Annotated in this window: 59 protein-coding genes, 1 tRNA gene and 1 other RNA gene (2 of these 61 running past the window's edge); 21 read left to right on the top strand and 40 right to left on the bottom strand. The window is 70.1% G+C overall.

All coding sequences use genetic code 11. From position 1 onward, the window contains the following. The 5 genes from AAME72_RS14950 to AAME72_RS14930 form a co-directional block, all read left to right on the top strand. Window positions 1–625, top strand: partial view of an L-lactate permease gene (locus AAME72_RS14950; RefSeq protein WP_348787344.1) — the 3' portion only. The gene continues 1,004 nt to the left of window position 1, outside the view; the window shows 625 of its 1,629 coding nt (coding positions 1,005–1,629); the start codon falls outside the window, past its left edge; its stop codon occupies window positions 623–625. Between the two features lie 9 nt (window positions 626–634). After that, complete coding sequence (locus tag AAME72_RS14945; RefSeq protein ID WP_348787343.1) at window positions 635–856, top strand: hypothetical protein; 222 nt, start codon at window positions 635–637, stop codon at window positions 854–856. 82 nt (window positions 857–938) lie between these two features. Continuing rightward, window positions 939–2,540 (top strand): gamma-glutamyltransferase, encoded by a 1,602-nt coding sequence (ggt, locus tag AAME72_RS14940; protein WP_348787342.1) that lies wholly within the window; start codon window positions 939–941, stop codon window positions 2,538–2,540. Beyond that, the gene (locus AAME72_RS14935; protein ID WP_348787341.1) at window positions 2,540–4,354 is read left to right on the top strand and encodes an SLC13 family permease; all 1,815 of its coding nucleotides are present in this window, start codon (window positions 2,540–2,542) and stop codon (window positions 4,352–4,354) included. Before ggt ends, AAME72_RS14935 begins: the two co-directional genes overlap by 1 nt. Before the next feature lie 36 nt (window positions 4,355–4,390). Continuing rightward, on the top strand, window positions 4,391–4,690 hold the full coding sequence (locus tag AAME72_RS14930) for a hypothetical protein (protein ID WP_348787340.1): 300 nt from the start codon (window positions 4,391–4,393) through the stop codon (window positions 4,688–4,690). Here the strand turns inward: AAME72_RS14930 and AAME72_RS14925 are convergent. The 7 genes from AAME72_RS14925 to AAME72_RS14895 form a co-directional block, all read right to left on the bottom strand. Further along, window positions 4,687–6,873: an acyltransferase family protein gene (locus AAME72_RS14925; RefSeq protein ID WP_348787339.1), complete on the bottom strand. Its 2,187-nt coding sequence runs from the start codon at window positions 6,871–6,873 to the stop codon at window positions 4,687–4,689. The two genes, AAME72_RS14930 and AAME72_RS14925, sit on opposite strands and share 4 nt — an antisense overlap. A gap of 9 nt (window positions 6,874–6,882) precedes the next feature. After that, complete coding sequence (locus tag AAME72_RS14920) at window positions 6,883–8,280, bottom strand: Wzz/FepE/Etk N-terminal domain-containing protein (protein ID WP_348787338.1); 1,398 nt, start codon at window positions 8,278–8,280, stop codon at window positions 6,883–6,885. A 114-nt stretch (window positions 8,281–8,394) separates the two neighbouring features. Then, complete coding sequence (locus AAME72_RS14915) at window positions 8,395–9,321, bottom strand: ROK family protein (protein WP_348787337.1); 927 nt, start codon at window positions 9,319–9,321, stop codon at window positions 8,395–8,397. Beyond that, the gene (locus AAME72_RS14910; RefSeq protein ID WP_348787336.1) at window positions 9,318–10,022 is read right to left on the bottom strand and encodes a putative N-acetylmannosamine-6-phosphate 2-epimerase; all 705 of its coding nucleotides are present in this window, start codon (window positions 10,020–10,022) and stop codon (window positions 9,318–9,320) included. The genes AAME72_RS14915 and AAME72_RS14910 overlap by 4 nt, the downstream gene beginning before the upstream one ends. Beyond that, window positions 10,019–10,915, bottom strand: a complete 897-nt coding sequence (locus AAME72_RS14905; protein WP_348787335.1) for a carbohydrate ABC transporter permease — start codon at window positions 10,913–10,915, stop codon at window positions 10,019–10,021. Before AAME72_RS14905 ends, AAME72_RS14910 begins: the two co-directional genes overlap by 4 nt. After that, a complete protein-coding gene (locus AAME72_RS14900; protein WP_348787334.1) occupies window positions 10,902–11,891 on the bottom strand; it encodes a sugar ABC transporter permease in 990 nt (329 codons plus the stop codon). Before AAME72_RS14900 ends, AAME72_RS14905 begins: the two co-directional genes overlap by 14 nt. Then, a complete protein-coding gene (locus AAME72_RS14895) occupies window positions 11,878–13,161 on the bottom strand; it encodes an ABC transporter substrate-binding protein (RefSeq protein ID WP_348787333.1) in 1,284 nt (427 codons plus the stop codon). Before AAME72_RS14895 ends, AAME72_RS14900 begins: the two co-directional genes overlap by 14 nt. 164 nt (window positions 13,162–13,325) lie before the next feature. On the opposite strand from AAME72_RS14895, the gene AAME72_RS14890 reads away from it, so the two are divergent. After that, window positions 13,326–14,069: a GntR family transcriptional regulator gene (locus AAME72_RS14890; protein WP_348787332.1), complete on the top strand. Its 744-nt coding sequence runs from the start codon at window positions 13,326–13,328 to the stop codon at window positions 14,067–14,069. Window position 14,070: 1 nt separating this feature from the next. Further along, window positions 14,071–15,609, top strand: a complete 1,539-nt coding sequence (locus AAME72_RS14885; RefSeq protein ID WP_348787331.1) for a DUF4127 family protein — start codon at window positions 14,071–14,073, stop codon at window positions 15,607–15,609. Window positions 15,610–15,714: 105 nt separating this feature from the next. Here AAME72_RS14885 and ssrA read toward each other — a convergent pair. Further along, window positions 15,715–16,110: a transfer-messenger RNA gene (ssrA, locus tag AAME72_RS14880) on the bottom strand. A gap of 127 nt (window positions 16,111–16,237) precedes the next feature. On the opposite strand from ssrA, the gene AAME72_RS14875 reads away from it, so the two are divergent. Continuing rightward, complete coding sequence (locus AAME72_RS14875; RefSeq protein ID WP_348787330.1) at window positions 16,238–16,906, top strand: SIMPL domain-containing protein; 669 nt, start codon at window positions 16,238–16,240, stop codon at window positions 16,904–16,906. A gap of 22 nt (window positions 16,907–16,928) precedes the next feature. Here AAME72_RS14875 and AAME72_RS14870 read toward each other — a convergent pair whose 3' ends face one another. From AAME72_RS14870 to AAME72_RS14830, 9 genes are all read right to left on the bottom strand, one after another. Next, complete coding sequence (locus tag AAME72_RS14870; RefSeq protein ID WP_348787329.1) at window positions 16,929–17,870, bottom strand: alpha/beta fold hydrolase; 942 nt, start codon at window positions 17,868–17,870, stop codon at window positions 16,929–16,931. 69 nt (window positions 17,871–17,939) lie between these two features. Further along, complete coding sequence (locus AAME72_RS14865; protein ID WP_348787328.1) at window positions 17,940–18,626, bottom strand: DUF5666 domain-containing protein; 687 nt, start codon at window positions 18,624–18,626, stop codon at window positions 17,940–17,942. A 63-nt stretch (window positions 18,627–18,689) separates the two neighbouring features. Continuing rightward, entirely contained in the window at window positions 18,690–19,430 is a 741-nt protein-coding gene (locus tag AAME72_RS14860) for a tyrosine-protein phosphatase (RefSeq protein ID WP_348787327.1), read from the bottom strand. Window positions 19,431–19,464: 34 nt separating this feature from the next. Further along, the gene (gene smpB, locus AAME72_RS14855) at window positions 19,465–19,941 is read right to left on the bottom strand and encodes an SsrA-binding protein SmpB (protein WP_348787326.1); all 477 of its coding nucleotides are present in this window, start codon (window positions 19,939–19,941) and stop codon (window positions 19,465–19,467) included. Between the two features lie 61 nt (window positions 19,942–20,002). Beyond that, entirely contained in the window at window positions 20,003–20,908 is a 906-nt protein-coding gene (gene ftsX / locus AAME72_RS14850; protein WP_348787325.1) for a permease-like cell division protein FtsX, read from the bottom strand. Further along, window positions 20,905–22,020, bottom strand: a complete 1,116-nt coding sequence (gene ftsE / locus AAME72_RS14845) for a cell division ATP-binding protein FtsE (protein ID WP_348787324.1) — start codon at window positions 22,018–22,020, stop codon at window positions 20,905–20,907. Before ftsE ends, ftsX begins: the two co-directional genes overlap by 4 nt. Window positions 22,021–22,118: 98 nt before the next feature. Further along, window positions 22,119–22,550, bottom strand: coding sequence for a GNAT family N-acetyltransferase (locus tag AAME72_RS14840; protein WP_348787323.1), 432 nt, complete (start codon window positions 22,548–22,550; stop codon window positions 22,119–22,121). Continuing rightward, on the bottom strand, window positions 22,547–23,665 hold the full coding sequence (prfB, locus tag AAME72_RS14835; protein ID WP_348787322.1) for a peptide chain release factor 2: 1,119 nt from the start codon (window positions 23,663–23,665) through the stop codon (window positions 22,547–22,549). Before prfB ends, AAME72_RS14840 begins: the two co-directional genes overlap by 4 nt. Before the next feature lie 55 nt (window positions 23,666–23,720). After that, a complete protein-coding gene (locus AAME72_RS14830; protein ID WP_348787321.1) occupies window positions 23,721–24,038 on the bottom strand; it encodes a hypothetical protein in 318 nt (105 codons plus the stop codon). A 58-nt stretch (window positions 24,039–24,096) separates the two neighbouring features. Between AAME72_RS14830 and AAME72_RS14825 the strand changes: the two genes are divergently transcribed. The 4 genes from AAME72_RS14825 to AAME72_RS14810 all read left to right on the top strand — a co-directional run bounded on the left by AAME72_RS14825 (window position 24,097) and on the right by AAME72_RS14810 (window position 27,465). Next, window positions 24,097–25,362: an MFS transporter gene (locus AAME72_RS14825; RefSeq protein ID WP_348787320.1), complete on the top strand. Its 1,266-nt coding sequence runs from the start codon at window positions 24,097–24,099 to the stop codon at window positions 25,360–25,362. Window positions 25,363–25,426: 64 nt separating this feature from the next. Further along, window positions 25,427–26,464, top strand: a complete 1,038-nt coding sequence (locus AAME72_RS14820; protein ID WP_348787319.1) for an LLM class flavin-dependent oxidoreductase — start codon at window positions 25,427–25,429, stop codon at window positions 26,462–26,464. 18 nt (window positions 26,465–26,482) lie between these two features. Continuing rightward, window positions 26,483–26,564 (top strand) — tRNA-Leu (locus tag AAME72_RS14815). Between the two features lie 193 nt (window positions 26,565–26,757). Continuing rightward, window positions 26,758–27,465 (top strand): VTT domain-containing protein, encoded by a 708-nt coding sequence (locus AAME72_RS14810; RefSeq protein WP_348787318.1) that lies wholly within the window; start codon window positions 26,758–26,760, stop codon window positions 27,463–27,465. A gap of 33 nt (window positions 27,466–27,498) precedes the next feature. Here the strand turns inward: AAME72_RS14810 and AAME72_RS14805 are convergent, their stop codons facing one another. The 14 genes from AAME72_RS14805 to mftE all read right to left on the bottom strand — a co-directional run bounded on the left by AAME72_RS14805 (window position 27,499) and on the right by mftE (window position 40,001). Continuing rightward, window positions 27,499–28,401 (bottom strand): cation diffusion facilitator family transporter, encoded by a 903-nt coding sequence (locus AAME72_RS14805; RefSeq protein WP_348787317.1) that lies wholly within the window; start codon window positions 28,399–28,401, stop codon window positions 27,499–27,501. Window positions 28,402–28,489: 88 nt separating this feature from the next. Next, window positions 28,490–29,707 (bottom strand): pre-mycofactocin synthase MftD, encoded by a 1,218-nt coding sequence (mftD, locus tag AAME72_RS14800; RefSeq protein ID WP_348787316.1) that lies wholly within the window; start codon window positions 29,705–29,707, stop codon window positions 28,490–28,492. 43 nt (window positions 29,708–29,750) lie between these two features. Beyond that, window positions 29,751–30,683 carry a vWA domain-containing protein gene (locus AAME72_RS14795; RefSeq protein WP_348787315.1) on the bottom strand — a complete coding sequence of 311 codons (933 nt, stop codon included), beginning with the start codon at window positions 30,681–30,683 and terminating at the stop codon, window positions 29,751–29,753. 45 nt (window positions 30,684–30,728) lie between these two features. Beyond that, window positions 30,729–31,646, bottom strand: a complete 918-nt coding sequence (locus AAME72_RS14790) for a MoxR family ATPase (RefSeq protein ID WP_348787314.1) — start codon at window positions 31,644–31,646, stop codon at window positions 30,729–30,731. 35 nt (window positions 31,647–31,681) lie between these two features. Beyond that, the gene (locus AAME72_RS14785; RefSeq protein ID WP_348787313.1) at window positions 31,682–32,494 is read right to left on the bottom strand and encodes a mycofactocin-coupled SDR family oxidoreductase; all 813 of its coding nucleotides are present in this window, start codon (window positions 32,492–32,494) and stop codon (window positions 31,682–31,684) included. 28 nt (window positions 32,495–32,522) lie between these two features. Next, on the bottom strand, window positions 32,523–33,359 hold the full coding sequence (locus tag AAME72_RS14780) for a mycofactocin-coupled SDR family oxidoreductase (RefSeq protein ID WP_348787312.1): 837 nt from the start codon (window positions 33,357–33,359) through the stop codon (window positions 32,523–32,525). 50 nt (window positions 33,360–33,409) lie between these two features. Further along, window positions 33,410–34,243 carry a mycofactocin-coupled SDR family oxidoreductase gene (locus AAME72_RS14775; RefSeq protein ID WP_348787311.1) on the bottom strand — a complete coding sequence of 278 codons (834 nt, stop codon included), beginning with the start codon at window positions 34,241–34,243 and terminating at the stop codon, window positions 33,410–33,412. Between the two features lie 11 nt (window positions 34,244–34,254). Further along, window positions 34,255–35,118, bottom strand: coding sequence for a mycofactocin-coupled SDR family oxidoreductase (locus AAME72_RS14770; RefSeq protein ID WP_348787310.1), 864 nt, complete (start codon window positions 35,116–35,118; stop codon window positions 34,255–34,257). Window positions 35,119–35,138: 20 nt separating this feature from the next. Continuing rightward, window positions 35,139–35,954 carry a mycofactocin-coupled SDR family oxidoreductase gene (locus AAME72_RS14765; protein WP_348787309.1) on the bottom strand — a complete coding sequence of 272 codons (816 nt, stop codon included), beginning with the start codon at window positions 35,952–35,954 and terminating at the stop codon, window positions 35,139–35,141. Between the two features lie 139 nt (window positions 35,955–36,093). After that, entirely contained in the window at window positions 36,094–37,368 is a 1,275-nt protein-coding gene (gene mftC / locus AAME72_RS14760) for a mycofactocin radical SAM maturase (protein WP_348787308.1), read from the bottom strand. Beyond that, the gene (gene mftB, locus AAME72_RS14755; protein WP_348787307.1) at window positions 37,365–37,688 is read right to left on the bottom strand and encodes a mycofactocin biosynthesis chaperone MftB; all 324 of its coding nucleotides are present in this window, start codon (window positions 37,686–37,688) and stop codon (window positions 37,365–37,367) included. The genes mftC and mftB overlap by 4 nt, the downstream gene beginning before the upstream one ends. After that, on the bottom strand, window positions 37,678–37,776 hold the full coding sequence (gene mftA, locus AAME72_RS14750; RefSeq protein WP_348787306.1) for a mycofactocin precursor MftA: 99 nt from the start codon (window positions 37,774–37,776) through the stop codon (window positions 37,678–37,680). Before mftA ends, mftB begins: the two co-directional genes overlap by 11 nt. Window positions 37,777–37,878: 102 nt before the next feature. Beyond that, window positions 37,879–39,315 carry a mycofactocin biosynthesis glycosyltransferase MftF gene (gene mftF / locus AAME72_RS14745; RefSeq protein ID WP_348787305.1) on the bottom strand — a complete coding sequence of 479 codons (1,437 nt, stop codon included), beginning with the start codon at window positions 39,313–39,315 and terminating at the stop codon, window positions 37,879–37,881. Continuing rightward, entirely contained in the window at window positions 39,312–40,001 is a 690-nt protein-coding gene (mftE, locus tag AAME72_RS14740; RefSeq protein ID WP_348787304.1) for a mycofactocin biosynthesis peptidyl-dipeptidase MftE, read from the bottom strand. Before mftE ends, mftF begins: the two co-directional genes overlap by 4 nt. Before the next feature lie 70 nt (window positions 40,002–40,071). Here mftE and mftR point away from each other — a divergent pair, with 70 nt between their 5' ends. Beyond that, complete coding sequence (mftR, locus tag AAME72_RS14735; protein ID WP_348787303.1) at window positions 40,072–40,668, top strand: mycofactocin system transcriptional regulator; 597 nt, start codon at window positions 40,072–40,074, stop codon at window positions 40,666–40,668. Beyond that, the gene (gene mftG, locus AAME72_RS14730; protein ID WP_348787302.1) at window positions 40,665–42,191 is read left to right on the top strand and encodes a mycofactocin system GMC family oxidoreductase MftG; all 1,527 of its coding nucleotides are present in this window, start codon (window positions 40,665–40,667) and stop codon (window positions 42,189–42,191) included. Before mftR ends, mftG begins: the two co-directional genes overlap by 4 nt. Before the next feature lie 22 nt (window positions 42,192–42,213). Here the strand turns inward: mftG and rdgB are convergent, their stop codons facing one another. Genes rdgB through murI form a run of 3 tightly spaced genes read right to left on the bottom strand, consistent with a single transcriptional unit; the run spans window position 42,214 to window position 44,418 of the window. Beyond that, the gene (gene rdgB, locus AAME72_RS14725; RefSeq protein WP_348787301.1) at window positions 42,214–42,807 is read right to left on the bottom strand and encodes an RdgB/HAM1 family non-canonical purine NTP pyrophosphatase; all 594 of its coding nucleotides are present in this window, start codon (window positions 42,805–42,807) and stop codon (window positions 42,214–42,216) included. Continuing rightward, window positions 42,807–43,562 carry a ribonuclease PH gene (rph, locus tag AAME72_RS14720; protein WP_348787300.1) on the bottom strand — a complete coding sequence of 252 codons (756 nt, stop codon included), beginning with the start codon at window positions 43,560–43,562 and terminating at the stop codon, window positions 42,807–42,809. Before rph ends, rdgB begins: the two co-directional genes overlap by 1 nt. A gap of 37 nt (window positions 43,563–43,599) precedes the next feature. Beyond that, window positions 43,600–44,418: a glutamate racemase gene (murI, locus tag AAME72_RS14715; RefSeq protein WP_348787299.1), complete on the bottom strand. Its 819-nt coding sequence runs from the start codon at window positions 44,416–44,418 to the stop codon at window positions 43,600–43,602. Window positions 44,419–44,470: 52 nt separating this feature from the next. On the opposite strand from murI, the gene AAME72_RS14710 reads away from it, so the two are divergent. Next, window positions 44,471–45,781 (top strand): nicotinate phosphoribosyltransferase, encoded by a 1,311-nt coding sequence (locus AAME72_RS14710; protein ID WP_348787298.1) that lies wholly within the window; start codon window positions 44,471–44,473, stop codon window positions 45,779–45,781. A gap of 24 nt (window positions 45,782–45,805) precedes the next feature. Here AAME72_RS14710 and AAME72_RS14705 read toward each other — a convergent pair whose 3' ends face one another. Genes AAME72_RS14705 through AAME72_RS14695 form a run of 3 tightly spaced genes read right to left on the bottom strand, consistent with a single transcriptional unit; the run spans window position 45,806 to window position 48,662 of the window. After that, a complete protein-coding gene (locus tag AAME72_RS14705; RefSeq protein WP_348787297.1) occupies window positions 45,806–46,084 on the bottom strand; it encodes a DUF3039 domain-containing protein in 279 nt (92 codons plus the stop codon). 26 nt (window positions 46,085–46,110) lie between these two features. Then, entirely contained in the window at window positions 46,111–47,652 is a 1,542-nt protein-coding gene (locus AAME72_RS14700; protein WP_348787296.1) for a hypothetical protein, read from the bottom strand. Between the two features lie 11 nt (window positions 47,653–47,663). After that, entirely contained in the window at window positions 47,664–48,662 is a 999-nt protein-coding gene (locus AAME72_RS14695; protein ID WP_348790144.1) for an ABC transporter ATP-binding protein, read from the bottom strand. Between the two features lie 378 nt (window positions 48,663–49,040). Here AAME72_RS14695 and AAME72_RS14690 point away from each other — a divergent pair, with 378 nt between their 5' ends. From AAME72_RS14690 to AAME72_RS14665, 6 genes are all read left to right on the top strand, one after another. Further along, on the top strand, window positions 49,041–49,733 hold the full coding sequence (locus AAME72_RS14690; RefSeq protein WP_348787295.1) for a phosphocholine cytidylyltransferase family protein: 693 nt from the start codon (window positions 49,041–49,043) through the stop codon (window positions 49,731–49,733). A 53-nt stretch (window positions 49,734–49,786) separates the two neighbouring features. Then, window positions 49,787–50,671 (top strand): ABC transporter permease, encoded by an 885-nt coding sequence (locus AAME72_RS14685; RefSeq protein WP_348787294.1) that lies wholly within the window; start codon window positions 49,787–49,789, stop codon window positions 50,669–50,671. After that, the gene (locus tag AAME72_RS14680) at window positions 50,672–51,406 is read left to right on the top strand and encodes an ABC transporter ATP-binding protein (RefSeq protein WP_348787293.1); all 735 of its coding nucleotides are present in this window, start codon (window positions 50,672–50,674) and stop codon (window positions 51,404–51,406) included. Between the two features lie 139 nt (window positions 51,407–51,545). After that, window positions 51,546–51,860 (top strand): hypothetical protein, encoded by a 315-nt coding sequence (locus tag AAME72_RS14675; protein WP_348787292.1) that lies wholly within the window; start codon window positions 51,546–51,548, stop codon window positions 51,858–51,860. A gap of 117 nt (window positions 51,861–51,977) precedes the next feature. Beyond that, complete coding sequence (locus AAME72_RS14670; RefSeq protein ID WP_348787291.1) at window positions 51,978–52,277, top strand: helix-turn-helix transcriptional regulator; 300 nt, start codon at window positions 51,978–51,980, stop codon at window positions 52,275–52,277. A gap of 106 nt (window positions 52,278–52,383) precedes the next feature. Then, a complete protein-coding gene (locus tag AAME72_RS14665) occupies window positions 52,384–53,421 on the top strand; it encodes a hypothetical protein (protein ID WP_348787290.1) in 1,038 nt (345 codons plus the stop codon). A gap of 52 nt (window positions 53,422–53,473) precedes the next feature. Here the strand turns inward: AAME72_RS14665 and AAME72_RS14660 are convergent, their stop codons facing one another. The 3 genes in view from AAME72_RS14660 to AAME72_RS14650 are tightly spaced (at most 2 nt apart) and all read right to left on the bottom strand, a layout consistent with a single transcriptional unit that may run on beyond the window. After that, a complete protein-coding gene (locus AAME72_RS14660; protein ID WP_348787289.1) occupies window positions 53,474–54,355 on the bottom strand; it encodes a glycosyltransferase in 882 nt (293 codons plus the stop codon). After that, window positions 54,348–55,166, bottom strand: a complete 819-nt coding sequence (locus AAME72_RS14655) for a CDP-alcohol phosphatidyltransferase family protein (RefSeq protein WP_348787288.1) — start codon at window positions 55,164–55,166, stop codon at window positions 54,348–54,350. The genes AAME72_RS14660 and AAME72_RS14655 overlap by 8 nt, the downstream gene beginning before the upstream one ends. Window positions 55,167–55,168: 2 nt before the next feature. After that, window positions 55,169–55,330 carry the 3' portion of a glycosyltransferase gene (locus AAME72_RS14650; RefSeq protein ID WP_348787287.1) on the bottom strand. It continues 882 nt past the right edge of the window, so 162 of the gene's 1,044 nt are visible here — the last part of the coding sequence; the start codon falls outside the window, past its right edge; its stop codon occupies window positions 55,169–55,171.

Here is a 55,330-nt window from a genome sequence, read left to right as displayed (position 1 = left end):
GGACACCGGCTATGGCATCCACAACGCTGCGACGGACAGCTATGCCCCGGTCAGCGTGTTCACGCATCCGGGCATGATGCTGCTGGTGACGGCGATCGTCGTCTGGATCGTGTACCGCGCCAAGGGCTACTACCGGTTGTGGGCGCAGCGGGAGAAGCCGGAGCGGATCTGGTCGGCACTGCTGACCGACGCGGTGCCCGCGTCGGTGCCGGTGATCGCGTTCCTGGTGACCAGCCGGATCCTCGACCACAGCGGACAGTCGCAGACCATCGCGCTCGGCATCGCCGCGATCTCGCCTCCCCTGGTCTACGCCGGCATCTCGAGCCTGATCGGTGCGCTCGGCGCGTTCATGACCTCGAGCTCCACCGCATCCAACGTGCTGTTCGGCGGCGTCCAGAGCGATGTCGCGCATCTGCACGGCATCAGTGCGGAGTCCATCATCGCCGCTCAGGCGGCAGGAAGCGCGTACGGCAACGCGATCGCGCCGGCGAACATCGTGCTCGGCACGAGCATCGCCGGCATCAAGGGTCAGGAGGGCTCCGTCCTGCGCCTGACCATCTGGTGGACGGTGGTGGTCGCCGTCCTCACGGGCATCGGGACGATCCTGCTCGTCCTCTTCACCTAGGGAGCAGCCATGGACAGGAAGCTCGTGATCGAGACGCTGGCGATGATCCTGCTGATCGTCGCGTTCCCCCTCATCAGCATCGGCGCGACGAACGGCATCACCGCCCTGTGGGTTCTCGGCTTCGTCGTGTTCGTCGTCGGGTCGATCCTGCCGGTCTGGACCCGCTTCATGAACCACGCGGCCGACGTGCCGCGGGACGTCGGCATGGAGTTCGACGACCGCGTGTCGTGACCGCTCGAAAGGAGACGCTCCGATGAGTCATCCCGATGGACCGCGAACCGGTAGGCCGCCCTTCCGTGCGTCGAGCGGAGCCGTGTCTACCCCGCACTATCTCGCCAGCTCGGCCGGCCTGAACGCGCTGCGCCGCGGCGGGAGCGCGGTGGATGCGGCGATCGCCGCCAACGCCGTCCTCTGCGTCGTCTACCCGCACATGGCCGGGCTCGGCGGCGACGGCTTCTGGCTGATCGCCGACCCGGCGGAGAGCCGCGTGCACGCCATCGACGCGTCCGGGCCCGCCGCCCAGGAGGCGACGCTGGAGACCTACCGCGGCCACAGTCCCGACGGGATCATCCCGGCGCGCGGCCCGCTCAGCGCGCTCACCGTGCCGGGGGCCGTCGACGGCTGGCGGCTCGCCCACGAGCGGTTCGGGAAGCTGGACTGGGAGACGTTGTTCGACGACGCCGTGCGCTACGCCCGCGACGGGATGCCCGTCAGCCGCTCGCTTGCCGACTGGCTGGTGCAGGACGAGCCGCTGCTCGCCCGCTCCCCGCAGGCCGCGTCGATCTTCCTGCCGGGCGGACGCGTGCCCCGCGACGGCGAGCGCATCGTGCAGTCGGACCTCGCCGCCTCGCTCGAGACGATCGCCGCGGAGGGGGCGCGGGCCGGCTTCTACGACGGCGCGCTCGCCGAGCGGATCTGCGCGAGCATCCGCGCGCAGGGTTCCCCGCTCGCGCCCTCCGACTTCGCCGGCTACCACGCCGAGTGGGTGGAGCCGATCAGCACGAACTACCGCGGCTACGACGTCGTGGAGCTGCCGCCGAGCACGCAGGGCTTCACCGTGCTGCAGATCTTCAACATGCTGAACGGCTTCGATGTGGCGGGGTGGGGCGAGGGGACGGCGGACTACTACCACCACATGGCCGAGATCGTGAAGGTCGCCTTCGCCGACCGCGACGAGTGGCTGACCGACCCGCGCTTCGTCGACCTCCCGATCGAGAGGATGATCGCGACGGACTACGCCGACGAGCGCCGCGCGCTGATCGATCCGGAGCGGGCGCTCGACATCGCGGCGGTCCCGGCCGGGATCCCGTACCCGCGGCCGCACGAGCGCGTCGCGCCCTCCGGGGACACCTGCGCGTTCAGCACCGCCGACGCGGACGGGATGGTCGTCTCGCTCATCCAGTCGATCTACCACGACTTCGGCAGCGCCGTCGTGGCCGACGGCACCGGCATCATCCCGCAGAACCGAGGCGCCTTCTTCTCCCTCGACGAGGCGCATCCCAACCGGCTGGAGCCGGGGAAGCGCACCTTCCACACGCTCGTGCCCGCCATGCTGCTGAAGGACGGCGCGCCGTTCCTGGCCTTCGGGTCGATGGGAGGCGAGGGCCAGCCGCAGTCGCAGGCCGCGATCGCGACGCGCATCCTCGACTTCGGCTACGACGTGCAGCAGGCCGTCGAGGCGCCGCGCTGGCTGATGGGCCGCACCTGGGGAACGCCGTCGCGGAACCTGTCGCTGGAGGGCAGGATCTCGGACGAGGTCGCCAGGGAGCTGAAGCGCCGCGGTCAGCCGGTGCAGCTGGTCACCGACTGGAACGACAACCTCGGCCACGCCCAGGCCATCCTGGTGAACAGGGAGACGGGCTTCTACGAAGCGGCGGCGGACCCCCGCGGCGACGGGCTGGCCGTGGGCTACTGATGACGCCGCACATCGCGATCACCCTGGCGGTGATCCTCACCGCGATGGGGTTCTTCATCTGGAACCGGGTGCCGGCGGCGGTCGTCGCCATCGGTGCCTCGCTCGTCCTGTTCTTCACCGGGGTGATCTCGGTCCAGGAGACGCTGAGCGGGTTCGGCGACCCGGTGGTCATCCTGATCGTCGCCCTGCTCGCCATCGCCGTCGGGCTCGAGAACGCCGGCGTCGGCGTCTGGGCCGGTCAGCTGCTGCTGCAGAGGACCGGGACCAACCCGACCGTCCGTCTCGTCGCGATCATGCTGGCCGCGGCGATCTTCAGCGGGCTGATCGGGATGAACGGCGCCGTCGCCGCCATGCTCCCCATCGCCGTGCTGGTCGCGGTGCGCACCGACACGGCGCCGTCCCGGCTGATGATCCCGCTGGCGTTCGCGTGCCTCACCGGCGCCAAGCTGACGCTGCTCGGCAGCCCGGTGAACGTGATCGCCGCGACGCAGGCGGACGAGGCCGGCGTCGGGCACATCGGCTTCTTCGAGTGGGCGCTCCTCGGCATCCCGCTTCTCGCCGGGACGATCGCGATCACGGCGCTGCTCGGCAAGCGGCTGCTCCCGGAGCGGCACAGCGCCTCCATTCCGGCGGACCTCAGCCGCCACGCCGTGACGCTGGTCGAGCAGTACAAGCTCGACGACGGACTGCACTGGCTGCGCGTCCGGGACACGTCACCCCTGGTCGGGCGGCCGCCGGCGGACGTCGACCTGGCGGCGTACCCGGGGCTCGCGCTCGTCACCGTGCTGCAGAGCGACGGCGCGTCCCCGGTGACCCGCGGCAGCATAGCTATCGACGACCAGGTGCTCGTCCGCGGGGACGAGGGCGAGATCGGCCGGCTGGCGGGCGCGCTGCACCTCGGCCTCCGGCCACCGACCGAGACGGCCTCGGTCGCCGGCTCGCTCGTCGGCAGGGATGTCGGGCTCGCGGAGGTCGTCATCCCGCAGCGGTCCGCGATGATCGGGCGCTCGGTCTTCCCGGGGATGACGACGGACGACGGCGGGATGCAGATCCTGGCCGTGCAGCGCGGCGGCGACGACGTCCGCGATGTGCCCGTCGACCTGCAGGCGGGCGACCACCTGCTGCTGCAGGGTTCGTGGACGGCGCTGGACACCCACCTCGCCGACCCGCAGCTGCTCGTGGTCGACTCCCCGGACGTCGTCAAGCGGCAGACCGTCGCGCTCGGCCGCGGCGCTCCCGCCGCCATCGGCATCCTCGTGCTGCTTGTCGTCCTCCTCGCGTTCGACCTGGTGCCTCCCGCGATCGCCGCCGTGCTGTGCGCCGCGCTCATGGTGGTGTTCCGCGTGGTGAAGCTGCCCGACCTCTTCCACCGGATCGACTGGAACACGCCCATCCTCATCGGCGCGATGATCCCGCCGGCGATCGCGATGATGACAAGCGGCGCGGCGGCCCTGATCGGCGACTACGTCGTGACCGCGCTCGGCGCCGCGGGGCCGTACGCGGTGCTGGCCGGCCTCTTCCTCGTCAGCGCACTCATCAGCCAGTTCATCTCGAACACCTCCGCCGCCCTGGTGATGATCCCGATCGGCCTGGCGACGGCGTACGAGCTCGGCGTCTCGGCCCTGCCGATGATGCTCGCGGTCGCCATGGGCGCCAGCGCCTCCTTCCTCACCCCGTTCGCGAACGGGGTGAGCCTGATGGTCTACGGTCCCGGCGGCTACCGCTTCGGCGACTTCTGGCGGCTCGGTCTCGTCGTGCTGGCCTGGACGCTCATCGTGAGCGTCGTGGTGATTCCGCTGGTCTGGCACTTCTGACGCGGGCTGGCTCCGCCGCCGAACTATGCTGAACCTGTGCCAGAGGAGACTGCCCTTCCGCGCCGGCGGTTCGAACTCGACCTGCGCCGCCCGCGCATCGGCTGGCATCCGAGGCCGACCGTCGTGTTCGACGGCCACGGCCATCCTGCCCAGTGGGGTGTCGGCACGTGGCAGACCGCGGCCGACGGCTCCGCCCAGGTGAGCGTCTACCTCTTCAACCGCGTGTGGCGTTACGGATCCGCCTCGGCCGTCGTCACCGCGGAGGGTCCGACTCGGCTGGTCTACCGCGCACCGCTGCTGCCGTTCCTCCCCGGCTCCCTGCGCGCCGAGCCCTAGCCCGCGGCCGGTCCGGACAACCCCTTGAGCATCGTCGCCAGCTCCGGGGCGAGGTCGAGCGAGTACTTCGCCGTCAGGTGGTTGCCGTCGGTGCGCACGGGGATCGTCCCGACGAAGGCCGGGCACCGATGGTCGGCCGAGCAGAACCAGGACGACGTGTCCTCGTACACGGCGCCCGCCGCCTTCGCGGCGCTCTGCTCCGCCTCCTGCACCGAGAACCATGATCGGGTGATCTTCGACTCGCAGGACGCCGGGGTGGCGATGCGCGTGGCGCAGGTCAGCAACGCCTTGCCGTCCGGTGGCGAGGACAGCACGACGATCTTCCCGGTCTTTCCGGCGAGGGCCGCGAGCGTCTTCGCCGTCCCCTTCTCCAGCTCGGACTGCCCGGTCGCCCCCTCGGCGTGGTCGGAGAGCCGGTTCAGCGTCGCCGTCGCGGTGGCGAGGATCGTGATGTCCGGGTGCAGCTCGCCGATGGCGCCGACCGCCCAGTCCCGATGCTCGTTGCAGCCGGTGAACACCTGCCCGCCGGTCCAGGTGACGTTCACCGTGGCTGCGGGGCATTGGCCCATCGTGAACGGGTGGATGCGCCAGCCGAGCGTCTTCGCCGCGGCGCGCAGTCCCGGCATCCAGGAGATGCCGATGGAGTCACCGAGCACCGCGACGTCGATCGCGGCGTCGGCGGGTCCGGACACGCAGCGGTCGGCGTTGGAGTCGGTGATCTCGGCGCAGCCGTCGGCGTTGACCTCCTTCACCCAGTTCTCCGTTCCGAGCTGTTCCACCGGCGGCGTGAGCTGAGGGATGGACGACGCGCCCAGCGCGGCCACGATCCGGGCGTCGCGCCCGGTGAGCGCCGGGGCGGTGCCGCCTCCTCCGGTCGTCGTGGCGACCACGGCCGCGCTTGCCGTGCTGGGCGTGGCCAGCGGCAGGAGGCCGTATGCCGTGAATCCGATCGTCCAGACCGCGGCGACGGCGAGGGCCGAGTACACCAGGAGGGGCTTCCTGATGGCGCGGAACCGCTGTTTCCGGTTCCATCGGAGCCCGCGTCTCTCGTCCGCCGGGATCCGCTCGAGCCACCGCGAGCGGCGGATCGGATCCTCGACACCGTGGAAGGACGCGACCGAGATCCCGAAGATCAGGGCGGCGGCGAGGACGAAGAACAGCGCGGAGCCGCCGGGAAGCGCAGCGCCGAGCAGGATGATGACCGGGAAGTGCCAGAGGTAGAGCGAATAGGAGATCGTGCCCAGGTAGTTGGAGACCGGGTTCGTGAGCGGCCACAGGAACCGCGCGGGCGCGCCCGTCCCCGCCGCGATCACGGCGGCCGTGCCGATCACCGGCAACGCGGCCCACGGTGCGGGGAACGGCATCTGGTCGGAGATGGTGAACAGCGCGACACCGATGGCCGCGAGCCCGACCCACGCCATGACCACGCGAACCGCTCCCGGCAGGCGGCCGAGCGCCGGGGCGAGCACGGCGAGGAGCGCACCGAGTCCGAGCTCCCAGGCGCGGGACAGCGTCGAGAAGTACGCGAACGACGGATCGTCGCTGCTCTCGAGCATCGACCACGCGAACGATGCCACGACGATGACGGCCATGGCGATCGCGATCACCCGCCGGACCGGGAACCCCTTTGCGAGCGGGAGACGGCTGCCGATCACAATGATCAGCAGCATCAGCCACGGCCAGACGAGGTAGAACTGCTCCTCGACGGCGAGCGACCAGTAGTGCTGCACGGGCGAGACGGGGCCGTCCGCCTGGAAGTAGTCGGTACCGATCACCGCGAGGTGCCAGTTCTCTGCGAAGAAGAACGCCCAGATGCTGTCCACCAGCGTCTGCATCGCCCGGCCCAGGTTGAACAGCAGGAACGAGACGACCACCGTGACGGCGAGGGCCAGCGTCGCCGCGGGGAGGATCCGCGTGATCCGACGCCGGTAGAAGCCGACGAACGAGATCGACCCGGTGCGGTCGTGCTCCTTGAGGAGGAGCCCCGTGATCAGGAATCCGCTGATGACGAAGAAGATGTCGACGCCGACGAAACCGCCGACCGGCCAGGCGAGGAGGTGGTCGAGGATGACCGCGATCACGGCGACAGCGCGTAGTCCCTGGATGTCGAGCCGCGGGGCCGACCGCGTGTGCCCTCCCACGGTCGGCGTCGCTGCGCGTGGTCCCGCCGTCTGCACCGTCATCCCGTCGCCCTACCCTCGCCCTGTCCTGGCCAAGGTGGCCACCGTCCGCAGGCCCCTGCCCTTGGCGTCCGGTGCCGCGTCCGCCCACTGGCCCAGCGGAAGCTCTGCACGCACCCAGCGCGGGGTCCCTGTCATCATGACCCCGAGCGGCTGGACATCCATCGCCTCCAGCTGCCCGACGATCCGGGCGAGGTCGTCCGAGCGGGTCCTCCCGTACCGGGCGACGACCACCACGGCATCCGCCCGCGGAGCGAGCGCGGCGACGTCGAGGGGACGCGAGCGCGCGCCGGCCTGCGCGATGAGCACCTCGTAGCCGGAATGGAGATCGTCGATGACGGCCGTGACCGGCCGCGCGGACCCCTGATGCGCACGTGGAGGATCGAGCTCGCCCGCCGGGAGGATCGCGAAGCCCTCCGTGGCGGGACGGACGATGGCCGCGTCCAGCCGCACGGCGCCCGCGAGGACGTCCCCCAGCCCCACCGACTGTTCCTGCGGCGGGAACGGCAGCGACCCGCTCGCGCGAGCGTCCGCCTCGAGCACGCAGACCGTGCGCCCGGTGTCCGCCGTGGCCCTCGCCAGGTCGAGCCGGAGCGTGTCGACGGAGGAGACGCCGTCGGCAGGGACGAGCACGAGCAGCCCGAGCTGACGGGCGTTCGTGAGCCGCCGGAGGGCAACCATGGCGTCCACGTAGGCCTCCGAGTCGCCCCGCGCCCCGTCGCCGCCGGAGGCACTCCGCCGCTCGCGCGGCCCGCCCGGCAGCTGCGCGAGGAGCGGGAGGCCCGTCGCCCGGCGGACATCCTCCGCTGTCCGGACCGCGCGAGACGTCAGCGAGAGCAGGATGGCGAGGACGAGTCCGGCCGCCGTCCCGCCGGTGACGCCCAGCAGGAGGTTGAGCTTCGCATCCGGGGACTGCGGGGCGGCGGGCGCCGTCGCCGGCACGGTCAGCGCGAGCTGGACGGACGACCCCGCCTGCTTGGCCGATTCCAGCTGGCCCACCTCGTTCGAGAGGTGTTTGGCGACGGAGTTCGCGAGGTCGGCGGCGAGGACGGCCGTCGTGGCCTCGGCGGTGACCTTCAGCGAGACGGTGTCGATGGGGTTGGTCGCCGACACCGCGCTCGCGAGCTGTTGCGGCGTCGTGTGGAGTCGCAGCTCACGGATGACCGGAGTCAGCACGTCCGGGCTGTCGACCAGGTCGGGGTAGGACTTCACGCGTTGCACGCTGAACTGCGAGCGGTCGTAGAGCGATCCGCTGTCGGAGTCGACCTTCAGGAACAGCAGCGCGCTCGCGGTGTACTTCGGGGTGGTCAGCATGGTCACCGCGACCGCCGCGTTGACACCGATGAAGACGCATATCACGACGGCAAGCCAGCGTTCGCGGAAGACCCGCAGATAACCGGCGATGCTCATCGAATGTCCCGTTCGTCGCGTGCGCGTGAGTGTCTGGATCCCCACGAAACATAACACTGTTAGTGAGGATTCCTCGACACCCATTCGGGGGTACGGGACGCGTGGGCCGGGCGCTCAGTCCGGGTCGAGCGCGTGCGCGGCCGCCCCGACGAGGGTCGCCCGCGTGCCGAGCCGCGCGCGGATCAGCGGCGCGGACGAGGGGCCGGGCAGCGCGCCGTCGTGCATCGCCCGCGCCACGATGTCGAGATAGGGCGCGCCGAGTTCTGCGACACCGCCGCCGACCACCACGCACTCGACGTCCACCAGGTTCAGCGCGTCGGCCAGTCCTCTGCCGAGGGTCTCGGCGCCATCGCGGATCACCTCCGCCGCCACCGGATCCTCCTCGCGCAGGGCTCCCAGGTCCCGCAGCGATCGGGCCACTCCGCTGCGAGCACGATACGCGGCTTCGAGGGCGGGACCGGAGACGTACGCCTCGAGGTGTCCGGTCTGGCCGCACGTGCAGCGCGCGGGGGGACGGCCGGACGCGGCGATGTGACCGAGCGAGCCGGCGGTCCCCGTCCGCCCCGTCCGCAGCCGGCCGTCGAGCACGAGCGCACCGCCGAGGCCGGTGCCGACGGTGGCCATCAGGAAGCTGCGCACGCCCCGAGCCGCCCCGAAGCGCAGCTCGCCGAGAGCGGCCGCGTGGACGTCGTTCAGCGCTCGGACGGAGCGGCCGAGAGCCGCCTCCAGCTCCGCCCGCAGCTCGAATCCGGCCCACCCGGCGATCGCGTCCGTCGCCGAGAGCACGCGCCCGCCGGGGGCGAGCACGCCCGCAGAGCCGACGCCGACGGGCACGGAACCGGGGAGGGATGCCGCTCGCGCGACCTCCTCCACCATGCTCTGCAGCGTCGCGACGATCGCCGCGGGTCCGGCGGCCGCCGGCGTCGGCCGGGTCGAGACGGGCGTGACGAGTGCGCCGGAGTCGTCCACCGCCGCGACGGCGAGCTTCGTGCCGCCGATGTCGACGCCGATCGCGCTCGTCGTCGACGGGGTCCCCGTCACGAGCGGGTCCGCGCGGCGAGCGGAGCAGCGGCGATGAACCGGGCCGCGATCGCCGCAGGGTCGGTCACCGCGCCGCCGACGACGACGGCGTGCGCACCGATGCGGAACGCTTCCCGCACCTCGTCGGGCGTCGTGAACCGCCCCTCCGCGACGGTTCTCACCCCCGCCAGCGTCAGCGCACGCACGAGCTCCAGGTCCGGTCCGACGTGGTCCCCCGCGCTCTCCGGTGTGTACCCGGAGAGGGTGCTGCCGACCAGCGTGGCACCGGCCTCCCAGGCGAGCAGTCCCTCCTCGAGGGTGGAGACGTCCGCCATGACCGGACGCCCGGTCGCCTCCGCCACCCGGCGGATGTGGTCGAAGTCGTCGCCGAGCGCCTCCCTCGTCGCATCCACGGCCACGATGTCCGCACCGGCCGCGACCAGTCCCGCCGCGAGTTCCACCGTCGGCGTGATGATGTTCCGCGTGCCGTTGTCCACCTTGTGCAGCCCGATGATCGGACGGTCCGTCAGGCCGCGCACGGCTGCGATGTCGGCAGGGCCGTTGACTCGGAGCCCTGCCGGCCCGCTCTGCAGCGCTGCCGCCGCGAGCGCGGCGATGATCGCCGTGCTCCGCAGCGGGCTGCCGGCGCTCGCCTGCACGGACACGACGAGGCCGCCGGCGAGCGCGTCGACCGCTGTGCCCGCCCGCTCCGTGATGCTCATTTGAGTGCCCCCGCACTGACCCCGCCGATGAAGAACTTCTGCCCGATCAGGAAGATCAGCAGAGCCGGGAGCGTGAACAGCACGCAGGCGGCCATCAGCGGACCCCAGGCTACGTCGTTCTGTCCGAAGAACGCGTACAGCCCGATCGAGAGCGTGTAGTTCTGCGCGTCGTTCAGGTACACGAGCGGGTTGAGGAAGTCGGTCCACGTCCACACGAACTGGAAGATCGCCGCCGTGACGATGGCGGGCCGCGCGATCGGCAGCACGATGGTCGCGTAGGTGCGGAACTCGCTCGCGCCGTCGATCCTGGCCGCCTCGATGAGCTCGCGCGGCACGTTCATGAGGAACTGCCGGATCATGAAGATGAAGAACGGCGTGCCGAGGAACGCGGGCACCACCAGCGGCAGGTACGTCCCCATCGCCCCGACGCCGTTCCAGATGAGGAAGACGGGGATGAGGGTCACCTGCGGCGGCAGCATCATCGTCGCCAGCACCGCGATCAGGAGCGGCCGGGATCCCGCCCACTGGATCTTCGACAGCGAATAGGCCACCAACGGGCAGCTGATCACCGTCCCGAGCACGCTGAGCCCGGTCACGAGCAGGGTGTTGAGGAGGTAGCGGACGACCGGGATCTGCTCGAACGCCTGCTGGAAGTTGCTCAGCGTCCACTCGCTCGGCCACAGCGTCGGAGGCGAGTGGAACACGTCGTTCGGCAGCTTGAACGCGGTGGACACCATTGTCAGCAGCGGGAACAGGAACAGCAGGGAGAGCACGATGACGAGCCCGTAGCGTCGCGCCGCCCTGGTCAGCCGTCGCCCGAGCGGCCGCCGTCGCGTGCTCCGGACGGGCGGCGGCGCCACCGTCGGCCGCGGAGGTGCTTCAGTCAGAGCCATAGTGAACCCATCTCTTCGACGTGGCCAGCACGATGAGTGTCACGACGAGCGTGACGAGGAAGAGGATCCACGCCATCGCCGACGCGTAGCCCATCTTCAGGAACACGAACGCGTTCTGGTAGAGGTACATCGCGTAGGTGAGCATCGACCCGCCGGGGCCGGCGCTCGCCGAGTTGAGCCGCTCCTGCGAGAGCAGGTAGGGCTGGGTGAAGATCTGCAGGAAGCCGATCAGGCTGACGATCACCTGGAACAGCGTGATCGGGCTGATCACCGGCCAGGTCACGTTCGTGAACCGGCGCCACGCTCCCGCGCCGTCGAGCTCGGCCGCCTCGTACAGCTCGTGCGGGACGTCCTTCAGCGCCGCGAGGAAGATGATCATCGTCCCGCCGACCGTCCACCACGTCATCAGCAGGATGGACGGCTTCGACCAGTCCGGCTCCTGCAGCCAGTTGGGCCCGTCCACCCCGAACAGGGAGAGGAAGTAGTTCACGAACCCGTACTGGGTGTTCAGCAGCCAGCGCCACAGGTACCCGCCGACGACCATCGGGACGATGGAGGGCAGGTAGACGAGGGCCCGGTAGAGCGGCTGACCGCGCACGGGGAAGTTCAGGAGGTGCGCTCCGGCCAGGGCGATGGCGAGGGCGATGGGGACGCCGAAGATCGTCAGGTAGAGCGTGTTCCAGAGCGACTTCCAGAAGTTCGGGTCGTCGAACAGCCCGGTGTAGTTGTCGAGGCCGACCCACTGCGGGGCCTGGAACAGGTTGAAGTCGGTGAAGCTGTAGTACGCCGACGCGAGGATCGGGTAGCCGTAGAGCACGGCGAAGCCGACGAGGAACGGGGAGGCGAACGCCATCCCGAGCCAGAAGGTCCTGCGGGAGACCCGCCGCGGCCGGCCGGGGCGGGGGCCGGCAGCGGTGTCCGCTGCCGGCCCCGCGGTCCCCCGCCGGGCCTCGGTCGAGGCGTCAGCGAGTGGCATAGCTCGAGACCCGCTTCTCGACCCCCTCGAGGGCCTGCTTCGGCGTCGCCGCGTCGCGGACCACGTCGTCGAAGGCCGCCGCGAGGTCGGTCGCGTATTCGGCGGAGTACGGCGCGCTCGCCAGGGAGACCGCGTTCGGGCTCTTCAGCGCCTCCGCCCAGACCGAGAAGTTCTTCAGACTCGAATAGGCGTCGCTGTCGAGGAGCGACGTGCGGGCGGGCAGGTTGCCGAGCGCCAGCGAGAAGTCGGTCATCGGCTTCTCGCTGACGAGGTACGCCAGGAACGTCGCCGCCTGCTCCTTGTGCTTCGAGTTCGACGGGATGAACAGCGTGCTGGAGGAGACCATTGTCGAGTTCTCGTACTTCGGGTCGCCGGCGGGGATGGCCGTCACGCCCCAATCCAAGTCCGGCGCCGCGGTCGCCGCGCTGACAGCCGTCCACTCGCCGTCGAAGCGCATCGCCATCTTGCCCGAGTACAGCGGGTCCTGGGCTGAGAGGTACTGACCCTCGCCGCCCTTGAACGCGGCGAGCTTGTCGGCGCCGACCTTCTTGACGATGTTGTCCTGGTACCAGGTGAGGCCCGCGATGTTGCCCGCATCGGTGGGGGTCGGACCCTTGTCGTCCGTCCACTTCCCCCCGAACGCGATGCCGATCGCCTCGAGTGTGCTGCTGTAGTTGGAGGAGCCGAGCCCGAGCTGGGTGATGGCCCCGTTCGCGTCCGTCTTGGTGAGCGCCGCAGCGGCCGCCGCCAGCTCGTCCATCGTCTTCGGCGGCTGGATGCCCGCCTCGGCGAGCAGCTTCTTGTTGTACACCAATTGCAGGCTGTGAACCGCGATCGGCAGCGCGTAGGTCTTGCCCTTGAACCGCATCTGGTCCATGGCACTCGGGACGAAGTCGCCCGTATCGACCTTGTCGGCCTTCAGGTAGTCGTCGAGCGGGGCGATGATCCCCTTCGACGCCCATGCGCCGACGCTGTCTCCGAAGTTGTCCGAGATATCGAACGACCCGCTGGAGGACGACATGGACGTGAGTTGCTTCTGCGCGTCGGGGCTGGACACGCCCTTGACGACGATGTCCTTCTGGCTCGCGTTGAAGTCCGCGATGATCTTCTCCAGCGACTTCGCTTCCGCACCGCCCCACAAGTACGAGAAGGTGATCGTGGTGGGGCCGTCGCCCGCTCCGTTTGACGAGCAGGCGGCGAGCGGGAGCGCGACGAGCGCGGACGCCGCGAGAGCGACGACGCGGGAGCGGCGGGACCGTTTGGTCTTCATTCTGTGTACTCCATTTTCTCGGACGTTGGGGCGAGATGATGTGATTGGAGCGGACCACCTCGTTGTGATTGAAGCGATATTGACAGAGGGGGCGGCATGGAGTCAACATATTGGTGCATACCAATGAAGGTGAAGAGGTCGGAATGGCTGTCAGTACGAGTGTCATGAGCCCGGGGGAACCGGCCGGAGAGCTCACCAAGCAGGAGACGGTCCGGCGCTATCTGAAGGCGCAGATCGAGAGCGGGATGAGCGCGCACGAGAAGCTCCCCACCGAGCGCGACCTCGCGGCGTCGTTCGGGGTCAACCGGCTCACGATCCGCCGGGCGATCGATGACCTCGAGCGGCACGGGATGGTGTACCGCGTGCAGGGGTCCGGCACGTTCGTCAGCGCCACCCCGATCAGCAAGACGCTGGAGTTCACCTCGTTCTCGGAGGACATGCGGCAGCGCGACATGGTGCCGGGCTCACTCTCGGTGAGCCTGTCCGTCGAGCCCGCGGGCATGGCGGTCGGCTACGCGCTGGGCCTGAGCCCCGCGCTCCCGGTCGTGCTGATCCGCCGCGTGCGGACCGCGAACGGGGCGCCCATGTGCCTGGAGACCACCCGTCTCCCGGCGGAGCTCGTCCCGGGGCTCGAGGACGGCATCCACGGCGACTCGCTCTACGACGACCTCGCGGATCGCTTCGGGATCGACGTCGTGCGCGCCGACCAGCAGATCCAGGCGACCGTCCTCGGCCAGGAGGATGCGGCCGAGCTGCAGGTGCCGCCGTTCTCCCCCGCGTTCCTCGTCCAGCGGACGGCGTACGACGCGCGCGGTCGCGCCGTCGAGTTCGCCCAGTCGCTCTACCGGGGCGACCGCTACTCGTACACCCTGTCCATCGCCCGCACGAGCATCCCCAAGGAGTCCTGACATGGCCGCCGGCGCCGCCGCATCCCGTCCCCGCATCGCCCTCCTCCCCCTCGACGACCGCCCGGTGAACGTGCTGCTCCCGCAGGATGTCGCCCGCGTCGGCGGGTATTCACTGGACGTCCCGCCGGAGCGCATCCTGCCCTCTTACCGCCAGCCCGGGGACATCGCGGAGCTTGCCGCCTGGCTGCGCGAGCGCGCGCTCGATCCCGCGACGACGCACCTCGTCGTCTCGCTGGACATGCTCTGCTACGGCGGCCTGATCGCCAGCCGCATCAGCGAGGATGCGACCACCGTGGCGCTCGCTCAGCTCGACGTGCTGCGGCGGCTGAAGCGGGAACGGCCGGGCCTCGTCATCAGCGCCGTCTCGCTCGTCATGCGGGCGAGCAACTCGTACTCGGCAGCCGAGGAGCCCGGGTACTGGACCTCGTACGGCAAGGAACTGCACGCCCTCGGCGGCGCCGTGCACCGTCTCGACGCCTCCTCGGACGACGTGTCGCTGAGCGAGCTCACCGACGTGCCCGCCGAGATCGTCTCCGACTTCGCCCGGCGCCGCGTTCGCAACCACATCGTCAACCTGACCGCCCTGACCCTCGTCGACGAGGGCGCGATCGACTTCCTCGCGGTGACCGCGGACGACACCGCCACCCACTCCGCGGGCTCCGCCGAACAGCAGTGGCTGCGGCACTGGATGCGCTTCCTGCCCGCCGGGGACACCGTGCTCATGTATCCGGGAGCCGACGAGGTGGGCGCCGCCCTCGTGGCGCGGGCCATCGCTCAGACCGCGGGCGCACGCCCGTCCGTCCGCGTCTCCTGCCGAGAGCCCGGTGGCCTCGACCGCACACCACCGTACGAGAACGTGCCGCTCTCCGAATCGATCAACCGCCAGCTGCGCGCCTCCGGGGCGTCGCTCGCGGAAGCCCACGCCGAAGCCGATGCCGTGCTCGTGGTGCACGCGCCGGATCCCGAGCGTCACGACATGTTCGGCGGGCACCCCGACCGTCACGACGCGAACGCGGTCGAGCGGACCGCCGCGGCCGTCCGCGAGGAGCTCGGTCGGGGCAACGCGGTCGCGGTCGCCGATGTCCGCTACCCCAACGGTGCGGACGCGGAGCTGGTCCGCGCGCTCGGCCGCGCGGGTGCGCTCGGCGAGCTGATCGCCTTCGGCGGCTGGAACACCGCGGGGAACACGCTGGGCGGCGTGATCGCGACGACCGTCGCCGCGCTGGTCGGCCGCGGGGCGTCGGATCGGGACGCACGGCGCGCCCGCTCCGCGGTCCGCCAGGCCCTGTTGACCCGCCTCCTCGACGACTACGCCTACCAGGCGGTCGTTCGCTCCGAGGACGGGCCGGCGCTGTTCCCCGATCACCTGCCGGTGGCCGACGACGAGGTCGTCGCCAGGGCAGAGCGCGCGATCGCCGATCGCCTGCGCGACACCCTGCGGGACGAGCTCCCGGGCGAGGACTGGACGCTGACGTCGCTCCGGCTCCCCTGGCGGCGCAGTTTCGAGGTCGAGCTGACGCTCGAGCCCAGCGAGCGCTGAGGGCACCGCGACCCGCGGCGTACACACGAACAGGGCCCTTTCCGCGCGGAAAGGGCCCTGTTCGTGTGTGGCCGCGAGGCTCAACAACGCGTGACAGCGACCGAATGGTGGAGATGGGGGGAATCGAACCCCCGTCCACTGCTGTGGTCATGTGCCTTCTACGGGCGTAGCCAGTGAAGTCGCTTTCTCGGCCCCGGAGCTTGTCGCTGGCACCTGCTCCGACGGGCCCAGTATCAGTGGAAGTCCCTCTGCGCCCTGATGCTCAACGCAGAAGCAAGTTCTCTAGCTGACGCCAGGATCCGGGTAGAGAACGATTCCCGGTCTGACGGTCTCTTCAAATGGCGAAGGGGAACTTACGCCGCGAGGGCGAAGTCGGCCTTGGCCGAGACAGTGCTCTTGTTATTGGCACTTATTTTTTCGCATGGATCGTTAACGAGATAACCATGCATCCTCGACCCGCTTCTCACACTCTCGCAGACAATGTCGAAACCGATCATCCCCATGCGACGGCCGTGCGGCCGGGTCGTTGTCACGCGCTGTTGAGTTGTCACAGATACAGTCCTCGCCACTCGGGCGAGCTTCTAAGCATACAACAACCGGCGGCTTCCTTCTATGCCACGATCGGTGGATGGCCGACACGATCATCACCGTCCAGGGCGAGTACGAGCTGCGGCACCCCGCGGAGCGCGGCGCCGTGCACCTGCAGGTCGAGTACGAGGGACCCGATCGCCAGGAGGCGCTGGCTCTCGCGACGCAGCGCCACGCCTCCCTCGTCAGCGAGCTGCGCGACCTGCACCAGCCGCAGAGCGGCCCCGTCACACACTGGTCCTCCGACCAGATGCGGGTGTGGGGCGAGCGGCCGTGGAACCAGGACGGCCACCGGTCCGACCCGGTCTATCACGCGCAGATCGGCATCGACGCGACCTTCTCCGACCTGAGCGCGCTGTCCGACTGGGTCGGCGTCGTGTCCCTGCAGGAGGGTGTCACGGTGCAGGGCGTCAGCTGGACGCTCACCGAGGCGCGGCGGCAGAGCCTCACGCAGGAGGCGCGCCGTCGGGCGGTGGAGAACGCCGTCGCCAAGGCGACCGTGTACGCCACCAGCCTCGGGCTGAGCGGCGTCCGTCCGCTCGCGCTCAGCGACCCCGGGATGCTCGGCGACACGTCCGCTCCCGGCCAGCCCCCGCAGCCGATGTTCGCCCGCGCGGCCTCGGCCGACCTCGGCGGCGCCGCTCTCGCCCTCAAACCGGAGGAGCTGACCATCGAGGTCCAGGTTCACGCTCGCTTCGCTGCGTCCTGATCCCCCGGGTGTCCGCCCGGACTCATGGAGTGAGGGCGCGGCCCACGAACGCGACGTGCGCCGGGTTCATGCGCAGCCAGTACGCGTTGTTGTGCCCGCCGGCCGTGAAGCCACCGGCGGGCCGGGACGCGAACCCCGCGACATAGTCCTCGTCGTTAGCGCAGAACCCGTCGCCGGTGCCGCAGTCGACGCGAACGGCGACGCCCTCGAGCGCATCCTGGCGTCCGAAGACGGTGTTGCGCGCGAAATCCGCCGCGTCGTCGAAGGAGCCGTGCGGGGTCTGCGGGAACGCGTGCCAGAGCGCCGGGCTCGCCGCGGCGACGGCCGCGACCCGGCTCGGGCCGAGCACTCCGGCCAGCCGGAGGGCGCCGTATCCGCCCATCGACCAGCCAAGAAGTCCGATCCGCTCGGTGTCGAGGCCGTGCCGGCCGAGCAGCGGCAGGAACTCGTCCACCACCATCGCCGACGCGTCCTCGCCGGAGTGCCGCGGGTGCCAGTAGGTGTTGCCGCCGTCGACCGAGGCGATGGCGTACGGCTGGCCTCCGTCGGCCACGTACTGCGCGAGGAAGGCCTCCAGCCCGTGCGCGTGTGCGCCGAAGGCCGTGCTGTGCGTGTTCGAATAGCCGTGCAGGACGACGGCCACGGGGAGGCGGTCGCCCGGCCCGCTCCCGGGCGGGTACGCGATGGTCCATCCGCAGTCGGCCCCGAGCCGCGCGCCGGAGCGGAATCGGCCCTGCACCAGGGGTCCGCTCTCAACGTGCGGCACGGTCCCCGCCGGCCCATCGAGACCGAGCAGCCGGTACAGGGTCGAACGCCCCGGCAGGACACCGGCCAGCGATGCCGCCGGCACTCCGACGCCCACCGCGACCACCGCCGCGGCCGCACCGCTCACGATCAGCGTCCGTCGGGAGACCCGGCGTCGCGCGGGCGCGGCCTCCCCCTGCCCGTCATCCGGCTCCGTCACCCGGACATTCTCCCCCGCTCATCGCGGTCAACGGTGACCGACACGAAGGCGGGTGGGATGCGAGGCGCGCTAGCTGCCGGGCGTCGCGGGTCCGGGCGTCGACGGAGGCCGCACCGGGAACTCGCTGAGCTTCAGGATGCGCGTCGCCGTCACGGTGTCGCCGCTGCGCGCGCCGACGACGATCACCTCGTCGCCGGTCGTGAAGTCGCTCGCCTTCGAACTGCTGCCCGGCGTGCCGTACACGGTCGAGGATGTGATGCGGACGGTGATGGTCGTGCCGCGCTGGGTGTCGATGGTCCAGGTGCTGCCCGAGATGGATGCGACGGTGCCGCGCACGATGCCGCGCTGCGACTGCCCGCTGCCGCCCTGCCCATCACCGCCCTGCCCGTCACCGGAGCCGTCGCCGTAGCCGCCACCGGGTGCGCCGGGCCGCACGGGCTGCTGCCCGCCGCGCTCGCCGTCGTGCAGCACGCGGGACAGAACGGAACCGGAGTGCGCGAGCAGGCTGCCCGCGGCGAAGGCGCCCACCCCGGCGATGCCGAAGAGCACGACGACGGCGAGCACCAGAGTGGAGATCGCGAAGGCGAGGCCGTGCCGCTTGTAGAACGGCTCGGCCTGGACGACCGGCACCGGCGCGTACGGTCCCGGCCGCGACTGCTCCTCAGGCCCCGGCCGCGACTGCTCCTCAGGCCCCGGCCGCGGCTGCTCCGGCGGCCGCCCGTCCGGCAGCGGCTGCGTCGGCTGGTTGTCGTCCATGGACTCAGGAAAGCACGCAATGCCCGCAATCGGGCTGGGAAGGCGTTATGACTCCGGTGGGAATCAGGACGGCTCGACGAGCACCGCGCGCAGCTTGGCCAGCTCGACCGCGTCCATCCCGCCGTCCATCATGTACTCGCGCGCCCCGCCGAACCGCCGCTCCAGCAGGTCGATCACCGCCTCCATCGCCTCCGGCGGGCTCCCGCCGAGGATGATGCGCAGATCCGGGGTCACCTGGACGCCGTAGCCCTCCACCAGGGCGATCATCCCCTCCAGCCACGGGCCGTCGAGGTTCTGCTGGGTGAGCGCGTAGTCGGCGATCACCGTCTCGCGGTCGACCCCCACCGCGAGCAGGGCGAGCGCGACCACGATGCCGGTGCGATCCTTCCCTGCCGTGCAGTGCACGACGACCGCCTCGTCCGCGGTGTCCGCGACCTCGCGCAGCGCCCGGACCACGACGTCCCTGTGCTGCAGCAGGATCTTCTCGTACAGGTCGACCAGGGTCGCGCCGACCGTCGCCTGCGACGCGCCCGATCCCTCGAACACCGGGAGCCGGAGCACCGTGAGGTCGAGTCCGTCCAGGTCGTCCGGCATCGCCGAGACCTCGAAGTCGTCGCGCAGGTCGATGACCACGCGGACCCCCAGCTCGCCGAGGCTCCTCCTGCCCTCCTCGCCCAGCCGGGCCAGGCCGTCCGAGCGGAAGAGCTTGCCGCTGCGCACCGCACCTCCGGGCACCGCATAGCCGCCGACGTCGCGGAAGTTGTAGGTGCCGTTGACGGGGATGCGCTGCGCGACGGTGCTCATGGCATCAGTCTGCCATCCCGCGTGCGCGGCCCTGTCACTCCCCCAGGTGCTTGCGGGCGGACATCGCGCGGTCGGCCTCGCGCTTGTCCTGGCGCTCGCGGAGGGCCTGGCGCTTGTCGTACTCGCGCTTGCCCTTCGCGACCGCGATCTCCACCTTCGCCCGGCCGTCGTTGAAGTAGATCTGCAGCGGGACGATCGTGTAGCCGCCCTGCTTGACCTTGTTCTCGATCTTGAGGATCTGGGCCTTGTGCAGCAGCAGCTTGCGCTTCCGGCGCGGCGCGTGGTTGTTCCACGTCCCGTCCAGGTACTCCGGGATGTGCACGGCGTCCAGCCACGCCTCGCCGCCGTCGACGAACGCGTAGCCGTCGACGAGGGACGCGCGTCCCTCGCGCAGCGACTTGACCTCGGTCCCGGTGAGGACCAGTCCGGCCTCGTAGGTGTCCTCGATGGTGTAGTCGTGGCGCGCTCGGCGATTGGTGGCCACGACCTTCTGGCCACGTTCCCTGGGCACAGCTGCTCCTGTTCGTTACGGCGAAATGCTGCCCGGCACGGCGCGCGGGCAGCAGATCAGCCTACACCCTCAGATAGCGCTTGATGGCGAAGTTGGCGCTGACGGCGGCGAGTGCGACACCGATCAGGATGATGAGCGGGATGACCGGCCAGGCCTGCTCCATCGAGACGAAGTTGATCGATTGGATGCTGTTCTGCAGCGCCCCGCGCACGAAAACCTGCACGATCACCGTGATCACCACCGCCGAGAGCACCGCCCCGACGAGCGCGGCGATCACCCCCTCGATGATGAACGGCGTCTGGATGAACCTGTTCGAGGCGCCGACGAGCCGCATGATGCCGATCTCGCGGCGGCGGGAGAAGGCGGAGAGCCGGATGGTCGTCGCGATCAGCAGCACCGCCGCCACCAGCATCACCGCCGCGATGACGAGCGCCGTCGCGCTCGCGGCGCCCAGGATCGCGAAGATCTGGTCGAGGTAGCTGCGCTGGTCGACGACGCTCTGCACGCCGGGGCTGCCCTGCAGCGTCTCGGAGAGCACGTCCGACTGGTTCGGGTTCTTGAGGTTCACCCAGAACGTCTGCGGGATCATGTCCGGCGTGACGTAGTCGGCGATCTGGTTGCCCTTGAACTGCTGCTTGAACTGCTCGTAGCCCTGCTTCTGGTCCTGGAAGTAGAACTTCTGGATGTACGGGGCGAGCTCCGGCGACTGCAGCTGCTTCTTGACGGCCGCGATCGTCTGCTCGGTCGCGGCTCCGCCCTGGCAGTTGTCGGTCTGCGTGCACATGTAGACCGCGACCTGGGCGCGGTCGTACCAGTAGGTCTTCATCTGGCCGATCTGCAGCTGCAGCAGGGCGGCGGTGCCCACGAACGTGAGCGAGATGAAGGTCACCAGGACGACGGAGACGACCATGGAGAGGTTGCGGCGGAGGCCGTTGCCGACCTCCGACCAGATGAGTCCGAATCTCATTTCGTCGGCCCCACATTCTGCTCGCCGTCGGTGTCGGTGTCGTCGCGCAGTCCACGCAGGTCGAGGTTGGCGGTGAAGTTCAGGTGATCCGGCAGCCCCTCGCCGGGCGGCGGCGGCGGCACCGGAGCGGTGGCGAACTGCACGGGTGCGGGATACCGCTCCGCGGCGGGCTGCGCGGCCGGGGCCTGCTGCGGCTGCTGAGTGACGTAGGCCGGCTGCTGCCCGGTCTGCGGCGGCGAGGACACCGGCGCCTGCGGGTTCGAGACCGGGGCGTGCGGGCGGGTCATCGGCTCGGCGGCCGGCTGCTGCACCGGCTGCGCGGCGGGCGCGGCCACCGGCTGCGCCGGGGCCTGCTGCGCGGCGACGGGAGCCGGCATCGGCTGCGGGAACGCGCTGCCATCGGCCGCACCCGGCAGCGGGATGGCCGTCGTCACGCCGTAGCCGCCGTGACGCTCGTCGCGGACGATCTGGCCGTTCACCAGCTCGATCACGCGGCGCTTCATCTGGTCGACGATCGCGGCCTCGTGCGTGGCCATCAGCACCGTGGTGCCACCGGCGTTGATCCGCTCGAGCACCGCCATGATCCCGGCGCTGGTCGCCGGGTCGAGGTTTCCGGTCGGCTCGTCGGCCAGCAGGATCTGCGGCTTGTTGACCACGGCGCGCGCGATCGCGACGCGCTGCTGCTCGCCGCCGGAGAGCTCGTGCGGGAGGCGCTGCGCCTTTCCGTCGAGGCCGACCATCTTGAGGACGTCGGGGACGGCCTCCTGGATGAAGCCGCGGGACTTCCCGATCACCTGCAGAGTGAACGCGACGTTCTGGAAGACGGTCTTGTTCGGGAGCAGGCGGAAGTCCTGGAAGACGACGCCGATGTTGCGGCGGAAGTAGGGGACCTTTCGGGAGGAGATCGTGCCGAGGTCCTGCCCCAGCACGTGGATCTTGCCCTTGGTGGGCTTCTCTTCCTTCAGGATGAGGCGCAGGCAGCTCGACTTGCCCGACCCGGACGCGCCGACGAGGAAGACGAACTCACCGCGCAGCACCTCCAGGTTGATGCCGTTGAGCGCCGGGCGCGTCGTGCCCGAGTACTGCTTGGATACGTGTTCGAACCGGATCATGACCTCTAGAGACTAAGCAGTGCGACGCCCATCCCGCAGTAGCGACATGCCAACCCGCCGCAAGCCTGACAGACAGCCGGACGCGAGGTGAGCGAGCCCTATCCCGCGTACCGGAAGACGCCGGTCTCCCGCCGGACGAACCCGACGGACTCGTACAGCGCGATCGCGGCCTCCCGCGAGGGCCGGGAGGTGAGTTCCAGCGAGCGGACGCCGCTGCGCTCCGCCTCGTCGATCAGCCGGAGCAGGAGGGCGCGCGCGCAGCCGTGGCCGCGCGCGCCCTCGTCGACGACCACGTCGTCCACGTGCCCGCGGACGCCGGTGACGAGCGGATAGACAACGAGGGACGCCATCCCGACGATCCGCCCGTCGAGCCGCGCGACGAACAGCGACGTGGACGCGCTTGCGACGACCGAGCGGACGACGGCCGGGTCGGCCACCGCGGAGCCGGAGAGCTGAGGCAGCAACCGCACGACGGCGTCCATCACCTCGTCGCCGGCGGCGACGACCCGCTCGACGACGACGGCGCTCACTCCTCGGCGCCCGCCTTGTTGCCCGCGCGCCAGCGGATGCCCGCGGCGATGAAGCCGTCGAGGTCGCCGTCGAAGACCGCGGAGGGGTTCCCGGACTCGTAGCCGGTGCGGAGGTCCTTCACCAGCTGCTGTCCGTAGAGGAAGTAGGAGCGCATCTGGTCGCCCCAGCTCGCGGTGATCGTGCCGGCGAGCTCCTTCTTCTTCGCGGCCTCCTCCTCCTTCTGCAGCAGCAGCAGGCGGGTCTGCAGCACGCGCATGGCGGCGGCGCGGTTCTGGATCTGCGACTTCTCGTTCTGCATCGAGACGACGATGCCGGTCGGGAGATGGGTGATGCGCACGGCGGAGTCGGTCGTGTTGACCGACTGGCCGCCGGGCCCGGAGGAGCGGAAGACGTCGACGCGGATGTCGCCCTCGGGGATGTCCACCTGCGTGGCCTCCTCCATCAGCGGGATGACCTCGACCGCGGCGAAGGACGTCTGGCGCTTGTCCGCGGAGCCGAACGGGCTGATCCGCGCGAGGCGGTGGGTGCCCGCCTCCACCGACATGGTTCCGAAGGCGTACGGGACGTCGACCTCGAAGGTCGCCGACTTAATGCCGGCGCCCTCGGCGTAGGAGGTGTCCATGACCTTCACCGGGTACTTGTGCTGCTCCGCCCAGCGCAGGTACATGCGCATGAGCATCTCGGCGAAGTCGGTCGCGTCGTCGCCGCCTGCGCCGGAGCGGATGGTCACGATGGCCGCGCGCTCGTCGTACTCGCCGTTCAGCAGCGTCTGCACCTCGAGGTCGCCGAGCGCCTTCTGCAGCGCCTCCAGCTCCGAGCGTGCCTCGGCGGCGGACTCCTCGTCGTCGCCCTCGTTGGCGAGCTCGACGAGCACCTCGAGGTCGTCGAGCCGCTGCTCGATCGAGGTGATCCTGGCGAGCTCCGCCTGGCGGTGGCTCAGCGCGCTGGTCACCTTCTGCGCGTTCGCGGTGTCGTCCCAGAGGTCGGGCGCTCCCGCCTTCTCGCTCAGGTCGGCGATGTCGGCGCGGAGCCTGTCGACGTCGACGACGGCGGTGATGTCGCCGAGGGTGGAGCGCAGCTCGGCGATCTGCGGGGAGAGGTCCAGTTCGATCATGGCGTCCTCCAGCCTACCGGTGACCGCCGCCTGGCGCCCGGCGGGACGTCGCTGCTCAGATCCCGACGACGAAGCCGGCCGACCAGATGGTGGCGAACGTGCCGACGAGAGCGACCAGCCCGGTCGCGACCAGCAGCCACGGGCCGTAGCGGACCCGCCACCGCCGCACGGGCAGGAGCACGGCCGCCGCCAGCGCCAGGGCACCCATCCCGCCGAGCGAGATCATCGCCGGCCGGTTGCGCGCGGCGGAGTCGCACGCCTCCGCTCCGCCGATCGGGCAGACCACGGCCCAGCCCCGCACCCACAGGATGAGCAGAACCCCTGCGGCCCAGACCAGGACGAAGGCGGCGGATGCTCTCACGGGACCGCTCACGGCCCCACCTTATGCGGCCGGGGGCGGTCCGTCAGGGCAGTTGTAGTGTGTTAAGGACATGACTTCCGACGAGCGCCCGTTCAGTTTCCGCTCCGTGGCACTCGCCGCATTCCTGCCGACGCTGCTCTTCTCGATCGGCGAAGGGGCGATCATCCCGATCATCCCGATCGCCGCGGGCAACCTCGGCGCCACCTTGGCGATGGCCGGCTTCATCGCCTCGATGGTGATGCTCGGGGAGCTCGCGGGCGACATCCCGAGCGGCTGGCTCGTCTCCCGGATCGGCGAGCGCCGCTCGATGATCGGCGGGGCGGCCGTCGCCATCCTCGGCGTCGTCGTCTGCCTGCTCGCGCCGAACTACTGGGTGCTGATGGCCGGCATCTTCGTGGTGGGGGTCGCGACCGCGGTGTTCGCGCTGGCCAGGCACGCCTTCATGACCACCTACGTGCCGCCCCGCTACCGGGCGCGAGCGCTCAGCACGCTCGGCGGCGTCTTCCGCTGCGGCTGGTTCGTCGGACCGCTGATCGCCTCCCTGGTCATCGCCCTGACCGGGTCGACGCAGTCGGTGTTCTGGATCTTCATCGTCAGCTGCCTCGGTTCCGTCGTCATGCTCGTCGCGCTCCCCGACCCGGAGACGATGTTCGGCCCGAGCCCGCGGGTCGCGGACGCCGCCGGCGAGCTCGTCACCGCGGGCGAGGAGGACGCCGAGGAGCGGACCCACGGCCTGTTCCGCACCATCTGGTCGTTCCGCGCGGTGCTCGCGCGGATGGGATCCGGCGTCGCGCTGGTCAGCGCGGTTCGGTCGGCCCGGACGGTGCTCATGCCATTGTGGGCGGTCTCGATCGGGTTGAGCGAGTCGAACACGGCGCTCATCATCGGCATCGCCGGGGCGGTCGACTTCGCCCTCTTCTACGCAAGCGGCCAGATCATGGACCGTTTCGGGCGGATGTGGAGCGCCATCCCGTCGATGCTGGGACTGGGTGCCGGCTTCGCGGTGCTGGCCTTCACGCACGACCTCGACGCGAAGGTGACCTGGTACATCGTGGTCTCGATCGCGCTCTCGGTGGCGAACGGCATCGGCTCCGGCATCATCATGACGCTCGGCGCCGATCTGGCCCCGAAGGAGCGGCCCGCCGCGTTCCTCGGGGCGTGGCGGTTCGCGGGCGACGCCGGCCAGGCCGTGGCGCCCCTCTTCGTGTCGCTCCTCACCGCCGTGGTGTCGATCTCGTTCGCGAGCGGCATCATGGGACTGCTCGGCTTCGTCGGCGCCGGGATGCTCGCCAGGTACATCCCGCGCTACGTGCCGCGCAGGCCACGGACGGCCTGAGGGGAATACCGGCCCGCTGCCCGCCGTTCGGACTCGATGCATACGCATGAATCGGGAGGATCGCATGGCCGCAACGCTGGAACTCGGGATCGACACGTTCGGCGACGTCACCGCCGACGCCGACGGTAACCTGCTGCCGCACGCGCAGGTGCTGCGGAACGTGGTCGCGCAGGGCGTCCTCGCCGACCGGGTCGGTCTCGACTTCATCGGCCTCGGCGAGCACCACCGCCGCGACTTCGCCATCTCCTCCCCCGAGGTCGTGCTCGCCGCCATCGCCGGGCAGACCGAGCGCATCCACCTCGGCTCCGCCGTCACCGTGCTCAGCTCGGACGACCCGGTGCGGGTGTTCCAGCGGTTCGCCACGCTCGACGGCGTCTCTGGCGGTCGCGCCGAGGTGATCCTGGGACGTGGATCGTTCGTCGAGTCCTTCCCATTGTTCGGCTTCGACCTCGGCCAGTACGAACAGCTGTTCGACGAGAAGCTCGACCTGTTCGCCGAGCTCCGCCGCCAGGAGCCGGTCACCTGGCAGGGGACGCTGCGGCCGTCGCTCACCGACCAGTCCGTCTTCCCGCCCGTGGAGAACGGTCTGCTGAAGACGTGGATCGGCGTCGGCGGCAGCCCGGAGTCGGTCGTGCGAGCCGCCCGCTACGGGCTCCCCTTGATGATCGCGATCATCGGCGGCGGCCCCATGCGCTTCCAGCCGCTCGCCGACCTCTACCGCACGGCGCTCGAGCAGTTCGGGATGGACACCGACCTGCCGATCGGCGTGCACTCCCCCGGCTTCGTCGCCGAGACGGACGAGGAGGCCAAGGAGATCCTGTGGCCGCACTACGAGGCGATGACGAACAGGATCGGTCGCGAGCGCGGCTGGCCGCCCGCGACGCGTGCCCGGTTCGAGCACGAGGCGGCGGAGGACGGCGCCCTCGTCGTCGGCTCGCCCGAGACGGTCGCGAAGAAGATCGCATACGCCGCGAAGGGCCTGGGGCTGCGCCGCTTCGACCTCAAGATCAGCAACGGGACGCTCGGCCACGACCACCTGATGCGTGCCATCGAGCTGTACGGCACCGAGGTGGCCCCGCGCGTCGATGAGCTATTGTCGTAGCCGCGCCCAGCGCGCGCCGCGGGAGTGGTGAAACTGGCAGACACGCAGGATTTAGGTTCCTGTGCTTCACGGCGTGAGGGTTCGAGTCCCTTCTCCCGCACCTCTGGCGTCGGACACCGTCGAGTCGCACATACCCTCGCCGATCGCCGCGTGCGCCATCGCCCCATGGTGCGACCAGCAAGGCCATAGTCAGACCACAGGATGATCTTTGTCCGCGCATCGGAATTCGCACGACGCGTGCAGGTTGAGCCCAGTAAACTCGGCTGCACCGCACCCGATCACCCTGGAGAGTCTTGATCCACCACGCTGGCCTCATCCCCTGGCTCGACCCGCACACGATCATCTCCGGCGCGGGCCCCTGGGCGCTCCTCGTGGTGTGCGGCATCATCTTCGCCGAGACGGGGCTGCTGGTCGGCTTCCTGCTCCCGGGCGACACCCTGCTCGTCATCTCCGGTCTGCTGTCGCACAGCGACCATCCGGTCTTCGGCTTCAACGTGTGGTGGGTCGCGCTGTTCATCGCGATCGCCGCGTTCCTCGGCGGCGAGGTCGGTTACCTGATCGGGCACAAGGCCGGTCCGCGCGTGTTCGAACGCAAGGAGAGCGGCCTGTTCAGCATGGAGAACGTGCGCAGGACCAACCACTTCTTCGAGCGCTTCGGCGCCCTGGCGGTGATCCTCGCCCGCTTCGTCCCGATCGTGCGGACGTTCGCCCCGGTCGCCGCCGGCGTCGGCCACATGAACTACAAGAAGTACTCGCTCTACAATGCCATCGGCGCGCTGATCTGGGGCGCCGGCCTCACGTTCTTCGGCTACCTCATCGGCTACATCCCGCCGGTCGCGACGTTCGTGTCGAACTACATCGACATCATCCTGATCGGCGCCGTCGTCGTCACGCTCATCCCGACGCTGTTCCACTACGTGCAGTCGGTCCGCAAGGCGAAGAGGAAGCGCGCCGCCGACGACGCGGCCGGCTCGCACCCCGCGACGACCCCCGACGTCTGAGACGTAGCCCGGCCCGATCCGGCCCGGCCGACCTCAGCGGTGGAACTCGTCCTCGTGCGCCGCGTGCTCCGCGGGTTCCAGCTGGAATGTCGAGTGCTCGACATCGAAGTGCTTCGAGAGGCAGCCGGAGAGCTCGTCGAGCAGCCGGCCCGTCCCGCCTGAGCGGAACACCGCGGGCTCCACGACCACGTGCGCGCTGAACACCGGAGCGCCCGACGTGATCGCCCAGACGTGGACGTCGTGGACCGCGACGACTCCCGCCGTGCCGAGGATGTGGTCCCGGATCTCGGCGACATCGGTGTCGGCCGGCGCCGCCTCGCTGAGCACGCGCACCACGTCCCGCAGCAGCAGGAACGCCCGCGGCACGATGAACGCGGCGATCAGCAGGGACGCGATCGCGTCCGCCTGCACGAAGCCGGTCAGCATGATGACGACGGCGGCGACGATGACGGTCAGTGACCCGATCAGGTCGCCGAAGACCTCCAGGTAGGCGCCGCGCATGTTGATCGAGTGCCCGGCCGCGGGACGCAACAACAGCAGCGCACCGAAGTTGGCGACCAGGCCGATCGCGGCGACGACGAGCATCGGCGCCGACTGCACCTCGGCCTCGCCGCTCAGCAGCCGGCCGACCGCGCCGATCGTGACGAAGACGGCCACCACGATCAGGATGAGCCCGTTGATGAGCGCGCCGAAGACCTCGGCCCGGCGGAACCCGAAGGTCTGCCGGTCGGTGGCCGGGCGGGCGGCAACGATCGTCGCCAGCAGCGCGACGATCAGCCCGGTCAGGTCGCTCAGCATGTGGCCGGCGTCGGCGAGCAGCGACAGCGAGCCGCTGATGAGCGCGCCGACGACCTCCACGACGAGCACCGCCGCCACGATCCCGATCGCGATCAGGAGGCGGTTGCGGTTGGCTGCGTGCCCGTGGTTGTGACTCATCACTTCTACGGTAGATAGAAGTCGGCGGCACCGCCAGCGATCCGGCTAGATAGGAATGAGTGCCGTTCTCGTTATCGCATCGCTGTCGCTACACGGCGGTGCCGCTCGCCTCGGCATCGACCGTCTGAGCGCCCAGCGTGCGCGTGAAGCCCTCCGGGATGAAGAAGTCGTCGGGTCCCAGTTCGGAGACGGACGAGCGTCCGAGCCCGAGGACCGCCGAATCCAGACCCATCCGGAGGAGATCGAGCACGTTCTCGACGCCCGTCTGACCGTTCGCCGCGAGGCCCCAGAGGTAGGCGCGCCCGATCATGACCGCGCGGGCGCCGAGCGCGAGAGCCTTCGCCACGTCCCCGCCGCGCCGGATGCCGCCATCCAGCAGCACCTCCACCTGATCGCCGACCGCATCCGCCACAGCGGGCAGGCAGCGGATCGTCGCGGGTGTGGTGTCCAGGTTGTTTCCGCCGTGGTTGGACACCGAGATCGCGTCCACCCCGGCGTCGACGGCTCGCCTGGCGTCATCGACGCGCGTGATGCCCTTGAGCATGAACGGTCCGCCCCAGGCCTCCCGAAGCCACGCGACGTCTTCCCAGGTCGGCGGCGGAGTCTGCTGCCACTCGTAGTAGGCGCCGAAGAAGGTCGGAGCCGTTCCGCCGGGAGGCGTGAGATTGGGCGCGGACAGGTCGGGGAGATGGCGGGAGCGCAGGTATGACGTCAGCCACTTCGGCCGGATCACGGCCTCGGGAGCGAAATCGACCATCGCCTTGAGATCAAGGCGCTCGGGAATGGCCGGGCTGCCCCAGTCCCGGCCGATCGAGAACGACCAGTCCAGCGTGGCGATGAGCGCCTTCGCCCCGGCGGCTCGCGCCCGATCCATCCGTTGCACCATGGCTTCCCTGCTGCCCGTCCAGTACATCTGGAAGAAGGTGTTCGGATTGGCCGCCGCAACCTCCTCGATCGACTTGCTGGCGAAGGAGCTCAGCCCCATGATCGTGCCGCGGGCCTTCGCCGCACGAGCGACCGCCACTTCGCCGTCGGGATGCACGGCCTGTACTCCGGTCGGCGAGATCAGGACGGGCAGCGAGATCGGGATGCCGAGGACCGTCGTCGCCAGGTCCCGCTCGCTCTGATGGCCGGCGACATGCGGGGCGAACTGCAGCTCGGCGAACGCGTTCTGGTTGTCATCCGGCGTGCGGCCGCGTTCGGACCCTGCGACGAGCGCGGCGTAGACCGACGGCGGGAGCCTCTTCTTGGCTCTGCGCTGGGCCTCCAGCACGGTCTCGAACCACGGGTTCTGCTTCCAGGGCATCGTGCCCCCTCTCCGATCCGCGATCTCTCGCAGGATCTGTCGGTCAATTCGTTCGGAAGATCTCGGTGATGGCGGGAGCGACGCCGCGATAGTCGTGCACCGTGTGCAGGGTGCCGTGGCCTGCCGCCGCCAGCTCGCGGCCGAGCTGGATGTCGCTCTCTCCGGTGGTGTCGAGCAGCACATCCAGGCGAGGAAGCGCTGCCGCGGCCGGGCGTGGATCCTCGCCCGCGTTGTGCACGCAGTCCGAGAGGAGGATCGCCCGGACCTCGCGCTCGGGCGCACCCGCCAGCTGCTCCGCCGCGAGGCGAAGCGGGAAGGCGACGTTCGTCAACCCGCGAGCCGGGATGCGAAGCAGATCGTCCAGAAGCTCGCGAGGTCGCACCGGGTCTCCGGGGCGGAGCAGAACGACCGCGTCCGACCAGAACGCGATCACGCCCAGGCGGTCGCGCTCCAGCTCCCCCGCGAGCGCCCCGACGGTCGCGGCAGCGGTCTGGATCCGCTCGCCCTTGGCGGACCCTGACACATCCACGGCCAGCACGACCGTCCGTGTCGTGCGCAGCCGGTCGCGGACGATGATGTCGTCGTCCTCGGGGACGGGCCGCTCGGCCAGCACCTCGATCGTCGCGTCGAGGTCGATGTCGTCGGCCGCGCCGCGGTAGGGCAGGCTCGCCAGGATCCCCTGCCCGCGTCGTGCCCGCGACGTCGCCCGCGGGCGCGGCACCGCGAGCTGCGCGGCGATGCGGCGTGCGCGCTCACGCACGCGCGGTTCCGCTGCGACCTGTTCGTCGATCGTCACCACCTCGCCCTGCTCGTCGGTGAAATCCGCCGTCAGCACGGACGGAAGCGGACGGCTGGCGGAGCCGGCACCGCGCCGGCGGGCCTGCAGCAGGCGCCCGCCCTTCCCCGCGGCCGCCTCGAAGACCAGGGGCTCCTGGTCGAGCTGTTTCGGCGTCCGGCGCAGTGGCCGCGCCGCCACCGACTCGCGCGCGCGCTGGACCGGGGATTCGGCCGCGGCGGCTCTTCACGTCGGCCCCGCATACATCGCGGGTTCGAGCACGAAACGGTCCTCCCAGATCTCGGTCAGCACGGCCTCCGGCGTCGTCTCCGCCGCTTCGTCGAGGCGGATGCGTCCCGATAGGGCTACGAGCATCGCGTCGAGGATGAGCTGCGGGTAGCGCTCGCCGTCCCGAGACGCGATGCCGCGCAGCGTCGCGAGCTCCGAGGCGATCGCGGCGCAGTCGATGGCGCCCCGGACGCTGCTGCCCTGACGCACGGCGACGTGATCGCGGGTCGCACGCGTGACCGCGACCGCGTCGGACACGATCGCCGCCGCGAGCGCGCCGTCATCCAGCCCGGTGCGGAGGGCGACGATCCGTTCCTCGCTCTGCGCATCCTGGTAGCCGACGACGATCCGGTTCAGCCGGTCGGTGACGCTGGTCGAGAGCCTGGTCGTCCCGACATTGTCGTAGGGATTCATCGACGCGATGACCCGGAAGCTGGGCTCCGCGACGATCGTCCCCACCCGCGGCACCTCGATCCGGCGGTCGGCCATCGCGGTCAGCAGGGTGTTCAGGGTGTCTTCCGGGGCCCTGTTGAACTCCTCGATGTAGAGGAATCCGCCGCGCTGCATCGCCTCGGCCAGCGGGCCGGAGACGAAGTTCTCCGCGCTGTAGTCCTCGCGGAGCACGCGCGCGGGGTTGTGATGGCCGATGAGTTTCGCCGGCGTCAGGTCGCCGTTGCCCTCGACGAACAGCAGCGGGATGCCCCACTCCTGCGTGATCGCCGTGAGCATGGTCGTCTTGCTCGTGCCGGGCGGCCCCTCGAGCACCAGGTCTCGTCCCGACGCGACGGCGGCGAGAGCGAGCTCAAGCTCGCGCTCGCGGCCGATCACCCGGGAGAGGATCCGCGCCTCCAGTCCGCTCTCGTTCGTCTCGCTCATGCGTCGTCCTCTCCCGTGTGATCGTGCAGCATCGGTCAGTACTGCGTGTTCCCGGCGTCCACCGTCAGCTCTGTCGAGGTGATGTAGCGCGCCTCATCCGAGGCGAGGAACAGCACGGCGTTCGACTGGTCCCTCGGCTGCGTGACCTCGATGGGGAGCATGTTGGCCAGCATCCCGCCGACCCGCGGGTGCTTCTCCAGCAACGGCCCGAACGGGTTCTCCGTCAAGGCGCCCATCGGAGTGTCCACGCCGGTGGGGTGGATGGTGTTGACGCGGATGTTGTACTCGGCGAGTTCGGTCGCGAATGCCCGCATCACGCCGACGACGCCGTGCTTGGCGGCGACATAGGCGCTCAGGAACGGCAGTCCCTTGATGCCCGCAGCGGAACTCGTGAGGATCATCGATCCGCCGCCGGCGGCGATCAGGTGCGGAGCTGCCAGGCTGACCGTGTTCCAGACGCCGGTGAGGTTGGTGCCGATGGTCTGGTTCCAGATGTCCTCCGTCGTCTCGTCCCAGGCGGCGATCACGCAGACGCCGGCGTTCGCGACCACGATATCGAGGTGGCCGAGCTCGGCCACGCCCTCGTCGATCGCCGCCTTCAGCGCTGCGCGGTCGCGGACGTCCACCCTGCGTGCGCTGATCCGACGGTCGAGTGCCTCGACCTGACGCACGGTCTCATCGAGATCCTCCGGGGTCGCCGAGGGGTACTGGACGTTGGGAAGGTGATCGACGATGTCGACCGCGATGATGTCCGCCCCCTCTTCGGCCAGTCGCACGGCGTGCGAGCGGCCCTGGCCCCGCGCCGCCCCAGTGATGAAGGCGACTTTGCCTTCGAGTCGTCCTGCCATGTGTTCTTCCTCTCGTGTCTCCCTGCATCTACTTCAGGGTCTGGCCCGCGTCGACCTTGAGCTCCAGACCCGTCACGTACCGGGACTCGTCGGAGGCGAGCCACAGCACCGCGTTGGAGATGTCGACCGCCTCCACCCAGGGCACCGGCAGGACGTTCATCGCCGCGAAGCGGGAGGCCAGCGTCTCCTTCGTGCGCTCGCTCTCCGGAAGGTCCGGCGCGAACAGCGCGTAGGTGGCGGCGTTCTGGATCATGTCGGTGTCGACACTCGTCGGGTGCACCGAGTTGACCCGGATGTTGTCCGGCGCGAGCTCCAAGGCCGCCGTCTTCATCAGACCGACCACCCCGTGCTTCGCCGCGACGTAGTGACCGATGTTGGGTATGGCGAGCAGCCCCGCGGTCGAGCTGGTGAGGATCATCGACCCTCCCCCGTTCGCACGCAGATGCGGGGTCGCTGCTTTCACGGTGTGCCACACGCCGGTGAGGTTCACCGCCAGCATGTCGTTCCACTCCTCATCGCTCAGCTCCTCCAGCGTCCCGAAGCTGAAGATGCCGGCGTTGGCGGAGACGATGTCGAGCCTGCCGAGCTGCGCGACTCCGTCGTCGACCGCGGCGCGCAGCGCTGCCGAGTCGCGGACGTCTGCGCGGGTCGCGACGATCCGGCGATCGAGCGCCTCGATCTGGCGGACCGTCTCGGCCATGTCCTCCGACGAGGACATGGCGTAGGGCACCGAGCCGATCTGGCTCTCGATGTCCACCGCGATGATGTCGGCCCCCTCCTGCGCCAGGCGGAGCGCGTGGCTGCGTCCCTGCCCCCGAGCCGCCCCGGTGACGAGTGCGACCTTTCCTTCTACACGTCCTGTCATGTCGTTCTCCTGCTTTCGTCGTCCGCGCGACCAGGGGGCCGCGCACCGGATCAGATCAGATAGTTGCCGCCGTCGACCGGAAGCGGCACGCCCGTGACGTACCGCGCCTCGTCCGAGGCGAGCCAGAGAAGGGCGTTGGAGATGTCCACCGCCTCCACCCAGGGGATCGGGAGCGCGATCACCCGGCGCGATGCGTCGGCGAACTCGTCCTTCGTCGACCCCTCCTTGCCGGTGAAGAGGTCGTAGGTCGCCGCGTTCTGGATCATCGGGGTGTCCACCTGCGTCGGATGGATGCTGTTCACCCGGATGCTCTCCGGCGCCAGCTCCAGCGCGAGCGTGCGCATCAGCCCGACGACGCCGTGCTTCGCCGACACGTAGTGGGCGATGTTGCCGTACCCGCGGATCCCCGCCTCGGAGCTGGTGAGCACGATCGACCCGCCGCGCCCGCCGCTGCGGATGTGCGGGATCGCCGCCTTCGCCGTGTGCCACACGCCCGTGAGGTTGGTGTCGATCATGTTCTGCCACATCTCCTCCGACAGCTGGTCCGTCGGGGCCATCTGGGTGGAGATCCCGGCGTTCGCGGAGACGATGTCGAGCCGCCCGAGCTCGGCGACGCCGGAATCGAGGGCGCTCTTCAGCCCGTCGAAGTCCCGCACGTCCGCCTTGCTCGCGACGATCCGACGGTCGAGCGCCTCGACCTGACGCACCGTCTCCGCCATATCCGCTTCCGTTGCTCCGGCATAGGGAGCCCCTGGAACGTCCTCGAGCAGATCGATCGCGATGATGTCGGCGCCCTCTTGGGCGAGCCTGATCGCGTGGCTGCGACCCTGACCACGGGCCGCACCGGTGATGAAGGCGACCTTGCCTTCCACACGTCCTGCCATGACCGTCCTCCTCAGCCCTTGACCGGCGCCGAGTTGTAGCCCGGCATGAGCAGATGACCGGCGTCGACAGGAACCGAGATGCCGGTGACCGACGACGCGAGGTCGGAGTTCAGCCACAGCGCCGCATCGGCGATGCGCTGGGGCGAGAGGAAGCCGTTGCCCTTGAGGGCGTGGAACGAATAGCCGGCCTCGAGCATGTCCGCCTCGGTCCCCTCACCGGCCGGCTTGCCCGACATCATGTCCCATGCGCCCTGCCAGCTCGTCATCGGGGTGAGGATCGCACCGGGGTGCACCGCGTTGACGCGGATCCCGTGCTTCGCGTACTCCAGGGCGAGCGTCTTCATCACGCCGACCACGCCGAACTTCGCCGCGCAGTAGTGCACGTAGTTCTCGCCGGGCTCCAGACCGTTGATGGACGAGGTCATCACGATCGACCCTCCGCCCTGCGACATCATCTGCGGAAGAACGGCCTTGGCCGACTTCCACACCCCGGTGAGATTGACGGCGATCATGTCGTCCCACATCTCGTCGGTCATCTCGTGCGCCGGAGCGAGCGAGAAGATGCCGGCATTCGCGATCAGGATGTCGACCCTCCCGAACTCGGCGACGCCGCGGGAGACGGCCGCGTCCAGGTCCGCTTGCCTGCGCACATCGCCGACGACGGCGACGATCCGTCGATCGAGCGCTTCGACCTGGCGTACGGTCTCGTCGATGTCCGCCTGCTGCGCCATCGGGTAGACGACGCTTCCGATCTGGTCGAGGGTGTCGACGATGATGACGTCGGCCCCTTCCCGCGCGCAGGTCACGGCGTGCGCCCTGCCCTGACCGCGGGAGCCTCCCGTGATCAGTGCGACCTTGCCATCCAGCATTCCCATTTCGATGCCTTCTCTCTGCCCTATCGCTTATTGACGAAGCCGGCGTCGACCGGGAGCGTCACCCCGGTCACGTAGCGGGCGGCGTCGGACACGAGCCAGAGGATCGCGTTGGATATGTCCACCGGTTCGACCATCGGTACCGGAAGCGCGTTGGCCATCGCCTGCCCCATCGCGGGGTCGGCCTGGATGAACTCCTGCATGACGTCGTTGACGACCATCGGAGTGTTCACGCCCGTCGGGTGCACCGTGTTGACGCGAATCGAGTACGGGGCCAGGTAGTTCGCGTACGCGCGCATCAGTCCCACCACGCCGTGCTTCGCCGCCGTGTAGCCGAGGCCGCCGGGCGTGTCCCCGCCGATTCCCGTGAGTCCGGCCGTCGAGCTCGTGAGGACGATCGCTCCACCCACGCCGCGCTCGATCATCGACGGCTTCGCGACCTCGACGGTGTTGTAGACGCCGGTCAGGTTCGTCGCGATGACGTCCGTCCACTCCTGCACGGACGGGTGCATCGACATCGGCGCGATCCCGGCGTTGGCGAGCACGATGTCCACCGGTCCGAGCTGAGCGGTTCCCGCGTCGAAAGCCGCCTGCAGCGCATCCCGATCGCGTACGTCGGCCACCTGGGTGACGATGCGACGGTCGAGCGCCTCCACCAGACGCTGGGTCTCGGCGAGATCGTCGGGCGACGACATCGGGTAGGGGACGCTGTCGATCTGCGCAGCGATGTCGATCGCGACGATATCCGCTCCCTCCTGGGCGAGGCGGACGGCGTGACTGCGGCCCTGGCCGCGGGCAGCACCGGTGATGAAGGCGACTTTGCCCTCGAGAACTCCCATGATCGATCCTCTTTCTCTTTGTCCTTCCGTCGTCGCTTCATGCGCGCGGCGGAGCATCGTGTGGCGCCCGAATGGGCGCGCAGAATCGCCCGAGGTCGCCTCGGGTGTGTCTCGCTGTCCTCCCCTCGCGGAGCGGAGGCTACTGTCGTGCGGTCGTTGCTTCGGTGAATCCGGCGAGCGGATCCGGCTCGCAGGCGTTCGCTGTCGGTCGGCCCAGCTCCTCACGGCGCTTCAGCGTGACCCTGACGGGTCCGAGCCCGCTGCGGGGCCGCGGCGGTGAGGTGCGGTGCGAGTGGTCGATGGAGGGGCGGGGAGCAGAACGTTCCGTGGCCGCGGCGAGCAGCTCCTCGCCGTAACCCTGGACGCATTCGGGGTCGGGACCGTCCAGCGGCAGCCCGGTGAAGAACTTCGCCGCCATGCAGCCGCCCTTGCAGGTGTCGAAGAACTGGCAGGAGCTGCACGCTCCGCCCGACTGCGGCTGACGGAGGCGCTGGAAGAGCTCCGAGCCCCTCCACACCTCCTGGAATCCGCCCGGCATCCGGACGTTGCCGGCGAGGAACTCCTCGTGGATGGCGAAGGGGCAGGCGTAGACGTCGCCGACCGGGTCGATGAGGCAGACCACGCGTCCCGCGCCGCACAGGTTCAGCCCGGGAAGGGCCTGACCGTAGGCGGACAGGTGGAAGAACGAGTCCCCGGTCAGCACACCATCGCCGTTGGCCACGAGCCAGTCGTACAGCTCGCGCTGCTGCGCGGGCAGCGGGTGCAGATCGTCCCACGTGTCGGCGCCGCGGCCGGACGGGCGGAGCCGGGTGAGGCGGAGCTGAGCGCCGTAGCGGTCGGCGATCGCCTTGAACTCGTCGAGCTGCGGGATGTTGTACCGCGTGCACACGACCGAGAGCTTGAAGTTCTTCATCCCCGCGTCGTGGAGGTTCTGCATCGCCGTCAACGCGGTGTCGTACGAGCCGGGGCCGCGCACGTAGTCGTTGACCTCGGCAGTGGCGCCGTCGAGCGAGATCTGCACGTCCAGATAGTCGTTGGCCGCGAGCTGCCTCGCGCGCTCGGGGGTGAGCTTCACGCCATTCGTCGAGAACTTGACGCCGACGTGATGGCTGGTGGCGTAGTCGACGATCTCCCAGAAGTCGCTTCGGACCGTCGGCTCGCCGCCGCCGATGTTCACATAGAACACCTGCATCCGTTCGAGCTCGTCGATCACCGCTTTGCACTCATCGGTCGTCAGCTCGCGCGGGTCCCTGCGACCGGAGCTCGACAGGCAGTGCACGCACGAGAGGTTGCACGCGTAGGTGAGCTCCCAGGTCAGGCAGATCGGCGCGTCCAGCCCGTACTCGAACAGATCGACGAGCCGGGAGCCCGGTTCCGGACGGGTGCGGGGCGGGGCGGGTTCCAGCAGTGTCACGCCGGCACCCCCACGATCATCTGCGATCGGCGCAGCGTCTCCAGGGCGACCGCGAACCGCGGCAGCTGGGACTCCTCGATGCCGGCCGCGAGACACGCCTCCCTGGCCGTGGCGTGCGCCGACAGCCCGTTGACGGCGGCGAGCAGCCGAGGATCTTTCAGGAACGACAGGGTGCGGGTGCCGAAGTGGTAGAGAAGGGCTCCGAACGGTTCCGGCCGGATCGAAACCTGCGGGTGCACGCGCCACGCGCGCTCCAGGTCGATCCGGCCGGAGATCGGTTCGCCGGTGTCGGCTGGTCGGGCGGTGATGTCAGTAGACACCGCACATCCCATCGATGGAGACCTCTTCCACAAGGGCGTCGGCCTCGATCATCTCGTCGGCGTCGATGGCTGAATTCTTATCATCCATGCGTTTCTCCTTTGCAACAGTGCAGCGTGATCGTCATCGATCGTGGAGTGTTCCCGCGATGGTCCATACTCTAGGTGGCACTCGGTGCCAGGGCAAGAGCGATCAGCTCTTCTGCGTGCGGATCGCCGAGGTGGCCCGGGTCGACCGGACGAAATGCGGGAGCAGCGCGCGAGCCGAACGCTCCGTGACGACGCTCTTCCAGATCCCGTAGCCGTGCGCGATGTCGTCGAGGCGGCGTGCGAGTGCGAACCGGATCGGGTCGAGTCGCGGCCGAACCCGGCCGTACTCCACCGCCGCGTCCAGAACGACAGCGGCGGCGACGGCGCGCCGCGCGCGGCGCGAGAGGATCGCAGCGACGGCGGCGAGGGGCCACCAATGGCGGAGGATCAGCGCGACGGTCTGCCACACCGTCGATCCGACGCCCTTCGCCGTCAGGCGTGCGGCGTCCCTGTAGGGGTGGGATCCTCGCCCGAGCCGGCGCGCGATCCGAAGCCACGCGAACACGACGGAACCGCCCGCCAGGACGATCGACCAACGCCTCTGGAGGAGGAGCCCCAGGATGAACACGGTGCTCCACGGGGCGAGGATCGCCGGCGCGACGAGGCTGCCGTGACGCTTGGCGAGGCCCGTCGCAGACGATCCGTATTCCAGCTTGCGCCCGAGCCACGTCCGCACCGTCGTCCGGTGTTCGTGCCGGACGACGACGAGCGGCTCGTAGCGGATGCGCCGCCCCTCGGAGACCAGCCGCCACACGAGATCGACGTCCTCGCCCTTGCGGACCCCCGGCGTGAAGGCGGCGCCGAGATCGGCGACGCGGGCGAGGAGGAACGCCGCAGGCGCCCACGCGATCGGCGAACGCGGGCGCACACTCCCGCCGACCGCTCCGAGGTCGAGCGACGAGCGCGCCGCCTCGTATCGTCCGATCCAGTTCGTCTCGTCTCCATCGACCAGGCCGAGCACGCGGGGCGCCACGACGGAGACTGCCGGGTCGACGAAGTGCTTCAACAGCGCTGGGATCACCGTGTCGTCGATGACGACGTCGGAGTCCGCGAAGGCGACGAACTCGGTGCGCACCTCGGCGAGGCCTGCGTTCCTCGCCCCGCCGGGGCCGCGGTTGTCGGGGAGAACCACCACGGCGGCGCCGTATCGTTCGGCCGCCTCAGCGATCGGGGCGGGATCGGGCGAGGCATCGTCGACGACGACGATGGGGTGCCCCTCCGGGATGCTCGCCAGCAACCGCTCCAGCCCTGGCGTCCTTCCATACACCGGGATGACCACCGTGACGTCGCCGGGGCCGGCGGCCGACTTTGGGAGCGAGTCGAGGACGGGCTCGGCGATCCCCGCATCCAGGAGGAGGGTCGCCAGCCTCCTCGATGCCGCGGACGACACCGTGAGGCGCCGGTCGACGAGGAGCCCGACCGCCGCCTCTGTCAGATACAGCGCCCGCGTCGGGGCGCCGCCGATCAGCGTGCGCCCGGCGTCGGACACGCGGACGTCGCGCCGGAGTTCGACGACGGCGCCGTCCGGCAGCCCGGTCATCGGGCCCCTGCGGCGAGCGTCGGCTCCAGCCGCGCAAGCGCACCGCTGATCATCGACGCGAGGAGGCGCTCGCCCTCGGCCGCGGACGCCCCGGCCGGGTCTCCCAGCACACCGTTCGGCGCCACTGCCCGCACCCCCGCCGCGCGCAGCGCGGGCAGGAGACGACCGATCGGCTCGGTCGCTCCCGCGGCCGCGACGCCGAGCTCCACCGTGTCCGGGCCGAGGTGGAGCATGAGGGACGTCTCGGTGCGGCCGGCGTGCGCGTCACCGTCCGGCACCGCGCAGGGCACCCAGGTCGCCGCCATCCCCTCTGCTCGGATGACCTCGACGGCGGCGCCGAAGGCGTCCAGGTTTCCGCCGTGTCCGTTCACGAAGACGACGCCGGCCGCCCACGTGCCGAGCGATCGCGCGAGTTCCACCAGGACGAGTGCGAGGGCCTCGGTGCCGATCGAAACGGTCCCGGGAAACTCCTGGTGTTCGCCGCTGGCGCCGAACGGCACAGCGGGCGCGACAGCGACGGTCCGAGAGCTCGCCAGTGCGCGTGCCATCCCCTCGGCGACGGCGGTGGCGATCACGCTGTCGGTGTTCAGGGGCAGGTGCGGGCCGTGTTGTTCCAGGGAGCCGACGGGCACCAGGACGAGGGAGCCGGTCTCCGCCCGTCTCCAGGTGAGATCGCCGAGCCGCATGGCGACAGTGTACAGACGCCGACGACGGCGGCAGCGGTTGTCGCGCTCCGCGGTGGTCCACAATGGGACGATGCGCGAGCCGATCTCCACCCAGCGAGGACAGCGCGCCTCGACGAAGGCGCGATTGGGTCACATCGGCCTGAGACTGTTCATCGAGCGCGGTTTCACGGAGACGACGGTCGATGACATCGTGGCAGCGGCCGGCATCGGGCGGCGGACCTTCTTCCGCTATTTCGCGTCGAAGAACGACCTCGCGTGGGGCGACTTCGACACGCTCGTCGAGCAGTTCCGCGCCGCGCTGGCGGCGATCGACGCGCGGACCCCGATGCACGAGGGACTGCGCGAGGCGGTTCTCGAGTTCAACCGGTACCCGGTCTCGGAGCTGTCCGATCACCGCGAGCGCATGCAGCTTCTCCTCAACGTCCCGGCGCTCGTGGCGCACTCCGCGCTGCGATACGCATCCTGGCGCGCGGCCATCGCCGACTTCGCCGCAGAGCGTCTCGAGCTCGCCCCGAGTGACCTGTTGCCGCAGGAGATCGCCTGGATCTACCTCGCCGTGTCCCTCTCGGCGTACGAGGCCTGGCTCCGCGACGAGAACGGCGATCTGCTGGCGATCCTCGGCGAAGCACTCGAGAATCTGGATCGTCTGCCCGACGGGCGGGGATGATGGCTGACGCGGCGAGGGGGTTCGACGCCGTCGTGGTCGGTGGGGGGTCCGCCGGCTGCGTGGTCGCCGAGCGCCTCTCGCGCGACCCCTCTCGACGTGTGCTTCTCGTCGAGGCGGGGATGGTGCCCGGCGCATCCGAGGGTTTCCCGCCGGACCTCATGGACAGCGCGTCCGTGGCGGGCATCGCCGACCCCCGGTTCGTCTGGCGCTTCCCCGGGGTCCTGACGGCGCAACGCCCGTACGACACCGTTCGGGGGCGCGTCGCCGGCGGCTCCTCCACCGTGAACGGCGGCTACTTCATCCGCCCGACGCGGGCCGATCTCCTCGAATGGGCGGCGATCGGCGGGTCGCACTGGAGCCCCGGGCGCGTTCTCCCGCTGCTGCGCGCACTCGAGGACGACAGGGATTTCGCCGCGAGCGCCGTGCACGGCACCGGCGGCCCGTTTCCCGTGCACAGAGACGGGGCGGACACGCCGATCGCGCGGACGTTCGCCGCAGCGGCGGCCCGCCTCGGCTTCCCACCCGAGCCGGACAAGAATGCGTGGGCCGAACCGGGAATCGGCCCCGTCCCACGGAATGTCCGGGACGGGGCGCGGGTGAATGCGGCTTCGGCCATCCTGCTCCCGATCCTCGATCGACCCAATCTGACGGTCGTCGGGGACACGGAAGTCCGGCGGGTGACGACGGCGGCCGGCCGGACGACAGGCGTGGAGATTCGCGGCCCGGCGGGAGGTCAGTCGATCACGGCGCCTCAGGTCGTGCTCTGCGCCGGGGCGATCGCCTCGGCACGTCTCCTGCTCGTCTCCGGCGTGGGGCCGGCGGCCGAGCTCGACAGACTCGGCATACCGGTCGTCGTCGACGCGCCACGGATCGGCGCCGGGTTCGGCGACCACCCGCAACTCGTCGTGCAGTGGCGACCCCGGCATGCCGTTCCCGCGCCGGACGGCTCGTGGCTCGGGGCGGCCCTGCACACCGAGGGCGCAGAGCTGCTGGCCACGCTGGTCTCGCCGTCCGCTCTCGTGGGCGGGCCGGACGACGGAACACGCACGCTGATGACGAGTGTCATGGCTCCGCGCAACGGCGGCCGCCTCGCCGTCGTGGCGGAGACCGGTGAGGCCACCCTCGACTACGGCTACCTGGCCACCGCGCAGGACCGTCGCCGCCTTCGGGAGCTGCTCCGGCTCACCGCCGAACTGCTCCACTCGAAGGAGTGGCGGTCCGAGGCGGACTGGACCGACCTCCCCTCCCGGTTCGACCTGAACGACGACGACGCCCTCGACGCATGGATCCGGGGCCGCATCGGCACATCGCTGCACACCTGCGGGACGGTTCCCTTCGGCGGCGACGATGCGCCGGTCGACGGCTGGGGCCGGCTGCGGGGATTGGAGGGTCTCGTGGTCGCCGACACCAGCATCCTCCCGGCCGCGCCGCGACGCGGGCCCGCGGTGTCCGCGCTGCTCGTCGGATCCGTCATCGGGTCGGCACTTGCCGGCATCACCACGTCGCCGGACGATCAGGACTGAGTGCCGCCGCGGACCGCGACCTTCAGCCCGACGCGAGCGATCGCAGCGCCGGCGCGATCGCAGCGAATGCGCGTGCCCGGTGGCTCTGGGCGTTCTTGACGTCGGGACCGAGCTCGGCCGCCGTCTCGTCGAAGCCCTCCGGGATGAACACCGGATCGTAGCCGTGGCCGTGCTCGCCGCGCGCCTCGGTCGCGATCCGGCCGGGCCAGATCCCCTCGACGACCGTCGTCGCTCCCCCGGGCACCACGAGGGCCAGCGTGGCCGTGAAGTGGGCGCCGCGCATTCCCTCCGGCAGCTCGGCGAGCTGGTCGAGCAGGAGCGCGAGGTTCGCCTGCGCATCCCCGTGCCGTCCGGACCAGCGGGCGGAGAAGATGCCGGGCGCGCCGCCCATCGCGTCGACGCAGATGCCGGAGTCGTCGGCGAGCGCGGGAAGCCCGGTGTGGGCGGCCGCGGCGCGGGCCTTGATCAGCGCGTTCTGCTCGAAGGTGACGCCGTCCTCCACGGGCTCGGGGCCGTCGTAGGCGACGATCTCGAGTCCGGGCACCGCGTCGCCGAGGATCTGCTGGAACTCGAGCGCCTTGTGCTGGTTGTGGGTCGCGAGGACGACGCGGACCATCAGCCCTCGATCCCGAGCTCGGAGGAGGCGAGCGCCGCGGTCTGGATGCCGGCGAGCTCCGTCGTGCCCGCGAGCGCCAGGTCGAGCAGGGAGTTCAGCTCGGCGCGGTCGAAGGGCGCGCCCTCGGCCGTGCCCTGCACCTCGACGAAGAGCCCGCGCCCGGTGACGACCACGTTCATGTCCGTCTCCGCACGCACGTCTTCGACGTATGCCAGATCGAGCATGGGCGTCCCGTCGATGATGCCGACGGACACGGCGGAGACGGAGTCGATCAGCGGAGTCGCCTTCTGCGCGATGAACCGGTGCTGCCGTCCCCACTCCAGCGCGTCGGCGAGTGCGACGTACGCGCCGGTGATCGCGGCCGTGCGCGTGCCGCCGTCGGCCTGCAGCACGTCGCAGTCGAGGACGATCGTGTTCTCGCCGAGCGCCTTCATGTCGACGACCGCGCGGAGGCTCCGGCCGATCAGCCGGCTGATCTCGTGGGTGCGGCCGCCGATCTTGCCCTTGACCGCCTCCCTGTCCATGCGCTCGTTCGTCGAACGCGGCAGCATAGAGTACTCGGCGGTGACCCAGCCGCGGCCCTTGCCCGCCATCCAGCGCGGGACGCCGTTGGTGAAGGATGCGGTGCACAGCACCCGGGTGTTGCCGAACGAGATGAGGGCGGAACCCTCCGCCTGACGGCTCCAGCCGCGCTCGATCGTGACGGGCCGGAGCCCGTCGGCGGTGCGCCCGTCGGCGCGGGTGGTGTCGGACATGACTCTCCTTGGGGTGGTCGGACGGTGGATGCCGCCGCTACAGCGGCAGGTCGATCACGCCGGTCTGCACCAGGTCGACCCGGGAGACCTCGGGGCCGATGAAGCGGTGCGCCAGGCGCAGGAAGTTGGCGGCGTCGTCCCCGGTGGCCTCGTAGCGGATCGTCGGCGGCGTCGCCTCGCGCCGCTCCAGACCACCGCTCACGAGCGTGCGGTAGACATCCTTCGCGGTCTCGGTGTCGCTGGAGACCAGGGAGACGCCCTCGCCCATCACGTACGAGATCGCGCCCTTGAGGAACGGGTAGTGCGTGCATCCCAGCACGAGGGTGTCGACGTCGGCCTCGCGCAGCGGCGCCAGGTAGTCGGCGGTGACCCGCAGCACCTCCTCGCCGCTGGTGATGCCGGCCTCGACGAACTCGACGAAGCGGGGGCAGGCCTGCGTGAAGAGCTCCAGCGTGGGGGCGGCGGCGAAGGCGTCCTCGTAGGCGCGCGAGGCGACCGTGCCGACGGTGCCGATCACGCCGACCCGACCGGTCCTGGTCGCCGCGACGGCCCGGCGCACGGCCGGCTGGATGACCTCGATGACCGGCACCGAGTAGCGCTCCCGCGCATCCCGCAGCACGGCGCTCGACGCGGTGTTGCAGGCGATCACCAGCAGCTTGACGCCCTGGTCGACCAGGAAGTCGAGCACCTCGAGCGAGTACCGGCGCACCTCGGCGATCGGCTTCGGCCCGTACGGCGAGTGCGCGGTGTCGCCGACGTAGAGCAGGGACTCGTTCGGGAGCTGGTCCCGGATGGCGCGGGCGACCGTCAGGCCGCCGACGCCCGAGTCGAAGATCCCGATCGGCGCATCACTCACAGCAGTCCAGCCTACCCCGCCCGCCTCGCGCCTCCGCCGGTATGGTGGTCGGGTGACCGAGTCATCCGCGCTCCTGACCGACCGCTACGAGCTCACGATGCTCGACGCCGCGCTGCTCGCAGGCACGCACGAGCGCGAGTGCGTCTTCGAAGCGTTCACCAGGCGGCTCCCCGCCGGCCGGCGCTACGGCATCCTCGCCGGCACGGGGCGGCTCCTGGAGCTGGTGGAGGCGTTCCGGTTCGGCGACGAGGAGCTGGAGTATCTCCGACAGAACGCCGTCGTGCGCCAGGAGACGCTGGACTGGCTCGCCGACTACCGGTTCTCCGGCACGATCCGCGGCTATCGCGAGGGCGAGGTGTTCTTCCCGGGGTCGCCGTTCCTGATCGTGGATGCGCCGTTCGCCGAGGGGGTCATCCTGGAGACGCTGATCCTCAGCGTCTTCAACTACGACTCCGCCGTCGCCTCCGCAGCCGCCCGCATGGTGACCGCGGCGATCGGCCGCCCGCTCGCCGAGATGGGGTCCCGCCGCGCCAACGAGCGCAGCGCCGTCGCCGCGGCGCGCGCCGCCTTCATCGCCGGGTTCGGGGCCACCTCCAATCTCGAGGCCGGCCGCACCTGGGGCGTCCCGACCATGGGCACCGCCGCGCACGCGTTCACCCTGCTGCACGACAGCGAGGAGGACGCGTTCCGGGCACAGGTGGATGCGCTCGGCCCCGGCACCACCCTCCTCGTGGACACGTTCGACGTCGAGAAGGCCATCGACACGGCGGTGCGCGTCGCCGGGCCCGAGCTCGGCGCGGTACGCCTCGACTCCGGCGACCTGCCCAAACTCGTGCGCCGGGTCAGGGACCAGCTGGATGCGCTCGGCGCGACGAAGACGCGGATCACGGTCACCAACGACCTCGACGAGTTCACCATCGCGGCTCTCGCGGCCTCCCCCGTCGACTCTTACGGCGTCGGCACGTCCGTCGTCACGGGGTCCGGCTATCCGGCGTCCGGCATGGTCTACAAGCTCGTCGCGCACCGCGAGCACGGCTCGGACGGCGCGTGGATCCCGGTCGCCAAGAAGTCGGACGGCAAGGCGAGCATCGGCGGCAGGAAGCATCCCGTGCGCCGTCACGACGCCGACGGGCGCGCCATCGCCGAAGTCATCCACATCGTGGAGGGCGGGGACACCCCGGACGACACCGGGCGCGACCTCCTCGTTCCCCTGATCACCGACGGCGACGTGCACAGGGAGCACCTCGGTCCGGAGGGCACGCGCCGGGCCCGCGAGCACCGGGAGCTCGCCATGCGTGAGCTGCCGGATCAGGCGTTCCGGCTGGGCCGCGGCGACCCGGTGCTGCCGACGATCTTCGACTGACCGGGAGCGCCAGAGCGCACGCGGCTACTCGTCGCGCAGCTTCTCGTAGATCTCCTTGCAGGTGGGGCAGACCGGGAACTTCTCCGGGTCGCGTCCCGGCGTCCACATCTTGCCGCACAGCGCCTTGACGGGCTTACCGGTGATCGCGGACTCGAGGATCTGCTCCTTCTTCACGTAGTGCGAGAAGCGCTCGTGGTCACCGGGCTCGGCGTTCTGGAGGAGCTCCTCCAGCTCGCGGTCGAGCGTGGTCGCGCCGCCGCCCGTGGGCATGCCACCCGGTTCCGAGATGCTGGCGTCGTTCATGCTTCCAGTGTAAACGCGTGGACCGGTCAGTCGTTGCGGTTCGCGAAGGCCATGATCTCGGGTCCGCGCCTGTCGAAGGTGCGCGCTCCGAGCCAGGTGCCGCCGAAGAACGCCGCGAAGCCGATCAGGACGGCGGCGATCGGGGCGATCCCCAGCCAGAACGGGTTCACCGTGAGGCCGAGCACCAGGAAGACGAGCACCGGCGAGGACAGCAGGATGATCGCGAAGATGCTGAAGAACTGCGCGAGCGCGGCGAACGCGCCCGAGTTCTGCGGCTGGCTGAACGCGCTGTCGCCCGGCTTCGTGGCCGGGTACGGGAACAGCACGGAGGAGACGCTCGACAGCCCGAGGCCGATCACGAGGATGGCCCCGCTCAGGGCGGCCACGGAGGGGAGCACCGCCCAGTCGCCGAAGACGGCGGTGGTCACCACCGAGCCGACGGCGATCACGGGGATGCCGATCAGCACCGACGGGAACATCCGCCCCAGCCGGTCGGCGACGCCCCTGGTGCCGGAGACCAGGTGCAGCCAGACGGCCGTGCTGTCGTAGGCGAGGTCGTTGTGGGTCGCCCAGCCGATGAACAGGCACACCAACGGGAGCGGCACCAGCACGACCCAGTGGATGGGCAGCCCCGCGAGCACCAGCGCGACGATGACGAACACCGGGATGACCGGCACCATCATCAGCGAGACCCAGTAGCGGGCATCCCTCCCCCAGTAGGTGATGGAGCGCGCGGCGATGGCGGCGGTGGGACCTCCTGGCAGCCTGGCGAACCAGCCGAGGCCGCCGTAGTCCTTGGTGTGCGCCTCGCGGATCGGCGTGCGCAGCACCCGCGCGACCAGAGCCTCCCAGGCGAACCACAGCAGGGCGAGCACGACGACGGAGATCAGCAGCTGCAGCAGCGCGACACCCCACCGGCCCTCCGCGGCCGCTCCCGGCGCGCTCCATGCCGCGCCGAGCGGCGTCCACGCGAGCCAGCCGGCGAAGCCGCCGAGCGTCGCCAGCCCGTCGCGGCCCCAGTCGACGGTGAGGAGCAGCAGGATCATCGGGGCGAGCAGCACGAGCAGGAGGATGCCGATCGCGCCACCGGCCTCCCGCGAACGGCGGGTCGCCAGGAAGGAGGCGGCGAGAGCGGTCGACACCCGGGAGGCGAGCACGCAGGTCAGCACGACGACCGCGGCGCAGACGAGCGCGAGGATCGCGGCGCCCGCGTCCCGCGACCACGTGATCACGGTGGCGAGCGTGCAGAGCGCCAGCACGACCGCGGGGATGCCGATCAGCCCGGAAAGCAGCAGCCCGATGGCGAGCGGGCGGGTCGGGATGCCGAACAGGGCGAAGCGACGCGGCTCCAGCGTGTCGTCGACGCCGAACAGCAGCGGCAGCAGCAGGAAGCCGAGCACGACGATCGAGCCGACCACCACCAGCACCGTGTGCACGGCGGCGACATCGGGCGCCGAGCGCGCGGCCACGAGGGCGCCCACCACGATGACGGTCGTCGCGGCGCCGTACAGCAGGCCGAGCACGAGTCCGAAGACCTGCCACGGGCTCCGCCGGAAGGCGTTGCCCATGAGCTGTGCCTTCAGTCGGAGAAACTGTGCAACCACTCCATGCCCTCCGCTGCCTTGCGCCCACCCGCGAGGTCGACGAAACGCTCCTCCAGCGTCTGCTCCCCGCGGACCTCGTCGATCGTCCCGGCGGCGAGCACCTCGCCGCGGACGATGATGGCGACGCTGTCGCAGACGCGCTGGATCATGTCCATCCCGTGGCTGGAGAGCACGACGGTGCCACCCGCCGCGGTGTAGCGCTGCAGGATGTCGATGACGTTCGCCGCCGAGACCGGGTCGACGGACTCGAACGGCTCGTCGAGCACGAGCAGCCGTGGAGAGTGGATCATGGCGGCGGCGAGGGCGATCTTCTTCGTCATCCCGGCGGAGTAGTCGGCGACGAGCCGGCCGAGCGCGTCCTCGATGCCGAAGGCGGCTGCGAGGTCGGCGGAGCGGGAGCGCACGGTCTTCGCGCTCAGTCCGCGCAGCGTCCCCGCGTAGTGCAGGAACTGGGCACCGGTGAGGCGGTCGAACAGGCGGAGCTTGTCCGGCAGCACGCCGATGACGTGCTTGGCGCGTACGGGCTCCGCCCACACGTCGACGCCGTGGACGACGATACGGCCGGAGTCGGGACGCAGCAGACCCGTGATCATCGACAGGGTGGTGGTCTTGCCCGCCCCGTTCGGGCCGACGATCCCGTAGAAGGAGCCTTCGCGCACGTCGAGGCTCACGTCGTGGACGGCCACCGTGTCGCCGTAGCGCTTGTGCAGGCCGGTGAGGGTGAGGACGCTGGGGCGCGTGTCGACGACCGGCGCCGGAGCCGGGGTCGGGGCCGGCACGGTCTCCACTGGCGCCGCAGCCGACGTGGACGTGCGCTGCGCCGTCGTCGACTTCGCCGACGTCGTGGTGCGCTTGCGCTGCGGCGGCGTGCGCGTGCTGCTGCCGGCGGCGGCCGCCGCGGTCTTCGGCGCCCGCTTCCGCGGCGCCGCGGCGGGAGGCGTCGACTCCGCCTCCGCCTTCGTGCCTTCGGCCATTCCGGTTCCCCCTCGGTGCTCCTGCGTGAGAGCGGGCTCGGCGGACTCGGCCGGGGCCTCCTCGGGCTGTGTGCCGTCGGGTCGCGCGCGCTCGGAACTCACCACGCAACCGTACCAAGACAGCCGTGTATGCGTAGCCCCCGCACCCCCTTCTCAGCGTCCTCCTGCGCCTTGGAAAGTGCTGTGTGGAAGATAACGACCCCACAACGACATCCGTCAAGCCCTGCCCCCGGACGAGGGTCGCCGGTAGTCTTGCGGAGGCATAACGAGGTGTCGATACGCGTAAAGCGCGGATGAACTCCGGACGACGTCCGGAGGAACGAGCGGACGCGGCGCCGATTGCCGCCCCTCGGTCGCGCGGACTCAAGGAGATTGATTGTGACGACTCAGGTAGTGATCCTCGCCGCCGGCATGGGCAGCCGCCTCGGGCGCAGCCTGCCGAAGCCGCTGACCGAGCTGAACGACGGCCGCACGATCATGCAGCAGCAGTTCGACAACATCCACGCCGCCTTCGGCAAGGACGTCACGGTGACGATCGTCGTCGGCTACAAGCTGGAGCACATCATCGAGGCGTTCCCCGACGCCGAGTTCGTCTACAACGAGCAGTACGACCAGACCAACACCTCCAAGAGCCTCATGCGCGCCCTCCAGGCGTCCGCCCCGGGCGGCGTGCTCTGGATGAACGGCGACGTCGTCTTCGACCCGGCCGTGCTGGTCCGCGGCGCCGCCATGGTCGCCCGCGACCAGACCTTCGTCACGGTCAACACCTCGTCGGTCGCCGACGAGGAGGTCAAGTACACGACCGGCCCCGAGGGCTACATCCAGGAGCTGTCGAAGACGGTCAAGGGCGGGCTCGGCGAGGCCGTCGGCATCAACTACATCTCCGGCAAGGACAAGGCGGCCCTGCTGCGCCAGCTCCAGCGCGTCGCCGATCAGGACTACTTCGAGCGCGGCATCGAGCTGGCGATCGAGCAGGACCGCATGCTGGTCGAGCCCGTCGACATCTCCGACCTCTACGCGGTCGAGGTGGACTTCCAGGAGGACCTGGAGCGCGCGAATCTTTTCGTATAGTCGAAGCGGCCGCGTGACGATTCACGCAGCTTCGATCAATACGATGGGTTCCCGTGACGAGTACATCCGCTGACGCGCGCCTCCAACCGCGCACCCGGTTCGCGCGATACCGCCACTCGCTGTGGCTGCTGACCAAGCGCGACCTGCGCGTCCGGTACTCCACGAGCGCGCTCGGCTACCTGTGGTCCATCCTGGACCCGCTGGTGATGAGCGCGATCTACTGGTTCGTCTTCACCGTCATCTTCCACCGCGGGGTCGGCGAGAACCCGTACATCGTGTTCCTGCTCGCCGCGCTGCTGCCGTGGATGTGGTTCAACGGCGCGGTGTCGGACAGCACCAGGGCGTTCCTGCGCGAGTCGAAGCTCATCCGCTCGACGATGATCCCGCGCACCATCTGGGTGAACAGGATCGTCGCGTCCAAGGGCATCGAGTTCCTGCTCTCGCTGCCGGTCCTCGCGGTGTTCGCGATCGCCACCGGCGCCACGGTGAACATCGACATCCTTCTGTTCCCGCTGGCGGTGCTCATCCAGGTGGTGCTGACGGTGGGCATCGGACTGCTGATCGCACCCCTGGTCGTCCTCTTCCGTGACCTTGAGCGGGTGGTCAAGCTGGTGCTGCGGTTCCTCTTCTACGCGTCGCCGATCATCTACAGCGCGCGGGACCTGCCCGGGGGGTGCGGCGGCGGGATCGCCGCCAAGGAGTGCGCCGCGTACGTCGCCGCGCACCCCGGCGCATCGACGGACACGCTGTTCTCTCTGCACTTCTGGTCGGCGTTCAATCCCCTGACGGGCATCTTCAGCCTGTACCGCGCGACCTTCTTCGCCCAGGAGCTGGACTGGTTCCTCGTCGGCGTGAGCGCAGGGATGTCCGTGCTGATCCTCGTGATCGGCTGGCTGGTGTTCAAGCGCTATGAGCGCGATGTGCTGAAGGAGATCTGAGTGGCTGTCGTGATCGACGTCGCCGGGCTCGGCGTGCGCTTCCGCCGCAACCGCGGGGCCCGCCGTTCGTTCAAGGACCTGTTCGCATCGCGGCAGCGGCGCACCAGGCCGGACGACTTCTGGGCGCTGCGGAACGTGTCGTTCCAGGTCGAATCCGGGGAGGCCATCGGCGTCGTCGGCCGGAACGGCCAGGGCAAGTCGACGCTGCTGAAGCTCGTCGCCGGCGTCATGCTGCCGGACGAGGGCCGGGTCAGGGTGAGCGAGGGCGTCGCGCCCCTCATCGAGATCACCGGCGGCTTCGTGGACGACCTGACGGTGCGCGACAACGTCTACCTCACGGCCGGTCTGCACGGCATGAGCAGGGCGCAGGTGGACGCGCGCTTCGAGGAGATCATCGGCTTCGCCGAGATCGGCGACTTCGTCGACACCCCGTACAAGCACCTCTCCAGCGGCATGAAAGTGCGGATCGCCTTCTCCGTGATCTCACAGCTCGAGGAGCCCGTGCTGCTGGTGGACGAGGTGCTCGCCGTCGGCGACCGCGGCTTCCGCGAGAAGTGCTATCGACGAATCGAGGAGCTGCTCGCCGAAGGCCGCACGCTGTTCTTCGTCTCGCACAACGAAAAGGACCTGCGCCGGTTCTGCGCGCGCGGGCTCTACCTGGACAAGGGCGGGCTGGTCCTGGACGGCCCGATCGAAGAGGTCCTCGAGTTGTACAACACGGACTACGGCGTCTGAGAAACCGCTGGTCAGATTGGATTTCTGACCACGAGCAGATTCCTCCACAGAAAGAATTCCGACGACTTATCCCCACCTTCGGGTCTGAACGCCCGATTCGGGGGTCGGAGCGTCGGAGGGCGAAACTACCGTGGCTGCCATGAGACACCTTCGCAACCTTCACGCCCCTCTTCCTCAGCTGCAGACGCGGCGGACCGCCTACCCCGTCCCCTGGGTGGTGGACCGCAGCGCGGCACCGCACTACCGCATCGTGAACACCGGGGCCCAGGAGCTCCGCGGCGTCACGGTGAGCATCGCCGGTTCCTCCGACGTGCGCGTGAGCTCCCCCGCGTCGGTTCGGCCGGGGGAGGCCGTGCGCGCCAATGTCATCGGAGAGCCGGCCCGCGACACGGTCCTCGTGCTGCGCTGGTTCCCTCCGGACGGGCGCGAGTACCTCTGGCAGATCAGCTTCTGATGCCGATGCGTACGTCTACACGCATTGCGTATATTCGCGCGCATTCGAGTCCGAGGCCCGGACAAGTGGGCTCGGTCGCTCTGGTCTCAGCGCAGAGGATCACCATAGGTATGGGATATGAGACAACCGTCATCTCCTGCCGCCCTGGTCTTCGGCTCGCGCGTGCGCTACGCAAGAATCGCACTCGGACTCAGCCAGGAGACCATCGCCGAGCTCGCGCAGATCCACGTGACCAACTACGGCAAGATCGAACGCGGGCTCACCAATCCGAGTCTGACAACGCTCATCCGGATCGCGACCGTTCTCGGCATGGAGGTCAGCACCCTCACCGATGGTCTCGGGGCAGCCGACCTCCCGCCCCGCTTCGATGTGCTCACGGCGCAGGCGTTCATCGAGGCTCGCGACCGCCACCGCTGACGCGGAGGCGGTGGGCCGGCCGTCGGCCGCCGGCCCAACCGGAAGGGGCGGGCAGCCCGGCCGGGTGGGGTGGTGTCCTCAGGGACCGCGCCTACACTCGGTACCGATGGCCAAGAAGCAGGAACCTTTCGTCTCCGTCACCGGCGGACCGCCTCGCGGCGGGGACACGCCCCGGTCGGTCGACGCCACGTTGGACCGATTCCTCGGCATCCAGCGCCCGGTGGTGGTCGCGCACTTGCGCGGCCTCCGTCGGAGGCATCCGGACGCCACGGCGGCCGAGCTCGCCGCCATGCTCGAACGCCGCTACCTCACAGCGGTCACCACCGGTGGAGCTGCCGTCGGAGCGACGGCGGTCATCCCGGCCATCGGGACAGGCGTCACGCTGGCGCTCTCCGGGCTCGAGACGGCGGGATTCCTGGAGTCCACCGCGCTCTACGCCCAATCGCTGAGCGAGTTGCACGGAATCGCGGTGGACGACCCGATCCGTGCGCGCGCGCTCGTCCTCACGATGATGCTCGGCCGCGAAGGCACGGAGCTGGTCAGGCAGCTCGCCGGCCAGGCGACCGGGGCCGGTGTCGTGCGCAGTGCGTACTGGGGAGAACTCGTCACCTCGAATCTGCCGGCGATCGTCGTCGGGCCGCTGGTCGACAGGCTGCGGAGCGCGTTCATCCGGCAGTTCGCGGTGCGGGGCGGCGCCTCGATCGTGGCGCGCGCCATCCCGTTCGGCATCGGCGCCGTCGTCGGCGGCACGGGCAACCACATCCTCGGGAAGCGCGTCGTTCTCAACTCACGGCTGGCGTTCGGACCGCCGCCGATGACGATCCCCGAAGCGCTGCGGCCCGCAGAGGGACCGGGAGCGGTTCGCCGTCTCGGCGGCTCCGCCGGCGCGAGCGTGGTACGAGCCGGCAAGGTGCTGCGGAGTGCGATGCCGTCCCGCCTCCCGGGACGGCGGGCCGGGAGACAGCGCGAGCTCGAGGCCCCGACGTCACCCGCGACGGATGCACGGGGCCCGCACGCCATCGAGGGGGCGGGGCCCATCGAGCGGACAGGGTCCATCGAGGGTCCACCGGCCGGCGGCGCCGGCGGGGATTCTGCCGCTCGCGAGGGCTCCGGGCCCGAGAGGCGCGACGGCACCGACGGCTGACGGCGGAAAGCGGAAAGCGGAAAGCGGAAAGCCGACGGGCCGGAGCACCGGATCAGACGATCGGCGGCCTGCCGGCGATCGTCATCCGCCAGACCGTCCTCCACCGGATCGGGCGGCGCTCCCCCGGGTCGGTCCTCCAGCCCTCGGCCCAGCCGGCGAACCAGGGCCGGAGCACGGCCGGCTTGCGGAACCAGCGCAGCAGCTGGATCGCGGTCCAGGAGCCGACGTAGAGCGGGACGAGCACGCCGGGCAGGTTCCGGCGCGCCAGCCACACCCGGTTCCGGGCGTTCAGGCGGTAGTAGTAGGAGTGCCGAGTCGGCGAGACGGCGGGATGCTCGGCGACGAGGTCACCCGCGTACCAGACCGTCCGGTCCTGGTCCCACACCTTCCACGCGAGATCGATGCCCTCGTGCGCGTAGAAGAACGGATCCGCCCAGCCGCCCGCGCGGTCGAAGACGTCGCGGGGCATCACGATCACGGCCTCCAGGACCGAGAACACCACGCTCGGCTGCGCAGGGTCGCCCTTGCGGATCCTCGGGATCCATCGGCGCGGCGACGGCTTGCCGTCCTGGGCGCGCAGCCGCGGCTGCAGCATCCCGATCGTGGGGTCGGCCTGCAGCCGGCCGATCGCGTCCGCGAGGAAGGTCGGCGACGGGATGTCCGCGTCATCGTCCAGGAAGAACAGCCACTCCCCCGACACGAGCGGCACACCGCGGTTGCGGCCGGCGGGGATCCCGATGTTCTCGGGGAGGGCGAGCGCGCGCACGCCGTCGGGAAGAGCAGGATCGGCGGTCGCCGGGTCCCAGCCGTTGCCCACCACCACGATGTCGGTGCTGACGCCGCGCTGTGCGAGCACGGAGTCCAGCCCGTGACGCAGCTCCACCGGGCGGGTGCCCTGGGTGAGCACCACGACCGCGACGGTGGGGTCAGCCACGGACCCGCCGCGACGACATGATCGTGACGAAGTGGCCGACGATCGCCAGCAGGGCGAGCGGGACCAGGGCGCAGAGCAGGATGCGATCCGCGAGCGTCGCACCGATGAAGAGGCCGACGATCGAGAAGACGAAGATCAGGATGGTGAGCTCGACCGAGTGGTACAGCCGGTGGAACGGCAGGAACCGGGCGGCCCGGCGCAGCGTCGCGACGAGCCCGTGGGTCGGCGCGTACGCCGCCTGGGTGTCGGCGAGCTTCGGCAGCCCGGCGTTCGCCCGCGCCACCCGCACCATGTCGTTCAGGGCCTTGTTCAGGACGATGATGAGCGCGAGCAGGGTGCCGAGGTTGGTCCACAGGAAGTCCTGCGGCGCCTCGAACGGGTAGCCGGCGGCACGGATGCCCAGCACGATGGCGATGAGCGTCTCCGTCGTGTAGTGCCCGACGTTGTCGAGGAAGATGCCCGCCGGAGAGGACGTGCCGCGCCAGCGCGCGACCTCGCCGTCGCAGCAGTCGACCAGCATCTGCAGCTGCCCGAGCACGAGTGCCAGCGCCGCCCCTCCGATGCCCGGGATGAGCAGGCTCGCCGCCGTCGCCCAGCCCGTGAGGATCATCAGGCCGGTGACGCCGTTGGCGGAGATCGAGGTCTTGAGCAGGAACCACGTGAGGTACGGCGAGAGGTTCCGCAGGTACAGCGACGCGGTCCAGTGCTCGGCGTTGCGCCGCCCGCGGACCTCGGGCGGCTGCGCCACCGCTCGGAGCTCCGCGATCGAGGTCGGGCGCGCGCCGTGGCCTCCGGTTGCCGGTGCTGACATGCCTACCTTCCCGTGTGGGCCGTGATGTTCCTGGTGAGCGACAGGTATCCGAGGATGAAGCCGATCCCCCAGCTGAAGTGGATGCAGGGCAAGACTACGAGAAACCAGAGGAACGACGAAAAGCCGTCCCGACGGCCCCAGACCAGCGCGGAGACGACGACGAT

The sequence above is a fragment of the Leifsonia sp. NPDC080035 genome (assembly GCF_040050925.1).
Lineage (GTDB): Bacteria > Actinomycetota > Actinomycetes > Actinomycetales > Microbacteriaceae > Leifsonia.
Note: the sequence above shows the minus strand (reverse complement) of the source record. Positions and strands in the feature narration are given on the sequence as shown.

Coding starts and splice junctions, on each gene's coding strand:
- AAME72_RS14945 (WP_348787343.1), top strand. CDS start 635: ATGGACAGGAAGCTCGTGATCGAGACGCTGGCGATGATCCTGCTGATC.
- AAME72_RS14935 (WP_348787341.1), top strand. CDS start 2,540: ATGACGCCGCACATCGCGATCACCCTGGCGGTGATCCTCACCGCGATG.
- AAME72_RS14925 (WP_348787339.1), bottom strand. CDS start 6,873: ATGACGGTGCAGACGGCGGGACCACGCGCAGCGACGCCGACCGTGGGA.
- AAME72_RS14920 (WP_348787338.1), bottom strand. CDS start 8,280: ATGAGCATCGCCGGTTATCTGCGGGTCTTCCGCGAACGCTGGCTTGCC.
- AAME72_RS14910 (WP_348787336.1), bottom strand. CDS start 10,022: ATGAGCATCACGGAGCGGGCGGGCACAGCGGTCGACGCGCTCGCCGGC.
- AAME72_RS14905 (WP_348787335.1), bottom strand. CDS start 10,915: ATGGCTCTGACTGAAGCACCTCCGCGGCCGACGGTGGCGCCGCCGCCC.
- AAME72_RS14900 (WP_348787334.1), bottom strand. CDS start 11,891: ATGCCACTCGCTGACGCCTCGACCGAGGCCCGGCGGGGGACCGCGGGG.
- AAME72_RS14895 (WP_348787333.1), bottom strand. CDS start 13,161: ATGAAGACCAAACGGTCCCGCCGCTCCCGCGTCGTCGCTCTCGCGGCG.
- AAME72_RS14890 (WP_348787332.1), top strand. CDS start 13,326: ATGAGCCCGGGGGAACCGGCCGGAGAGCTCACCAAGCAGGAGACGGTC.
- AAME72_RS14885 (WP_348787331.1), top strand. CDS start 14,071: ATGGCCGCCGGCGCCGCCGCATCCCGTCCCCGCATCGCCCTCCTCCCC.
- AAME72_RS14875 (WP_348787330.1), top strand. CDS start 16,238: ATGGCCGACACGATCATCACCGTCCAGGGCGAGTACGAGCTGCGGCAC.
- AAME72_RS14865 (WP_348787328.1), bottom strand. CDS start 18,626: ATGGACGACAACCAGCCGACGCAGCCGCTGCCGGACGGGCGGCCGCCG.
- AAME72_RS14860 (WP_348787327.1), bottom strand. CDS start 19,430: ATGAGCACCGTCGCGCAGCGCATCCCCGTCAACGGCACCTACAACTTC.
- ftsX (WP_348787325.1), bottom strand. CDS start 20,908: ATGAGATTCGGACTCATCTGGTCGGAGGTCGGCAACGGCCTCCGCCGC.
- ftsE (WP_348787324.1), bottom strand. CDS start 22,020: ATGATCCGGTTCGAACACGTATCCAAGCAGTACTCGGGCACGACGCGC.
- prfB (WP_348787322.1), bottom strand. CDS start 23,665: ATGATCGAACTGGACCTCTCCCCGCAGATCGCCGAGCTGCGCTCCACC.
- AAME72_RS14825 (WP_348787320.1), top strand. CDS start 24,097: ATGACTTCCGACGAGCGCCCGTTCAGTTTCCGCTCCGTGGCACTCGCC.
- AAME72_RS14820 (WP_348787319.1), top strand. CDS start 25,427: ATGGCCGCAACGCTGGAACTCGGGATCGACACGTTCGGCGACGTCACC.
- AAME72_RS14805 (WP_348787317.1), bottom strand. CDS start 28,401: ATGAGTCACAACCACGGGCACGCAGCCAACCGCAACCGCCTCCTGATC.
- mftD (WP_348787316.1), bottom strand. CDS start 29,707: ATGCCCTGGAAGCAGAACCCGTGGTTCGAGACCGTGCTGGAGGCCCAG.
- AAME72_RS14790 (WP_348787314.1), bottom strand. CDS start 31,646: ATGAGCGAGACGAACGAGAGCGGACTGGAGGCGCGGATCCTCTCCCGG.
- AAME72_RS14785 (WP_348787313.1), bottom strand. CDS start 32,494: ATGGCAGGACGACTCGAAGGCAAAGTCGCCTTCATCACTGGGGCGGCG.
- AAME72_RS14780 (WP_348787312.1), bottom strand. CDS start 33,359: ATGACAGGACGTGTAGAAGGAAAGGTCGCACTCGTCACCGGGGCGGCT.
- AAME72_RS14775 (WP_348787311.1), bottom strand. CDS start 34,243: ATGGCAGGACGTGTGGAAGGCAAGGTCGCCTTCATCACCGGTGCGGCC.
- AAME72_RS14770 (WP_348787310.1), bottom strand. CDS start 35,118: ATGGGAATGCTGGATGGCAAGGTCGCACTGATCACGGGAGGCTCCCGC.
- AAME72_RS14765 (WP_348787309.1), bottom strand. CDS start 35,954: ATGGGAGTTCTCGAGGGCAAAGTCGCCTTCATCACCGGTGCTGCCCGC.
- mftA (WP_348787306.1), bottom strand. CDS start 37,776: ATGGATGATAAGAATTCAGCCATCGACGCCGACGAGATGATCGAGGCC.
- mftF (WP_348787305.1), bottom strand. CDS start 39,315: ATGACCGGGCTGCCGGACGGCGCCGTCGTCGAACTCCGGCGCGACGTC.
- mftE (WP_348787304.1), bottom strand. CDS start 40,001: ATGCGGCTCGGCGATCTCACCTGGAGACGGGCGGAGACCGGCTCCCTC.
- mftR (WP_348787303.1), top strand. CDS start 40,072: ATGCGCGAGCCGATCTCCACCCAGCGAGGACAGCGCGCCTCGACGAAG.
- mftG (WP_348787302.1), top strand. CDS start 40,665: ATGATGGCTGACGCGGCGAGGGGGTTCGACGCCGTCGTGGTCGGTGGG.
- rdgB (WP_348787301.1), bottom strand. CDS start 42,807: ATGGTCCGCGTCGTCCTCGCGACCCACAACCAGCACAAGGCGCTCGAG.
- rph (WP_348787300.1), bottom strand. CDS start 43,562: ATGTCCGACACCACCCGCGCCGACGGGCGCACCGCCGACGGGCTCCGG.
- AAME72_RS14705 (WP_348787297.1), bottom strand. CDS start 46,084: ATGAACGACGCCAGCATCTCGGAACCGGGTGGCATGCCCACGGGCGGC.
- AAME72_RS14700 (WP_348787296.1), bottom strand. CDS start 47,652: ATGGGCAACGCCTTCCGGCGGAGCCCGTGGCAGGTCTTCGGACTCGTG.
- AAME72_RS14695 (WP_348790144.1), bottom strand. CDS start 48,662: ATGGCCGAAGGCACGAAGGCGGAGGCGGAGTCGACGCCTCCCGCCGCG.
- AAME72_RS14675 (WP_348787292.1), top strand. CDS start 51,546: ATGAGACACCTTCGCAACCTTCACGCCCCTCTTCCTCAGCTGCAGACG.
- AAME72_RS14670 (WP_348787291.1), top strand. CDS start 51,978: ATGAGACAACCGTCATCTCCTGCCGCCCTGGTCTTCGGCTCGCGCGTG.
- AAME72_RS14665 (WP_348787290.1), top strand. CDS start 52,384: ATGGCCAAGAAGCAGGAACCTTTCGTCTCCGTCACCGGCGGACCGCCT.
- AAME72_RS14655 (WP_348787288.1), bottom strand. CDS start 55,166: ATGTCAGCACCGGCAACCGGAGGCCACGGCGCGCGCCCGACCTCGATC.